The sequence below is a fragment of the Streptomyces sp. NPDC026301 genome (assembly GCF_055567935.1).
Genome location: NZ_JBVHPN010000020.1, coordinates 56,160 through 113,830, shown reverse-complemented (window position 1 = coordinate 113,830; position 57,671 = coordinate 56,160). Strand labels below are relative to the sequence as shown.

Genomic DNA, 57,671 nt, shown 5'->3' with positions numbered 1-57,671 from the left:
CAACCACGGCGTGGGGGCGGTCCTTCTCAAGGCCAAGGCCCCGTGGCAGCACGCCCGGCAGATGGGCATGGTCGTGCTCACTGGCTGGCCGTCCGAGCGCAGTGTGCCGCTCGACCGGCGGCAGACTTCCGGCGGGCAGACTTCCGGCCCTCGACCGATCTGCGGGAAGCGCGATGCGCTCAAAGACGCAAGCGGTGAAAGTCTGTCCACCCGACCGAGGTGTCCATGAGGATCTTGTGTGAGGCCCTCTTACGCCACTGAGGGATCCAACGAGCCTTAAACCCATGAGAACGAGGAACGCATTGACCAGGTGGTCCGCCGCGCTGCCCCAGGCCGGCATCAACGAGCCCTCCCTCCGGCGGGATTACGGCGCCCAGCGCCAACTGGTGCAGAAGTTCAAGCCCGACCAGTTCCTGGCCGTTCGGCTGCTGCTGCCCGCACACCTTCAGCCCGCCGTGGTCGCCGCTGTGGCGTTCATGCACGAGACCGACAAACGTATCGACGCGGGTGAGCTGAGCATCCGCCGTGAGGCGCTCCGGACCTGGGACCAGCAGACCCGGGAGGCCGTGGAGCACGGCACATCCGACCAGCCCCTCCTCAGAGCTGTGGCCGACACCGCCAAGCGTCACCCGCAGCTGAGGACGCACATCACGGCCTTCCTCGACGGCGCCCCCACCGAAGCCGGCTGGACCGGTTTCGCAACCGACAGCGACTTTCAGCAGTACGTGGACGCCTACTCACTGCCGGCCCTCATGCTCACCGCATCACTGATCGCACCCCCACCGGGGGCAAACCAAGAGGAAGCCTTCCTGCGCGGCTGCCGGACCCTGATCGAAGCCATGCAACGCACCGACTTCCTGGCGGACCTGTCCGAGGACGCCAGGCAGGGCCGGATCGGCATTCCCCACGCAGAACTGGCGCGCTACGGGCTGGAAGTCGAGGAGGTACTGCGCCGAGCGCCGCGGTGCGTACCCGCGCTGGGGCAGCTCGTCGCGGATCAGGCGAGTGCCGCCGGCGCCGGCCTGAGGGCCTGTCGAGAGCTGCCGGACCTGGTGGCAACGGAGACCCAACCGTTCCTGCGCGCCTGCGTACGCGTGGCGGAACTCGAACTGGAGGCTGTGCAGCGCAAGGGCGGCAAGCTCCTGCACGAGGAGGCAGGAGCATCGAAGACGGCCGCCCTGAAAGTGCTGTTCCAGCAATGGCGCGCCACCCGCAAGCAGCAACGCCGACGCCCTTAGATCCGCCACCCGGCGCCTGGGACCGGCGCAGCCGTTGGAGGTCGGCGCGAGGGACCGTGCAGGCCTGCCGGCGCACATCAACCCGGCTCGCCGTCCGGCTTCGCCCGCCCCGGGCGTTGCGGACGATGTCGAGAACGCTGCTTCAGCGACTGCCCGGCAGCAAGTTCATGACGTCCGGGGCTTGGCCGATTTCTTGATCTGCTCGCTGCGACGGCTGCCGTGGATCGCTGCCCGCAGTGCCTCCCGGAAGCCCGTCCACCAGCTCATCGTCGCCCGCGGTCGGGCGGCCCCGCAGCGCGAGATGCTCAAGGCGTGGTCCTGGAGGCAGCGGGCAAGCAGCTGTGAGGAGTGTCTGTGGCCCTCCGGCAGTGCGTCTCACCTCCGTTGGGTTTGGAGGCAGGTTTCCGGGACAGGGCAGGGGCGTCACCGGTCACGGCAGGAGCGCGGGAGAGAGGGCCCGGGTGCGTACACCGTCTGAGGGCTGACCCGCAAATGATCTCCGAGACGATGTGAACACGGTTGGTCTCGCTCCTCGCCGCCCCTGCGACTGCCACCGGACCCGCGACGCCGAGGCCTCCGTCCCGGAACTCACCACGCCCGCTCCTGCGCGTCGCCCTCGTTAATCCTTGGGGTCGTCAGAAGGCTTCAGGCAGGGGAGGCAGGTGGCATTGCGCCGTACGTGGGTCGCAAGTTTCTGGGGCTGTTGAGGCATGTTGATATGTGCGCCACGTTTTGCCGCGTGGAGATCCCTACCGGCCACGGCGGCGGGCGTCGCGCTCATCTCCGAGCTGTACGAGCTGTACGAGCCGTACGCGGAGGGGTGAGCCGCTGCAAAGATGGGCAGCGCGCCCGATCGCCGTGACGGTCATGACAGCCCGTCAGGTGCGGCTCGGTGCCGACTTCGGCTCGGGGAGAGGCGCTGCCGCGCGGCGAGGGAGCAGGAGCGGGGTCGCCAGCAGGAGCACGCCGGCCAGGCCGATGGCTGTACGGGGGCCGAGCAGACTGCCCAGCACGCCCCAGACGGCCGTCAGGACCGCGGTCGAGGCCTTGGTCGTCACCGCCCAGGCGGTCAGCGTGCGGGTGACCCGGTCGGTCGCGGTGCGCTCGATGCGGTAGGTGGCGTAGACGGGGTTGAAGACTCCGCAGCAGAAGATGAGCCCGAGTTCGACGCCCATCACCAGCAGCAGCCCACCGGTGCCCGGCCCCAGGAAGGCCAGGCCGACGGGCCAGAGCGCGCGCAGCGCCCCGACCACGACCAGGACCTGGTGCTGCCCGAACCGGGTGACGAGCGGTCGGGCCAGTCGGGAGCCGAGCAGCCCGCCGATCGAGGGCGCGGCGAAGGCGAGGCCGTACTGCCACGGTGTGAACCCGAGCGGGCCGAGCATCAGGACGGCCAGCAGCGGCTGGGCGGCCATCACCAGGCCGTTGAACAAGGCGGTATTGAAGAACAGCGGACGCAGCGTCGCGTCGGCGAAGATGTACCGCCAGCCGTCGAGCAGGTCCCCGGCCCTCATGCGCGCGGCCTCACGGCGCTCGGGCCGCGGCTCGTGCCTGCCCGTCGCGCGGATGCCCAGGGCCGAGAGCAGGTAGCTGACCGCGTCGGCCACCACCGTCGCCACCGGGCCGAGGAGCCCGATCGCCGCGCCGCCCAGCGGTGGTCCGATGATGGTGGTCGTCCAGGCCGTGGACTCGAAGCGGGCGTTGGCGATGAGCAGGTCCTCGGCCGGCAGCAGCGTCTTCAGGTACGCGCCGGAGGCGCCGCGGAAGGTGATGTCGGCCGCCGCGACGACGACCGAGACCAGTAGGAGCTGAAGGAAGGTGAGCACGCCGAGCGCGAACGCGGCGGGGATCGTCAGCAGCGCCGCGCATCGCACCAGGTCCGTCGCGATCAGCACCGGCCGCTTGCGGCGGTACTCCACCCACGGGCCGAGCGGCACCGCCACGGCCGCGCCCACCGCAGTCCCCACGGAGGAGAGCGCGGCGACCTCGGCCGGTCCGGCGTGCAGCACCCGGATGGCGATCAGCGGGAACGCGCCGAAGGCCAGCCACGTGCCGAGCGCGCTGGTCCCGTACGCTCCCCACAGCCACCCGAACCGCCGCCCCAGCCGGTGCCCGCCCCGCCGCCCCAGCCGATGTCTGAGCAGATGTCCGCGCAGATTTCTCAGCCGGTGCCCGCTCCGCATGCCCGACGCCCCTCTCCACTCACCAGCACAACCGATCCGCGATCGGAAGCATCAAAGCGATGGCCGCACTCAGGGATCAAACAACCGCCGGGCCGCTCTGCCACAACCAATGGTTGTACCCATAGGCTGTCGGCATGGACCTCGACGCCGTCCGGACCTTCGTCGCTGCCGCCGAGGCGGGGCAGTTCCAGGAGGCCGCCGCCGAGCTGGCGGTCACCCAGCAGGCCGTCTCCAAGCGCATCGCCGCGCTGGAGCGCAACCTCGGCGTGCGGCTGTTCACCCGCACCCCGCGCGGCGCCGAGCTCACCATCGACGGGCAGGCGTTCCTGCCCCACGCGCGCGAGCTGCTGCGCGTCGCCGAGCGCGCGGTCGCGTCCGTTCGCACCGGCCGCCGTCCGCTGCGCGTCGACGTGATCGCCTCACGTGTCGCGCCGTCGGGCCTGATGCGCGGCTTTCACCGCGCACACCCCGAGATCGAACTCGACGTGGTGATGCTGTTCGACATCGAGGCGGCCGTAGCCGCCATCCGATCCGGTGCGATCGACGCATCCTTCCGCGCCGTCGCCGCGCCCGGGCGGCCCCTTCCCGAGGACATCGAGTCCGTACGAGTGCTCGACGAGCCGCTCCAGCTCCTCACCGGCCCCGCCCACGCGCTGGCGGGCGCCCGGTCGGTACCCCTCGCTCAGCTCGCCGGGCACCGGATCTGGATGCCCGGCATCGTCCCCGGTACCGAGTGGGCCGCCTACTACGACGACCTCGTCGCCGAGTTCGGCCTCACCATCGAGGCGACTGGCCCCAACTTCGGCTCCGACGCGCTCCTCGACACCATCGCCGACACCCCGGCCCTGGCCACCTTCATGGGCGAGCACACACGCCTCGTCTGGCCCGCCGGCCACGGCCTGCGCCGCATCCCGGTGACCGACCCAATGCCCGTCTACCCGCACTCGCTCCTGTGGCACCGCGACAACCCCCACCCAGCGCTGGCCACCCTCCGCGCCCACCTCGCCACCACTGCGGCCACAGCGGCCACAGCGGCCAACCACGAGACCGCCGGGACCTGGGCGCCGGGCTGGGTGATTCCGCGCTGAACCCCGCCACGTCTTCGATCACCGTGGCCGGATCGGCGGAGGGTGACTCGGGACAGCCGTGGCCAGGGACAGGCGCGGCAATCGGCACACCCGGGCTCTCCTCCTCCGTATGCCGCAGACGAAGGTGCCGTCGCGCCCATGGCCATCACACCGTCGGTGCAGTCGAGAAGAAGAATCCTTGATGAGCTGACCCGCGGGCCTGCTCGTTCGATGTGAGGGACGGGCTGGGATCCAACTTCCAGAGCGTGTTCCAGCGGGTCGGTGAGGCGCCTGCCGTGCTGGTCGCTTTCGAGGCCGGTGCGGGCGGCACGCAACCCACCACCGGCTTGATCGCCGCTTGCGTTGAACAGGTTGCGCTGGGCGGCGGCGTGCCCGTTATCCGCGTCGTCGCGGCGGCGCCCGTAGGGCCTAGGCGCCAGGTGTGGCGTTATCGCTGGTGCGAGTGGTCCGTATCTGCCTCGGCGATGGTGGGGGTGGGGGTGGGTTGGGTGTTTTCGGTGGCGGCCCAGGTGGCGAGGAGTTGGAGGGCGTCGTGGTCGGGGGTGCCGGGGGCGGTGCTGTAGGCAGTAAGCGTGAGGCCGGGCTGGGCGGGCAGTTCCATGGCGTCGAAGTCGAAAGTGAGGGTGCCGACAGCGGGGTGGTGGAAGGACTTGCGGCCGGTGTGGTGCAGGCGGACGTTGTGTTTGGCCCAGGCAGTGCGGAACTCCTCGCTGCGGGTGACGAGCTCACCGATGAGTCCGGTCAGATCGCTGTCGTGAGGAGCGCGCCCGGCCTCTGTACGCAGCAGGGAGACGGTGGTGTTCAACGCCTCCTCCCAGTCAGGGAAGAAGTCGCGGCCGCGTGGGTCGAGGAACTGGAAGCGGGCGATGTTGACCGTCTCGGTGGTGGGGTCGGGGAACAGCGGGGCATAGAGGGCGCGGCCGAGGGGATTGGTGGCAAGGATGTCCAGGCGGCCGTTGCGGATGAAGGCCGGGGAGTCGGTCATCGAGCGAAGCACGCGCAGGACGCTGTCCGGCAGCGGCCCGCGGGCGCGCTTGCCGCGGCGGGCGGGGCGTTTGGCGGCGGCGCGGGCCAGGTCGTAGAGGTGGGCGCGTTCGGCATCGTCCAGCTGGAGGGCGTTCGCGACGGCATCGAGGACTTCTTCAGAGGCGCCGGCGAGGTGGCCGCGCTCCAGGCGGACGTAGTAATCGATGCTGACGCCGGCGAGCAGGGCGACTTCTTCGCGGCGCAGACCGGGCACACGCCGGTGTCCACCGTAGGCGGGCAACCCGGCCTGCTGCGGGGTGATCTTGGCGCGGCGGGACACCAGAAAGTCGCGGATGTCGCTCTCGGTACTCACACGTTCCAGGCTAGGCCGAACGGTGCGTATGTGGGGGGTCCTGTTAGTACCTGTAACGGTAGGCCCTTCCCCGCTCCCTTGAACTGCGGTTTTCTCGATGTTGGCGGCGGTTGAAGCCCCCGGGACCGACTGGGGTACGGGCTCTGGCGGCTGCCTGAAGGCCGCCGCCGACGCACAGTGGTCTTGGCCGGTCCAGAGCCGACTGACCAGGGGCCCGTACGCACTGGGCTCCGGCCTCGCCCGCACCGACGCCGCCCGGCCGCCCGATCGCCCCCGACAGACTCCACCACCAGCATTTGGGAGAGAGACCATGGAATTTGTTACACAGCAGGCCACCACGAAGGCTCCTGCGGACTGGTTCACCGGCGACGTGTGGTTCGACGTGATCTACGCGGGCAAGGAGCCGTCCCGCATGCGCGCCAATATGGTCCGCTTCTCCCCCGGTGCCCGCACTCACTGGCACTCCCACGTGCTGGGTCAGACCCTGCACGTCGTCTCCGGAATCGCCCTGATCGGTACCCGTGACGGCACCGTCTTCGAAGCCCCCCCGGCCAGACCGTCACGTGCCCCCCCCCGAATGAGGAGCACTGGCACGGTGCCACCCCCGACCGCTTCATGGAGCACATCGCCATGTGGGAGGGCAAGGGCGACGGCAGCGAGGAGACCACTTGGAACGAGCCGGTCACCGACGAGCAGTACAACCGCCCTCGCAGCCGGTGAGCAGGCACGACAGCCGGTGACGTGGGCACCACCCGCCGGAGCCGGTGCTGAGCGGAGCAGAACTGAGCAGAGCTGAGCAGGGCAGTCGGACAACCGATCTGGCAGTCGGGGCGACGCCCGCACCACTGATGAGGAATACACCGGTCCGCGCATGAACGCGAGCTACCTGGGCCTGCGCGACTCGCGGACCAGCGAAAGGACATGCATTGACCGACCAACACAAGCAGATCGGTGGCGGGCGCCGCACGATCGGCGATTTCGCTCCGAAGCTCGCCGAGCTCACCGACGACGTCCTGTTCGAGGACGTGTGGAATCGCACCGAGCTGGCCGCCCGCGACCGCAGCCTGGTCACCGTGGCCGTGCTCGTCGAGGCGATCACCCACCTCGCCTTCTACGCCGGCTGGCCCAAGGCCATGACGGCGATCACGACCGCGAAGCAGGTCTTCTCCGGCTGAGCACCGAGGAGGAGCCGTCGGGGCTCCTCCCTTCCGGCCGGTCCGCACAGCGGTGTCGGACCAGACGGATTTCCGCAGCCTCGAGATGGATTTCCTCGGCTTCGGTCGGAAACCCCGAAGCCTGGCCAAGGCTTGGTGGGCGACCGCAAACGGAAGGAGACACCCCATGCAGGGAGCAATCATGCAGGAGAGCGGCGATGTCCGGGGCGGCGAGCAGGACAATTCGACCGTCCGTGCGCCCCTCGTCGAGGGGGCGGTGTCGTAGTGAGTCGGATCCTGGTGACCGGTTCCGCGGACGGCCTCGGGCGTGCCGCGGCGGACTCGCTGTTGGCCGCGGGGCATGACGTGGTGGTGCACGCGCGGAACCGGGAGCGTGCGACGGGTCTCGACCCGCTGGTCGAGCGCGGGGCACAGCTTGTGGTGGGCGATTTCATGGCGCGTGACGCCGTGCGGCGCATCGCCGCGGAGCTGAATGACGCCGAGCCCCTCGACGCGGTCATTCACAACGCCGGCGTGTGGAGCGGACCGGCGGTCATGCCGGTCAACATCATCGCCCCGTACCTGCTCACGGCCCTGCTGCGCGGGCCGCGCCGGCTGGTGTACCTGAGCAGCGGCTCGCATTTCGGTGGGCGCCCCTCGCTCGACGGGGTCGACTGGCGGGGTGAGAGCCCAGGCTCGTACGCCGACAGCAAGCTGTTCGTCACAACGCTCGCGGCCGCGGTGGCCCGCCTGCGCCCGGGGGTGCTGAGCAACGCCGTGGATCCGGGCTGGGTGCCGACGAAGATGGGTGGTCCGGGCGCACCGGACGATCTTGAGCTCGGCCATCGGACGCAGGAGTGGCTCGCGTCGAGCGACGAGCCCCAGGCCCTGACCACCGGCGGGTACTGGTACCACCACGAGCGGTTGCAGCCGCACCGCGCGGTCCACGACGAGGCGTTCCAGGACCGCCTCCTGCAGGCGCTGGCCGAGGAGACGGGCACCGCGCTCTGAGCGGCGAGCGCAGTGGATCGACAAGTGCAGTGAATCGACGAGCGCAGTGAATCGGCGAGCGCAGTGGATCGACGAGCGCAGTGGATCAATAAGCGCAGTGGATCGGCGATCCCGGGCTCGACGTGACCGTTCGTCCCCTTCCGAGTCAGGTTCGCGTCTCCCTGTCACCAGTAGGTCCCGCTTTCCGGAATCCGGGCGCTGCCCAGCTGGCGAGGAGTTTGAGCCGGTCCTCGTCGGTGGTGCCGGGTTCGGCGGTGTAGATGGTCAGGGAGTGGGCTTCCTGGGCGGACATGGGCAGGTCCAGCGGCTGGTAGGTGAGCGTCAGGGGGCCGGCGTCGGGGTGGTGGAAGCGTTTGATGCCGCCGTGGTGGATGCGCACGTTGTGGGCGGCCCACCGGGTACGGAACCCGGCGCTGACCGTGGACAGCTCGCCGACGAGCTCGCGCAGCGCCTTGTCGCTGGGGTATCGGCCGGCTTCGGCGCGCAGCAGCGCGGCGGTGGTGTCGGCGGCGCTGTCCCAGTCGTCGGCGAAGTCCTGCGAGGTGGGGTCGAGGAAGTAGTACCGGGCGAAGTTGGGGCGGCCGCGGTCATCCGTGGTGGCACTGACGAACATCGGCGCGAACAGGGCGCGGGCGAGTGCGTTGGTGGCCACGATGTCCAGGCGTCCGTTGCTGACGAACGCCGCGGACAGGGTCATGGAGTCCAGCAGCCACTGGACGCGGGGCGGGACCTCGACGGCCTTGCGGCGGCGCCGTGGCGCGGGGCTGGGCTGGGCGGCTTTGGCCAGGTCGAACAGGTAGGTGCGTTCGTCCTCGCTCAGCTGCAGGGTGCGGGCCACCGCGTCGAGGACGTCCTCGGACACGCCGCTGATGTGGCCTTTCTCCAGCCGCGTGTACCACTCGGTGCTCACGCCCGCGAGGACCGCGACCTCCTCGCGGCGCAACCCGGGCACCCGGCGGCGGCCGCTGGTGGGCAGCCCGACCTGCTCCGGGGTGAGCTGGGCGCGGCGGCGGGCGAGGAAGTCACGGATGTCGGCGCGGTTGTCGGAGCGGCTTTCCATGCTCTCCACGCTAGGGCCCGAACCCGGCGGGAGGGGGGTTGAGCTGGTACCCCCATAAACGCAGCCTCCCGCGCACGCGACAGGGGCGGTTTCCTGGGATGCGCACCCCGTTCTCGAACCTTTGCGGAGACCACGCATGACTACGCGAGGAGGAACCCTCCACGCCCCCGCCGACCTGCGGGTCGGTGACCGCGAGCGGCCGCACACCCGGCTTCCGCTCGTCGTGTACGTGCTCGCCCTGGGCACCTTTTTGATGGGCACGACCGAGTTCGTGGTGGCGGGCCTGCTGCCGGAGATCGCCGACGACGTGCAGATCAGTGTGGCCCGGGCCGGGCTGCTGATCACCGTCTTCGCAGTCGGCATGATCGTCGGCGCGCCGCTGATGGCGATGCTGACGCTGCGGCTGCTCAGGCGGCTGACGCTGATCCTCGCGCTGGGCATCTTCGCGGCCGGACATGTCATCGTCGCGGTGGGCTCCGGTTTCGCGCTGCTGCTGGCGGCGCGGTTCTTGACGGCCCTGGCGACCGGGGCGTTCTGGGCGGTGGCCAACGTGGTGGCCGCACGCGCCGCCGGTCCCGCCGCGAGCTCCCGCGCCCTGGGCGTCGTGGGCGCCGGTGCGATGCTCGCCAACGTCGTCGGTGTGCCGCTCGGCGCCTTCGCCGGGCAGCTCATGGGCTGGCGGGGCCCCTTCTGGGCACTCGCCGTCCTGGGCGCGGCGGCCATGGTGCTCATCGCCCGCCATGTTCCGCGCGACACCGCCGGCCACCAGGCGTTGTCGATCCGGTCCGAGCTGTCCGCTCTGCGCTCGGGTCGGCTGTGGCTGGCGCTGGCGGCCTGTGCGACCACGACCGGCGGTGTGATGTCGACGTACTCGTACATCTCGCCGCTGCTGACCGGCCGGGCACAGCTGGCCGCCGGCCTTGTGCCGCTGGTCCTGGTCGGTTTCGGCGTCGGCGCCCTGGCGGGCTTCCTCGTGGGAGGCCGTCTCGGCGACAGGCGTCCGCACGCGACGACGGTCCTGGCCCCTGCGGCGACCACGGTCCTGCTGCTGGCGATCTGCCTGCTGGCCGGCTACAGCGTGCCGACGATCGTGCTGGTCGCCCTGCTGGGGCTGTTCGGGCTCGGCGCCAATCCGGTACTGATCTCCCTGGGCGTCCGGTTCGCAGGCCAGGCTCCCACCCTGGGGTCCGCACTGACCGTTTCGGCGTTCAACCTCGGCACCGCCATCGGCTCCTGGATCGCCGGCCTCGCACTCGATTCCTCCCTGGGGGCTACGGGCCCCGCCGCCGTGGGCACCGGCATCGCCGCGCTCACGCTGATCCCCACACTCGCCCTCGCCGTCATCCAACGACGTCGGTCCGCGATCCCCAGGGACGCAGCCGTGCGCCGGTCAGCCGGAACGTAAGACGTGTCCCCGCCGCCTGCGTGGTCGGCGGGGAGAGAGGACCTGTCCGGAGCGGACGCACGGACACTCGGACGCACTGACGGACGGACGCACGAGCGCACGGGCGCACGGACGCACTGACGGTCGGACGCTCGGACGCTCGGGCGCGCGGGTGATGGAGAGGCCGACACCCCCGCGCCGCACAGCGCCCACCGGTCCGAGCCCTTCCCCTTGCAAAGAACCATCCCGTTGCAAAGAACCAGCCCGTGGCAAAGCACATCCCGGCCGCCTCGGCGGCCGACCCACAACCAGTAGGAGTAACACTCATGCGCGCTGCTGTACTGCACGCTCCCGGTGACGTCCGCGTGGAGGAGGTCGCCGACCCGAAGATCACCGCCCCGACGGATGCCGTCATCCGGCTGTCGGCGACCTGCGTCTGCGGCTCGGACCTGTGGCCCTACCGCGGCATCGAGTCGGTCGAGGAGCCCATGCCGATGGGGCACGAGTACGTCGGCATCGTCGAGAAGGTGGGCAGCGAGGTCAAGAACGTCAAGCCCGGCCAGTGGGTGGTCGGCTCGTTCGTCGCCTCCTGCGGCACCTGCGAGCTCTGCCGCTCCGGCTACCCCTCCTCCTGCGTCCACCGCGTGTTCATGGCCCAGGTCGGCACCCAGTCCGAGCGTGCCCTGATCCCCCACGCCGACGGCACCCTCGTACCCCTGCCGGGTACGCCCGACGCCGATCTGATCCCCGACCTGCTCGCCGCCTCCGACGTGCTGGGCACCGGCTGGTTCGGTGCGGTCGCCGCGGAGGCCGGTCCCGGCAAGACCGTCGCGGTCGTCGGCGACGGCGCGGTCGGCCTGCTCGCCGTACTGGCCGCCAAGCAGCTCGGCGCGGAGCGGATCATCGCGATGAGCCGCCATGAGCCGCGCCAGAAGCTCGCCCGCGAGTTCGGCGCCACCGACGTCGTCACCGAACGCAGCGACGCCGGCGTAGCGAAGATCAAGGAGCTGACCGGCGGCCTGGGCGCCCACTCCGTCGTCGAAGCGGTCGGCACCCAGGAGTCCATGAACCAGGCCATCCGCTCCTCCCGCCCCGGCGGGCACGTCGGCTTCGTGGGCGTCAACCACGACGTCGCCCTGAGCGGCGAGGAACTCTTCTTCTCCCAGGTCCACCTGCTCGGCGGCCCCGCCCCGGTACGCCAGTACCTGCCCGAGCTGATCGACCTGATCTGGCAGCGGAAGATCAACCCCGGCAAGGTCTTCGACCTCACCGTGCCCCTGGACCAGGCCGCCGAGGCGTACAAGGCCATGGACGAGCGTCGCGCCGTCAAGGCCATGCTCACCGTCTGACCGGGCCTTCTTTCCGGGCGGTCCGGCCCTGCCCCTGCCGGGCCGGGCCGCCCGGCCTCCCGGCCTCCCCTCTTCGCTACTCCGCAACTCCGCTACTCCGCTACTCTCTGGAGCTGATCATGACCACGTTCGCCCTCGTCGGCGCCGGCCCCGGGCTGGGCCTGGCAGCTACCCGCCGCTTCGGCGCCGCCGGCCACAGCGTCGCCTTGATCTCCCGCAGCAGCGCGCACCTGGACCAGCTGTGCGCCGAGCTGGCGCGAGACGGCATCACCGCGCGCGGTTTCGCAGCCGACGTCCTCGACGCCGGCTCCCTCACGGCGGCGCTCGACGCCGCAGCCGGGTCCTTGGGGCACGTGGAGATTCTGCAGTACAGCCCCGTACCGCGCGCGGACTTCATGAAGCCCGTCCTCGACACCGGCGCCACCGACCTGGACGACCCGCTGGCCTTCTCCCTCAAGGGGCCGCTCACCAGCGTGAACGCCGTGCTGCCCGGGATGCGGAAGCTGGGCCGCGGCACCCTGTTGTTCGTCAATGGCGGCAGCGCCGTGCGCCCTCACCCCGACCGGGCGGGCACGTCCATCGCCTTCGCCGCCGAGAGCGCTTACGCGGCCATGCTCCACCAGGCACTGGCACCGGAGAACATCTACGCCGCCCAGTTGATCGTCCCCGGCGCCATCCATCCCGATGCCGGCAACAGCAGCCCCGACGCGCTCGCGACGCGTCTGTTCTCCCTGCACCAAGAACGCGAGGGCTTCCGCCACTACGCCGAACCCATGCCCGGCTGACCCCGTCCGGCCGTGCCCGCGCGTACGACTGATTCGTCAACGATGCGAAGGCGTACACATGTCATCTGAACCTGCGGTCCCATCTCCCTCCTCCTCCCGCGTCTCCGACTCCTCCCCCGCCTCCGACTCTTCCCTCACGTCCACGTCCACGTCCACGGCGCCGAGCAGGCGCGCCTTCGTGGCCACCACCGCAGTCGGCGGAGCCGCCGTCGCCGGCAGTGTGGTCGGAGGAACATTCCTCGCCGGCCCCAAGGAGGCGGCTGCCGTTGAGGCGCCGCCCGCCGGCCGGGTGTCCCTGACGGTCAACGGCACCCGGCGGACCGTGACGGTCGACAACCGCACCTCGCTGCTCGATCTGCTGCGCGAGCACTTCCGACTCACCGGTTCCAAGAAGGGCTGCAACGCCGGAGCGTGCGGCGCGTGCACCGTCCTGGTCGACGGGCAACGGGTGAACTCCTGCCTGACGCTCGCAGTACGCCTGGAGGGTGCCGAGGTCACCACCATCGAGGGCCTGGCCGACGGCGGCCAACTCCACCCACTCCAGCAGGCGTTCATCGACCGGGACGCCTTCCAGTGCGGCTACTGCACGCCCGGCCAGATCATGTCCGGCGTCGGCTGCATTCAGGAGGGCCACACCGGCTCGCCGGAGCAGATCCGGGAGTGGATGAGCGGCAACATCTGCCGCTGCGGTTGTTACGTGAAGATCGTCGAAGCGGTCGAGCAGGCCGCAGGGCGGAAGTGAGGGCCTTTCATGTACCCCTTTGCCTTCACCAAGGCGTCCGACACCCGTGAGGCCCTCGACCGGGGCCGCCGCGGCGGTCGTTACATCGCCGGCGGCACCACTCTGGTCGACCTGATGCGCGAGACCGTCGAACGTCCCGAGACCTTGGTCGACATCACCGGCCTGCCGTTGCGCGAGGTCACCGTCACCGAGCGCGGCGGGCTGCGCCTCGGGGCGCTGGTGCGCATGGCGGAAGCCGCCGCCCATCCCACGGTGCGCGCGCTGTACCCGGTCGTCTGCGAGGCGCTGGAGCTGAGCGCCTCGGCCCAGCTGCGGAACATGGCCACCCTCGGCGGCAACATCATGCAGCGCACCCGCTGCACGTACTTCCGCGACGTGACCGCCGACTGCAACAAGCGCGCCCCCGGCTCCGGCTGCGCCGCGCTGAAGGGATACAACCGCACGCACGCGATCCTGGGCACCTCGGACTCGTGCGTGGCCACCCACCCCTCCGACGTGGCCGTGGCGTTCGCCGCACTGGAGGCGACCGTGCACCTGCTGGGGCCGGACGGAGAACGCCGGGTGCCGTTCGCCGATTTCCTGCTGCGGCCCGGCAGCACCCCTGACCGTGAACAGGCCGTCCGCAAGGGCGAGTTGATCGCAGCGGTGGAGATCCCCGCCCATCCGCGTCCGCTGAAGTCCGGCTACCTGAAGGTGCGCGACCGGCAGTCGTACGAGTTCGCCCTGACCTCGGCAGCGGTCGCGGTGCATGTCCGGGGCGGGGTCATCCGGGAGGCAAGGGTCGCCGCCGGCGGGGTGGGCACCGTGCCGTGGAAGCTGCCCGCAGTCGAGCGGCGCCTCCTCGGCGAGCGCCCCTCCGAGGCGCTGTGGGCAGCCGCTGCCGAGGGAGCGGCGGACGGCGCCCGGCCGCTGGAACACAACCGTTTCAAGGTCGAGTTGCTGAAGCGGACCGTCGAACGTCAGCTGCGCATCGTAGGAGGTACGAAGTGAGCCCCCAGCCGCAGGCAGCCGTGGGTGCGCCGCTGTCCCGGGTGGACGGGCGGCTGAAGGTCACGGGCCAGGCGCTGTACGCCGCCGAACACAACGTCGACGGGGCCGTGCACGCCGTCATCGTCGACAGCAGCATCGGCCGCGGCCGCATCACGTCCCTCGACACCCGTGCTGCCCTGGCCCACCCGGGCGTACTGCGTGTGATCAGTCACCGCAACGCCCCGAAACTGCCCTACCGTGACAACTCCGGGTCGAACAATCCGCCCGGCCGGCGGCTGCGCGTCTTCCAGGACGACCACGTGCTCTTCCACGGCCAGCCGGTCGCCGTCGTCCTCGGCACCACCCTCGATGCTGCACAGCACGGCGCCGGCCTGGTGAAGGTCCGCTACGAGACCGAGCAGCCCTCGACCGACCTGCGCGAGGCCGAGCGGAACGACCGGGACGACCGGGACGACCGGGACGACCAGGAGGACCAGGAGGACCAGGACGAGGGTGCCGAGGAGGCCGAGCCGACGACGTACGCGCGCGGCGACGCCGAAGCCGGGCTGCGCAACGCGGCCGTACGGCTGGACCTGACCTACCGCACGGCCCGCAACCACCACAATCCGATGGAGCCGCACGCCACCATCGCCCGCTGGGACGGCGACCGGCTCACCGTGTGGGACAAGACCCAGTGGATTCTCGGCACCCAGACCGAGCTGGCCGCCGTGTTCGACCTGCCGCTGGACTCCGTGCGCGTCATCTCGCCGTTCATCGGAGGGGCCTTCGGCAGCGGGCTGCGCTGCTGGCCCCACACCGTCGTCGCCGCGCTGGCCGCCCGCGTGACCGGCCGTGCGGTCAAACTGGTGTTGAGCCGCAAGCAGCAGTACTTCGGCACCGGCTTCCGGCCCTCCTACGACTACCGGCTGCGGCTGGGCAGCGACCGGCGCGGCCGCCTGAAGGCCATGGACCACGAGATGGACGCCGAGACGTCCTCGTACGAGACGTTCACCGAGTCGGTCCTGCCGCCCGGGCAGATGCTCTACAGCACGCCCCACATTCGCCAGACGTACCGGACGGTGCCGCTGGATGTGAACACCCCGGTGTGGATGCGCGGCCCCGGCTTCGCCACGGCCTCGTTCGTCATCGAATCGGCCATGGACGAACTCGCGGACAAGCTCGGCATCGACCCGATCGAGCTGCGCCAACGCAACGAACCGGCGCAGGACGAGTCGTCCGGTCTGCCGTTCTCCACCCGCCGCCTGCGCGAGTGCTACACCGTCGGCGCCCGCGAGTTCGGCTGGCAGCGCCGCTCTTCCGAGCCGCGCTCGCGGCGTGAGGGCGACTGGCTGATCGGGCTGGGCATGGCAGCCGGCGTCTACGACACCGCCCGCAACACCGCCCGGGCCCGCGTCCGCCTGGATGCCGACGGCACCGCCGTGGTCGAGGCCGCCACCAGCGACATGGGGCCGGGCACCTACACCTCCCAGACCCAGGTCGCCGCCGACGCCCTCGGCCTGACCATGCGCACCGTCACCTTCAGACTCGGTGACTCCCGCTACCCGGCGACCCCGCCGCACGGCGGCTCGATGACCATGGCCAGCGTCGGTTCCGCCGTACTCGACGGCTGCAACCGGGTCCGGCAGCAAGCGGTCCAACTCGCCGTGACCGACCGCCGATCCCCGCTGTACGGCGTGGACCCCGACGACATCGTCGTACGCGCCGGCCGGCTGCACGTGAAGAACAACTCGGCCCGTGGCGAGACCTACCGCAGCCTGCTCGCCCGCCACCACCGCTCCCACCTCGAAGCCCTCGGCTCCTTCACCGGGCCCACAGGTGCGGAGCGGCACTCCTTCTACGCCTACAACGCCACCTTCGCCGAGGTCGCCGTGGATGCGACACTCGGGCTGGTACGGGTGCGGCGCATGCTCGGTGTGTACGACGCGGGCCGCATCATCAGCCCCAAGCTCGCCGAGAGCCAGGCCATCGGTGGCATCGTCGGCGGCATCGGCACGGCCCTGCTGGAGCATACGGTCACCGACCACCGCGACGGCCGGATCGTCAACGCGAGCCTGGCCGACTACCTCGTCCCGGTCAACGCCGACGTCCCGGACGTCCAAGCGATCTACCTGGACGGCGAGGACCGCGAGGCCGACCCCCTCGGCGTCAAGGGGCTCGGCGAGGTCGTCCATGTCGGCGTGGCACCGGCGATCGCCAACGCGGTCTTCAACGCCACCGGCCGTCGTATCCGTCAACTGCCCATCACTACCGAGGCGTTGACCTGATCCCTGGAGGTGCTGACGCAGATCAGGTCACGAGGCGGGGGCGGCGCCTGCGGTAGCCAGCAGGGCGTGGATCCGGGGGCCGGCTTGGTCGATGTCGGTCACGGGCGCCTTGAACGGCAGACGGACATCGCGGTGGGTGTGCGGGTATTCCAGGCGCAGGGTCACGCCGTAGCGGTCCATCGCCACCGGCAGTGCGCGCGTCATTCCCTTGCGAGGGAGCGGACGGACAAGACGCAGCAGAAGGGGGAGGAGTTCGGAGTGCTCGTCCATGAGATGGGTGAGCATGTCCGCCTCGCGTGTCGCGAGCGGGTCCAGTTCCGTGGCCGCCAACGTGTGGAGGGGGATGAAGGCCCGGTGACCAGCGTCTTCGAGGACCGCCTGACCGAACTCCATGCAGGTGCTTTTCTCGGACGTCGCGTCGTACGGGGTGAGCAGCAGGCCGGTTACGGTGACGCGGGCCCGCAGCCGGTCGCGTACGGGCGTGGGGGCGATGTCGGTGAACTCCAGCCGCACCGGCACCCGCATCGCGTCGCCGTGGGTGCCGGTGCCGGTGCCGGCGTCTTCGGCCGGCGCGTGCAGATGGATGTGCCCCATCGCTCCCGCACCGTCGAGGCGACGCACTTCAGTGGCAAGCCCGTCGCTCACCACCGTCATGGAATGTGCGGCACTCATGATCGACAGGACGCGTTCTGCGGCAGTCGGCATGGTCGCGCGGGCCCTGAAGGGACGCATCCAGGTACTCCAAACCGTCCGGGAGTAGAAACTTAGGTAAGCCTAAGCTAACTCGCTGGCGAGATCCAGGCAGCCCTCGGGGGGGGAAGGCAGTCGGGGCCAGGGGCGGGACCCGAGGCGCGGCGTGGCGCTGCCGGTGCAAGCCGCTGTGCGGGAACCCTGTACGTGATTGATACGTACGCAATTGCTGCGTACCGCAAGAGCCATTGAGGAGGAGTCCTGTGCCATTGACACCTGAAGAACGTGAGCGGTTTTTGGCGGAGCCGCACGTCGGCGCGCTCGCCGTAGCGGCCGGGGAAGGGCGGGCACCGCTCTCCGTCCCGATCTGGTACCACTACGAGCCGGGCGGTGAGTTGTGGATCCTGACGGGTCGGGACTCGCGCAAAGCTCGGCTGATCGACGCTGCCGGCCGCTTCACGATGATGGTGGACCGCGTGGAACCCACCGTCCGGTACGTCTCCGTCGAGGGCCCGGTCACGGCGGTGGAACCGGGCACCCGGGAGGACCACCTGAGGCTGGCCGCCCGGTATCTGCCCAGGGAAAAGGCCGAGGCGTTCGTCGACTACGCGGAGCAAGAGCTGGAGCCGCACGTGATCATCCGGATGCGTCCGCAGCGCTGGGTCAGCTCCGACCTGGGCCAGGCATGAGACCACCAGCCAGGAATGAGACCGCCGCCCTGGCATGAGAAGGCCGCTCTGGCATGAGAAGGCCCGGGGTCAGTGGGAGTCCGCCCGGCCGGGCCGTCGCGGGCATCGACACGCTGCCCGCCCTCCTGGCCGCCACCGCGCTGTACGACCGCCGCGCCGACGGTCTCGCCCTCGGCATGCTGCTCATGTACGGACTGTCGGCGGCCTTCGCCGCGGCGACCTCGGAGCCCCGGCTGCTGCTCCTGCGCGATCCGCTGGTGAGCACCCTCGCCGGGCTGGTGTTCGTCGGGAGCCGGCTGAGGGGCACCCCGGCCACCGCCTACCTGGCGCGCAAGCTGCACGGCCACCCGCTCAGCGCCCCCCGCCTCCACCGCGCGCACCGGACGCAGACCCTGGTACTGGGCACCGGGCTCCTCGCCGAAGGGCTCACGCGCGTCCTGCTCGTGTGCGCGCTGCCGATACCGACGGCCGCCGCGATCACGCCTCCGCTGGAATTCGCGGTGCTCACGCCGCTCGTCCTATGGACGATCCTGCAGCGCCGAAAGATCCTGGCCCGCCCTGCCCAGCGCGCGCCGGCCGCCCTCGCCAATGCCGTCGCGGACACCGGCGACATGCGCGCCCCATAGTTGGCCAGTTAGTTGGCCACTAACGCGGAATATCACTCCCCGAGCGCGCCGACCTCGCGGAGCAGCTTGAGGTTGTCCCAGTTCCACCAGCCTTCCTGGATCTTCCCGTCCTTGGTGAACCGGAAGATGGTGACGCCGGACATCGCGACCTTATTGCCGCTGGCGGGCAGGGTCCGGAAATCGCCTCGGTGGGTGCCGCGCCAGCTCCACCTGGTCGTCACCTTGTCACCCTCGGCGATCTGGTCGTCGACGGTGAAAGCGAAGTCGGGGAACGCCTGTCGATAGCCCGAGACCTCCTGCCGGATACCGTCGGCTCCCCTGGTGTCCTGCTCATTGGCGATGTCGTGGTCGTGATAGTCGGCCGTGAACATCTCGGTGAATCCCGCGGCGTCGCCCGAGGTGCTGACTTCCTCGAAGAAGCGGCGCGCGGTCGCCTTGTTGAGCTGGTCTTCGCGCACCACGTCGAGATCGGTGAACGTCGGCGTCTCCTGGCAGAGCGCCACCATCTCCTGGAAAATACGGTCCGTCTCCGGAAGCTGCGAGTTGCGCACCGCATCCTCGTACGACGGAAACTCGATCATTTCGATGAAGTGATCGGCGTCGGACCGGTCCCTGCCGACGGTCGCGTGTGTGGCCGTCCTCTTCCCCTTCGTCTGCTCGACCCAGGTGTCCATGAGCCGATTCATGGTGTCGAATTGGTCGGTCTTGCAGTCGATGATCTGAACGAAAGTCATGATCTCTCCCACGGGCGAAATTCTGAATGGAATATCCCTTATGTTCAGGTTAGTTCTTATGGGGCTCCGGGGCGCAGTGCAGGCAAGCAATCGAGCAAGCAAGCTTGATGGTCGGCGGGGGCGCGCCCGCCGACCCCTGCGTGACCGGCCTGCCACCAGCGCGTTACCAGGGTTTTCGGGTGATTGATGGCGGCGTTCTTGAACAGGCGGGGGCCGGGCCGCGGCCGTAAAATCCAGGTATGGCTGAGCGGTCGGATTCTCCTACCGCGCCTGAGCTCGTCGTCGAAGCCGGGGGCGGCACCCAGGTGCTGAGTCCGCTCCGGACATATCACGTGGGGCGCGACCCCGCGGGCGAGGTGGTGCTGGACGACATCCGGGTCTCCTGGCATCACGCGGTGCTGCGGACCACGGCCGGCCACTGGGTGGTGGAGGACGAGGAGAGCACCAACGGTACGTACACCGAGGGGCGGCGGGTGCGACAGTCGGGCGTGGGGCCGGGGAGCGTGATCAGGTTCGGCAATCCGGCCGATGGCCCGTGCGCGGTGCTCACCGGCGTACCGCGACCGGCGGAGCCCGCCGACCGGCCGTCCGCCGTCACCTCCGTCCCGCACCCCGCCGCCACCCGCACCTTCCGGGAGCCGAGCGCCGTGCGCCCGCTGCCCTCGGCGCGGGTCACCCGCATCGGCCGGGCGCCCGACAGCGACCTGGTCGTCGAGGACCTCATCGTCTCGCGTCGGCACGCGGAGCTGCGGGCGGGTCCGGAGGGGTACGAGATCGTCGACCTCGGCAGCCACAACGGTACGTATCTCAACGGCCGCCCGGTGACTCGCGCTCCGGTCGTCCCCGGCGACATCGTCGGCGTCGGTCACTCCGCGTTCGTGCTGGTGGGCGAGGAGCTGCAGGAGTTCATCGACACCGGTGAGGTGTCGCTGGACGTGCAGGATCTGGCGGTACGGGTCGACAAGGGGCGCCGGACGCTGCTGGGTCAGGTTTCCTTCCCCGTCGGCGAGAAGTCGCTGCTGGCCGTGGTCGGGCCGAGCGGTGCGGGCAAGTCGACGCTGCTCAACGCGCTGACGGGGCTGCGGCCCGCCGACGAGGGCACGGTGCTGTACGACGGCCGTGACCTGTACCGGGACTACGCCGAGCTGCGGCAGCGCATCGGGCTCGTACCGCAGGACGACATCCTGCACTCCCAGCTGACCGTGCGCCGCGCCCTCGGTTACGCCGCGCGGCTGCGCTTCCCCGAGGACACCGCGAAGGCCGAGCGGCAGGCACGGGTGGACGAGGTCATCCACGAACTGGGGCTGGACCAGCGGGTGAACCAGCCGATCCACTCGCTCTCGGGCGGCCAGCGCAAGCGGGTCAGCGTGGCCCTGGAGCTGCTGACGAAGCCGTCGCTGCTCTTCCTCGACGAGCCGACCTCCGGCCTCGACCCGGGCATGGACCGCTCGGTCATGCACATGCTGCGCGGGCTGGCGGACGACGGCCGTACGGTCATCGTCGTCACCCACAGCGTGCTCAGCCTGGACGTCTGCGACCGGCTGCTCGTCCTCGCACCGGGCGGGACGATCGCGTACTACGGGCCGCCGGACGAAGCGCTGCGGTACTTCGGATTCGACCAGTGGCCGGAGGCGTTCGAGACCTTCGAGAACGACAAGGACCGGGACTGGGCGGGGGCGTTCCGCGCCTCGCCGCAGCACCGTCGCTATGTCGCGGCGGAGTCCCGGCAGCCCCGGCGCGCCCCCGAGTCCCCGCGGAGCCCGGTGGCCGCGCCCAAGGCGCAGAGCTGGGGTGCGCAGCTGCGTACGCTCGTACGGCGTTACACGGCGGCGCTGACCGCCGACCGTACGTTCCTGGTCATCATGGTCGCGCTGCCGTTCGTGATGGGCGCGATGGCGCACGCCCTGGCCGGCAGCCGGCTCACCCGCGACTCGGCGCTCAACGCGCTGCTGATCCTGTGTGTCGGCGCGGTGCTGACGGGCGCCGCCAACGCCGTACGCGAACTGGTCAAGGAACGCACGATCTACCAGCGGGAGAGAGCCGTCGGCCTGTCCAGATCGGCGTATCTGATGTCCAAGGTGCTGGTGCTGGGGACGATCACGGTCGTCCAGGCGGTGGTACTGACCATGGTGGCGCTGTTCGGCGTCAAGCTGAACGCGCCGGACGGAAAAGGGGTGTTGCTGCCGCCGCTCGTCGAAATCACCCTTGCCGTCGCCCTGTTGGCCTTCACCGCGATGATGCTCGGCCTGTTCGTGTCGGCGCTGGTGCGGAAGGAGGAGGTCACCATGCCGCTGCTGGTCCTCCTCGCGATCGTGCAGGTCGTGTTCTGCGGCGCGCTGCTCAAGCTGCAGGGCGTGCCGGGGCTGGAGCAGCTGGCGTGGCTGGTGCCGTCGCGGTGGGCGCTGGGCGCCATGGCGGGCACGATCCATCTGCACCGGATCGTGCCGCAGGGCATCACCGCCGATCCGCTGTTCCGGCACGAGGCGGGGATCTGGCTGCTCGACATGGGCATGTTGATCGTGCTCTCGCTCGTCCTCGGATTCCTGGTCGCCAAGCTGCTGCGGCGGCGCGAGCCCGAGATCATGCGCAAGTAGCCCCGTCCTGCACGAAGCTGCCGATTCCCTCCCGTACGGAGCTGCTGACCCCGTCCCGTGCGGAGCGCCGAGGAGCCGCCTGTGACCGCCCCCGACTTCGTCCCCAGCCATGTCGTCCCGCCGGAGGGCCTGACGACCTGGTCGGCGCCGGACGCCGAGTGGCCGATGGTGCCGCTCGACCCACTGCTGCCCGTCCAGGTCGTCGAGCGCCGGGGCGACTGGGCGCTGGCGCTGTGCTCCAACGGCTGGTCGGCGTGGGTGGACGGGCGGCTGCTGCTGCCGGTTCCGCACGGCCCGCCGGCCGCCGGGCAGCCCGCCGCCAGGACCGCGGACCCCCGGCCGTTGCTGGGCGCGGTCGAGGAGGAGCTGAGCCGGTACCGACGGCTGATCGAGGAGCTGTCCACGGGGCGGCTGGACGCCGCGTCCTTCGCGGAGCGGACCCGGGGCACCCGGGTGGGGGTGGTCGTGGACGGCGAGGCGGTCTGGCTGTACGACGCGCCGCATGAGCGGTGGTGTTACTGCGACGGGGTGTCGCTGGAGACGTTCGCGGTGGCGCGGGGGCCCGCGGAGGGCGAGCGGTGAACGCCGGGGAAGCCCAGTGGCGCGACCGGACGCCCGGCCGCGTGCCGGAGCGCGCGACCGCCCCCGACGCTTCCGGGCTGCGCGGGCGCCGCATCGCCGGATATCTGCTGGAGGACGAGATCGGCCGCGGCGGCATGGCGGTCGTGTACCGGGCGCAGGACCTGCGGCTCGGCCGTACGGTCGCGGTGAAGCTGCTGGCGCCCGAGCTGGCGCGCAACGACACCTTCCGGCAGCGCTTCGCGCACGAATCACGCGTGGCGGCGTCGATCGACCACCCGCACATCGTGCCGGTCTTCGAGGCAGGCGAGACCGACGGCGTGCTGTACATCGCCATGCGGTACGTCGAGGGGCGGGACCTGCGCGCGCTGCTCGACCGCGACGGCCGGCTGCCACTGGAGACCGCCTGCCGTGTCGCCCTGCAGGTGGCCTCCGCGCTGGACGCCGCCCATGCGCATGATCTGGTGCACCGGGACGTCAAGCCGGGCAACGTCCTGGTGGCCGACGGCACCGACAGCGACCACCCGGAGCATGTGTATCTGACCGACTTCGGGCTGACGAAGAAGTCGCTGTCGCTCACGGGCTTCACCCGTGTCGGGCAGTTCGTGGGGACCCTGGACTATGTGGCGCCCGAGCAGATCTCGGGGCGCCCGGTGGACGGCCGCTGCGATGTGTACAGCCTGGCCTGCGTCGTCTTCGAGATGCTGACCGGGGCACCGCCGTTCCGGCGCGATGACGACATGGCGCTGCTCTGGGCGCACCAGTACGATCCCGCGCCGCCGCTGACGAGCCTGCGGCCCGACCTGCCGCCGGCCGTCGACGCGGTACTGGCCAACGCCCTGGCCAAGGCGCCCGGTGACCGCTACGGCACCTGCCGCGGGTTTGTGACGGCGCTGCGTACGGCCGGGCGGACCGCGGCGCCCGTCGCACCGCCGAGCACCCCTCAGGAGCACGCTCCGACGCGGGTGGACGCCCAGCTGGAGGCGTACGGCAACCTGCCGCGCTACACGGCTCCGCCGGCGCCGCCTGACTGGGCCGCGCCGGTGTTTCCGGGGCGAACGGGCTGAGCTTCACGGCTGTCCGAGCCTCGCGTCCCGTACCTCCCCCGGATGCCGTACGCGCCGCGCCAGGAGGCTGCCGAGGAACCCGGTGACCAGCCCCCACCCGGCGCCCGCCGCCACCAGGCGCGGGAGCTCCGGCTGCAGGGAGACCTCGCCGCCCAGTCCGCCGCCGAGGTCCCCGATGCCGATGAGGGAGAGCCCGTAGTGCGCGGAGATCCGGGTGAGCAGTCCGACGACGAGCAGGGTGAGCGCCAGTGCCGCGGCCATCTCCAGTGCATGCCGCCAGGCGGGCAGCAGGGCCGGGGACCGTACCGCCGCGGTGAAGGCGGCGGCGAGCAGCACAATGGCCGCCACCGCCACGAGGAGCCAGGCGCGCCCGTCGTACTCCGCGATCGTGCCCAGGTCCAGGGTCCGTTCGCCGCCACGGGTGCGCAGCACCTCGTCGAGTACGTGCGGCATCGGCAGCCCCATCGCTTTGTCGACATGTCCGGCCCAGGCGCCGCCGGTGCCGATCCCCAGCGCCATCCAGACCAGGTTCGGCAGGCCGAGAAACAGTACGGCGAAGGTCTCGGCAGGGTGCCCGCGGGTGAAGAGCACGATCACGCCGACGACCAGCCCGATTGCGACGTAACCGACCAGCACCAGCAGCATCGCGAAGGCGGGCGGCCGTACGGAACGCTGGAAGTGCAGCAGCCGGGAGGAGAGCGGGGCCTTGCGCGACACGATGAACGTGAGGGCGAGGACGGCCAGCACCCAGAGCAGTCCGAAGCCGAGTGTCGCGGGGACATCGGCCCGGAATCCCACGGTGGGGCTCGCGCCGAGCTCCGCTCCGATGTCCTCGGCGATGTCGTTGCCGGTCGAGATCCGGAAGCTGTGGCGCGCGAAAAGGGCGAGTACCAGCAGGAACAGCAGCCAGCATGCGGCCGTACGGGCGATGCGGTCCAGCAGTTCGCCGGTGGCGGCCACCGCCCGGTGGCGCAGCGGAAGCAGGAAGACGGCGGCCGTCACCAGGGCGCCGGCCAGCGTCACCGAGAGCGGTACGGCATCGACGGCGGCGTCCGCCCGCGCGATGACGCCGGTGTCGCCGGAGAGGTCGACCGAGCCGCCGGCCGCGATGACGACAACGGCCGCGACCACGTGGGGGTACGCCCCGCCGGGCAGGTGCGCCGCGCCCGCCGCCCACAGTCCCAGCGCGGCGACCACGAGCATGGCGACGATGCCCGCGCCCGCCGCGGCGAGCGCTTCTCGCGTCCGGCTCACGTGTCTCCTCACTTCTCACCCCCTTGTCCCTCACCCTCGGCTACCGCGTTCACCACCGTAAGTACGGGCACGCCGCCCCGCTTGCGGACGGCGCCGGTACTGAGCACACAATGGCGTAAAGGGGGAATAAACGGGTGAAATTCGGGTCCCGCCGGATGGTCCACGCGGCGACGCCCGACACGCGTGGGAAGAAGGACCGACCCGTGACATCTCAACCACCGCCCGACAGCCGGCCGACCGGCCCACCATCGGGTCCGCCGTCCGGCCCGCTCTCCGGGCCGTCGTCAGAGCCGCAGTCAGGGTCGCAGTCGGGCCCCTCCCCGGGCCCGTCGTCAGGGCCGTCCTCGGGCGCGCCTTCCGGGTCCGATCACGAGCCGACTCAGGTGGGCTCCAGTTCCGGCTCCGGCTCGGGCTCCGGGGACTGGCCGGGCGGGGCCGGTGGGTCCGGTGGATCCGGTGGATCGGGCGGACCCGGTGGCGGCAAGCCCTGGTGGCGGTCCTCGTCACGCGTCGCGCTCATCACCGCCGTCCTCGTCGCGGCCGTGGCCCTGACCGTCTTCCTCACCCGTCCGGACAGCGGTACCGGCTCGGGCGAGGTCTTCCTCCAACCGGCTGCCGCGCAGGGCAAGGACCCCTTCACCAAATCGACGGCCAAGGACTCCACCGCGCCCGCTTCGCCGACCGCGACGCCGACGGCGCCGTCCGGTGACACGGGCGGCGCGACCGGCGTCGCGGGCTCGGCGCCCGGCCTGTACGGCGGCAGCCGCTCCGCGCCGAGCTGTGATGTCGAGAAGCAGATCGCCTTCCTGCGGGGAGCGCCGGCCAAAGCCAAGGCGTTCGCCGACACCGAGGGCATCGCCCGGACCGAAGTGCCCTCCTACCTCCGGTCGTTGACCCCCGTACAGCTGCGCAAGGACACCCGGGTCACCAACCACGGCTTCAAGGACGGCAAGGCCACCGGCTACCAGTCGGTCCTGCAGGCCGGCACGGCCGTACTGGTCGACTCGCGCGGAGTGCCGCGCGTGCGCTGCGCCTGCGGAAACCCGCTGCTGCCGCCGGTGGCCGTCAAGGCGACACCGAAGCCGGTCGGCAAGCCGTGGCCGGGGTACCAGCACTCGGACGTGGTGGTCGTGCAGCAATCGACCACCGTGGTCAATGTCTTCGTCCTCGTCGACCTGGACACGGGAGCCTGGTTCAAGCGCGCCGCGGGCGATGAAACGGGCAGGACGGACGCCCCGACCACTCCGCCGCCCTCCGAAACCGCCTCCCACTCCCCGTCATCGACCTGCCCGCCCTCCGCGTCCCCGTCGTCGACGTGCCCGTCCTCCGAATCGACATCCCCCTCCCCGACCTCCGAGACCCCCTCCTCCCCCGCCACAGAACCCGCGACTCCCTCCGCACCGTCGGACACCCCGACGCCCGCCTCCCCCAGCCCGCCCCAGGAAGAGCCCGGCACGACCCCGGAGGTCCCACCGCCCGGCACGTAAGGCCGGGCGGGTAACGCCGCAGCGGCTGTACGGGAGTCCCGAGTACCGCCTCGGACGTCAACACGCTTTCGCTACCCGGATGTAGCCGCCGCCGAGTCGGGGCGGCTCTCCGCCGCGCTCATCGAAAACCCGGTCGGAACCCGGTCGGAACCTACTCGGAACCCACTCGGACGATGCCTTGTCCGGCCATAATTTCTCCGCGGGAAGAACCACTCATCTCTTGCGGGATTACTCCGTCCGAGTGTGTTCGGAGCCCTGCTGGAAGTGGTACCTGCCTGCTGTTCGGCAGGTACGAGCGGCAACCGCGGTTGGGCGACCCTATGGGTATTGACGAGGTGTTTTTGGGGTGCGGCAAGGGCGGCGGGGGCTTCGCCGGGGACGGATGGCATCATGAGCCGCAGGCCGTTTGCGGCCGGGGCGTGGTGGGCTGTCACGAACTCGAGCGCGGCTACCGGCAATTTCGGAGCATCGGTATGCGGTTCGCAACGGTCGTGCTCAGGGCGAGCAGGACCTTATACTCAACGACTTCGACAACATGGTGAAAACGTCGTCGCCGCAGCCCTGCTTCCGGCGAAGCTCTGACGGGCATTGCCGTGGAGGGCCGGCGAGCAATGCCCGGGCCGGGAACGCGCATCGGCAGCTGTGGCGCCGGTAAGGGATACCGGCAGTACCGCGGCAGTGGTCAAGGCCGCCGCCGCTCCCCGCTCCGCACCGCCACAGACCCGCACAAGTACATCCAGCGCCCGCCAGAACAAACTGGCTCTGGGCCGACCGAAGAAGAAAGGCACCACATGACCGCTACCGTCAACACACCGGGCAGCATCACCGCCACAACGGACCTGCTGCAGGCAGAACTTCCCCGACTGGAGGCACACCAGCAGACGCTGGAAAAGGAACTGGCCGCCGTCACCACCCGGCTGGATTCCGTGCGCACCGCCCTCAACGCACTGCAGGCGCTGGCCACCACCCAGTCCGTGCCGCAGCCCGCTGAGAATGCCGCCCCCGAGCCGGACACTGCTTCCGCATCGGCCCCCGCATCGGCGGCCTCCGACAGCACGACCGCATCCGAGCCCACCGCCGCGGCCGTCGCGCCGGCGAGCGAGGCAACTACCGAAACCGCCCAGGCGTCCAAGGCGGACGCCGCCCCGGCTCCGGCTGTGCCCAAGCCCCGCAAGGCGCCCGCCGGCGCTGGTCGCAAGAGCACAGCGAAGGCGCCCGCCGCATCGGAGCGCAAGAGCCGCCCCGCCGCCAAGTCCGCCTCGCCCAAGAACGCCTCGTCCAAGAACGCCAAGACGAAGACGGCGAAGACCACGGCAGCGAAGGCCACTGCGGCCAAGGAGACGGCCAAGGAGGCCGCCCCCATCGCACCGGCCAAGGACGGCAACGGACTCACCGAACAGGTCCTGAAGGCACTGACGCAGATCGGCAGCAGCCCTGTCCGGGCGCGGGATGTCGCCGAAGCCGTGGGACGCGCCCAGGACACGGCCGGTATCAACACCGTACGCAGCACCCTGGACCGCCTGGTCGCCTCCTCCAGGGCCCAGCGGGCCGGCCGCGGCCTGTACCAGGCTGTCACCGCCTGATCGGCCGTGCGGGCCGGCGAGCAGCGCGTGGAGCGGGGCGGCGCCCTCGGCTCCGACTTGCTCCAGCGCCGCCGGCCTCCCGTTGTCGAGGAGACATGATGGCGGCGTACGGCTATCGGACGCCGATGACGTCACGATCTGGGTGAGTCACTCCAGTCCCGTGATCTGCGTCCGTGACGTGAGGCCGAGTTTGTTCAGGATGTGTTCCACGTGGGCGTCGGCTGTGCGTTTGGAGACGACGAGGCGTTCCGCGATCTGGCGGTTGGTCAGTCCCTCCGCGACCAGGGCGGCCACCTGGCGTTCGCGGTGGGTGAGGCCGGGCGGTCGGGTGGTGGTGCGATGCGGTGCCGAGGGAATCGCGGTGTCCGGTGCGGTCTGTGGCGTGGGGGTGGCCGCCATGGTGCCGGTCGGCGCTGCCTTGGTGTTGTCGGTCGCGGGGGCGGGGAGTGTGTTGGTGTCCTGTACCGCGTACGTCACCGACTCTGTGAGGTCCAGGGCCGCGCCGCGGGCGTGATGGTCGGCGTATACGGAATCGCCCAGTGCCGTGCGCGCCGTGGTGACGGCCGTGTCCCGTTCCGCGTTCAGGGTCGGTACGTTGAACAGTCGCACGCCGCCGATCCTGGTCCAGAACGCCTCGGCGGCGCCCAGCAGCCAGGCGGCCCGTTCGAAGCGCTCCGACCGGGCGGCGGACCAGGCCAGCAGTTCCATGGCGATCGCCGCGCCGAGGCGGTCGTTCACTGCCAGCTTGAGGACCAGCGCCTCGCGGCCGAGCCGGTCGCGTTCCTCGGCCCGGGAGTCCTCGTGCGCCATCCACAGCGCCAGCTGCCGGTACAGCAGGCAGTAGCTGCGGGTCCAGCACTCGCCGGGGGCCGACTCCAGCGCCCGCAGGCCCTCCCCGGACACCTCCCAGGCGCGCTCGACGTCGCCGACGAGTGCCGCGCCGAAGGTCTGGATGAAGCAGGTGATGCCCAGCCCGTCGTGGTCGCGCAGCGTGCGGAAGGCGCGGCGGGCCTCGTCGAGGTCGCGGTGCGCCTCCGGCAGCTGCGAGCGGAACAACGCCAGACAGCCGCGGAACTCGATCGCGTACGCCGCGCCGCGCCGGTCGCCGATCCGTTCGGCCATGGCCAGCGATTCCAGGAGGTGTGGTTCGGACGCGTCGCTCTGTCCCAGGACCATCAGGATCCAGGCGAGGCGGTGCAGTGCCTCGACGCGCTCGGTGCAGTCGTGCTTCACCTTGGCCAGGCCGTGCTCGAGCCAGCGGGCGCCCTCCTGCATCCGGCCCGTCATGATCCAGTGCGTCCACAGCCGGGCGGCCAGGTCCAGGCCGCGCAGCGCCAGTTCGGGGTCGTCGGTGCCGGTGCCGTACTCCAGGGCGATGCGGAAGTTCTGCAGCCAGCGCGCGAGGGCCCGTAGGTGCTCCGCCTGCCGGTCGCTGTGGAAGGGCTGGTCGGCGCGCTCGGCGAACGCCGCGAAGTAGTCGAAGTGCGCCCGGCGGTACTCTTCCTCCTCGCCGCTCTGGGTCAGCCGCTCGGCACCGTACTCGCGCAGGGTGTCCAGCAGTCGGTAGCGCGCCTGCTCCGCTTCGATACGCAGTACCACCGACTTGTCGACCAGCCCGATGAGCTGCTCCAGCACGTCCTCGGCAGGCAGCTCACCGCCTCCGCACACGGCCTCGGCGGCTTCGGCGTCGAATTCCCCGGCGAACACGGACAGCCGCCGCCACAGCAGCTGTTCCTGCGGGGTGCACAGGTCGTGGCTCCAGTCGATGGCGTCCTGCAGGGTACGGTGCCGGGGCACCGCACCACGGCGGCCGCCTGTCAGCGCCTGGAACCGGTGCTCCAGCCGGGCGGCCAGATCGCTGAGTGACAGCACCCGCAGCCGTACCACGGCCAGTTCGATCGCCAGCGGCATCCCGTCCAGCCGACGGCAGATGGAGGTGACGTCCTTGCGGTTGCCGTTGGTGACGGCGAAGCCCGGTACGACGGCGGCGGCCCGCTCGGCGAACAGCTGTACCGCCTCGCGGTCGGTGGGCAGCGGCGTGATCGGGTAGACGAACTCGCCCGGGACGTCCAGGGGTTGGCGGCTGGTGGCCAGTACTGTGACACCGGGCGCCATGCGCAGCATCAGATCGGCGAGCATCGCACAGGCGTCCAGCAGGTGCTCGCAGGTGTCCAGGACGAGCAGCAGCCGCTTGGCGGCGAGGTAGGAGACGAGGAGGCCCACCGGGTCGCGGTCCCCCTGCTCGGACAGGCCGAGCGCCGCCGCCACGGTGTGCGGCAGCAGTACCGGGTCGTGCAGGGACGACAGCTCGACGAAGCAGGCGCGGTCGGGGAAGTACGGCAGCGCGGTACGGGCGGCCCGCAGCGCGAGCCTCGTCTTGCCGACTCCGCCGGGCCCGATGAGCGACACCAGCCGGGCCTTGTCGAAGAGCGCGCCGACCTCCCGCAGTTCCTGTTCCCGCCCGACGAAACCCGTGACTTCCACGGGCAGTCCGCCGGCCTGCTCCCTGACATATCCCAAGGCCATGTGGTGCTCGCCCTCCGCCTGCCGTGCGCCCCAGTGGGAGTTCCTACGCTACGCGGAGCAGCACGGCCTTCGATGCGGTTCCGAGCAGTCTCTCCGGCCGGACCATGCCGGGCAGTGCATCGATGGCGTACGCGTCCCGGTCGGGGTGGCGGGCCGACCGGGGAGGCGGGCCGGCCGGGCGAGGTCCGCCGGCGTGGACGCCAGGTCTCGTGCGGGGGCGGGCTGATCGTTATGCTGCCGTCAAAACGCTCAAACGAACGCAGGGGGGCGCAGCGACATGCGGGAACCGGTCGATCTGAGGCGGCAGCGGATCTTGGGCGTGGTGCGGTCGCGCGGGGCGGTCCGCGTCGGCGATCTCGCGGCCGAGCTGGACGTTTCGGTGGTCACCGTGCGCCGGGACGTCGAGGAGCTGGCCCGCGCGGGGCAGCTGCGGCGCGGGCACGGAGTGGTGCGTTCGATCGTGCCGGTCGAGGAGGCGGTGGGCTCGGTGGGCGCTGCGGCGGGAGTGCCGGGGGCGCGGCCGGGCGAGGACGGTGCCGCGATAGGGCTGGTGGTGCCCGAGCGGCACTCATACCTCTTCGAGATCCTGCACGGTGCGCGCACCGTGCTGGAGGAGGCCGGCATACGGATCGCGCTGCACATCGCGCCCGCCGTCTCCGGTGGCGAACGCCCCATGGTGGAGCAGGCGTTGGCCAGCGGCGTGCAGGGCCTGCTGATCGCGCCGCGCTGGCGCGGGCTGGGTGCCGAGGAGGCCGACTACGGCTGGCTCGGGTCGCTGGACGTACCGGCCGTACTCATGGAGCGCCGCCCGCGGCCCGGCAGCGCGCTGCACGCGCTGGACTCGGTCTGCTCCGACCATTGGTACGGGGTCCATCTCGCCGTCGAGCACCTGATCTCGCTGGGGCACCGGCGGATCGTCCTGGGCGCCCGGGACGACAGCCCTACGGCCCGGGCGGTGCGTGCGGCGTTCGCGGCGATCGCGGCGGAGCGGGCGGAGGTCGAGGACTGGGCCGTGACGCTGAGTTCGCCGACCGCCGTGCCGGAGCCGGCGGAACGGCTGGGCGTGGCGGAGGAGCTCCCCCCGGCCCCCCAGCCCGACGTCCTCGACCTCCTGCGCGCCCGTGGCGCCACCGCCGCCCTGCTGCACGGTGACGTGGACGCGCTGATGCTGGTCCAGCGGTTCCAGGAGGCCGGGATACGGGTGCCGGAGGACTTTTCGGTGGTGGCGTACGACGATGTCGTCGCGGCGCTGGGCAGTACTCCGCTGACCGCGGTGGCGCCGCCCAAGACGGAGGTGGGGCGGGCGGCGGCCGAGCTGCTGCTGCACCGGCTGCGGCGGCCCGCCGGGGAGCGCCCCGCACCCGTACGGCGCATCGAGCTGCTGCCGGATCTGCAGGTGCGCGGTTCGACCGGACCGGCGAAGTCTGCTGGTGAGTGACCGTCAGGAGAGGACTCGCCCGCACCCCATGAGCGTTCGATCGTTTCATTTTCTTCTGATCGGTCTATTGACCGGGTTGTGTTGTACCGATCACTATTCCCGTGTCCCGAACGAGCCGCGGGAGGCTTGCATGCCCGGTCGACACAGCCGTCGCTCCGTGCTCGCTGCGCTCGCCGCCCTGTCCCTGCCCGGTGTGAGCGCCTGCACCGGCAGCAGTGACAGCAGTGGCGGCAGACAGCCGCACCACACCGGCAAGAACGCCGGTAAGAACACCGGCAAGCGCACCACACGCATCACCTTCTGGTCCGCCCTGCGCGGCAGCCAGGAAGTGGTGGCGGAGTTCAACCGCACGCACGACCACATCCAGGTAGACTTCCAGCAGGTCCCGTCCGGCGCGCTGGGCGGCTACGCCAAGCTGAGCAACGCCGCCCGCGCCGGTAACGCGCCGGATGTCGCCACCATCGAGTACCCCCAGGTCCCCGGCTTCGCGATCGACGGCGTCGCCCGTGACATCACCGACCTCGTCGACGACGGCCTGCGCGACAAGCTGCTGCCGCAGGCCCTGGAACTGACCACCTTCGACCGCCGGGTCTTCAGCGTCCCGCTGGACATCGAGCCGATGGTGCTGCATTACCGTGCGGATCTCTTCCGCAAGTACGACATCGATGTCCCCGGCACCTGGGACGAGTTCGAGGAGGCCGCGCGCCTGGTGCGGAAGCGCGCGCCGGACCGCCGGCTGACGCTGTTCCCGACCGATGGCATGACGCAGTTCGCCGCGTTCTCCTGGCAGGCGGGCGCCCGCTGGTTCGACACCTCCAAGGGCGCCTGGAACGTCTCCATGGCCGATGCCCCCACCCGGCGGGTGGCGCGCTACTGGCAGCGGCTGGCGGACCAGGACCTGGTCGCCAGGTTCGCCACCGACGGCAATCGCTACCCGGCCGAGATCGGGCAGGGCCGGATCCTCAGCCGGGTCCACGGCGCCTGGGACGCTGGCGCGCAGATGAACGCCCATCCGGGGCAGGCGGGCAAGTGGGCCATCGCGCCGTTCCCCCAGTGGGACACGCGACGGCCGGTGAACGCCACCCACGGCGGGTCCACGTTCGCCATCACCAAGGACTGCCGCCGGCCGGAAGCCGCGATGGAATTCATCAGCTGGCAGGTCACGCACCCCGACGCGCTGCGCGCCCGCCTCTCCAGCGGCACCAGCAGCCAGTTCCCCGCGGCCCCCGGCCTGATCGAGGTGGGCCGCAAGGCCTTCGACCGCCGCTACTACTCCGGGCAGGACATCTACGCGCTCTTCCGCGAGCAGGCCGAGCTCATAGACGACCGGTGGACGTGGGGGCCGCGCATGACGGCCACACAGAAGGTCATGCAGGACGGGTTCGCCCGTGCCGCCGGCGGCCAGGGCACGATCATCGACGCCGTACGCGAGGCACAGCGCGGCACCCTGCCGGACCTCAAGGCCCTCGGCCTGTCCACCACCGAACGCAGCAGCTGACCGACCGTCAGAGAGGTAGGTGACACCATGACCACGACCACAACCAGTACGGACGCCGTCGCGCTCGCGCCCCGGACCGCTCCCCTGTCGTCCGCCGCCCAGCGGCGCGACGCCCGCAGGCGGAAGCTCGGCGCGTGCGGTGTGCTGATGACCCCGTTCTTCGTCCTGCTCGTGACGGTCTTCCTCATCCCCGTCGGCACCGCCGTGTGGCTGAGCTTCTTCGGCGCCGACCAGCCGGGACTCGGGTTCGGCCCGGAGCGGACCGTCTTCGTCGGACTGCGCAGTTACGCGGCGGTCCTCACCGACCCGACCTTCCTCGGCGGCCTCGGCACGGTCGCCGCGTACTGCCTGGTCTACATCCCGCTGATGGTGGTGTGCGCACTGGCGCTCGCCCTGCTGCTGGACTCGGGCGTGGTACGGCTGCGGGCCTGGGCGCAGTTGGCGCTGTTCCTGCCGCACGCCGTGCCCGGCATCATCGCCGCGATCATCTGGCTGTACCTCTACACGCCCGGCATCAGCCCCGTGATCGGCCTGCTGGCCCAGGCGGACATCACCATCGACTTCCTGGGCGTCCACACGGTGCTGCCCTCGATCGTCAACATCGCGGTGTGGAGCAACCTCGGCTACAACACCATCATCTTCTACGCCGCGCTGCAGGCCGTCCCGCGCGAGGTGATCGAGGCCTCGGTGGTCGACGGCGCGGGGCCGGTGCGCAGCGCCCTGCAGGTCAAGGCGCCGCTGGTGCGCTCCTCGATCGTGATGGTCGCGATGTTCACACTGATCTGGGGGCTGCAGCTGTTCACCGAGCCGATGCTGCTCGGCCAGCAGACCCCGATGATCAACTCGCGCTTCACCCCGAGCATGTACATCTACGACGCCGCCTTCAACCGCAACAACTACAGCCTGGCGGCGGCCGCCTCGGTGATCCTGCTCCTCTTCACCATCGCCCTGTCCTACGGCGTGACCCGCTGGACCAACCGGTCCGCCGAGAAGCAGGAGGCCGCCCGATGACCACCACCTCCGCAGCGCTGCGCCCCCGGCTGCTCGGCCGGACCGCCGTGAACGCCGTCGTCGGCGTGTGCGTGCTGTACACCCTGCTGCCCGTCCTGTGGCTGGTGCTGGCCGCCACCAAGAACCGCGACGCGCTCTTCAGCAGCGACCTGCTGTCCCTCGGCGACTTCTCGTTCTTCGCCAATCTGGGCGAGCTGTTCTCCATGGACGGCGGGCTGTTCAGCCGCTGGTACGGCAACAGCCTGCTGTACGCGGTGCTGGGTGCGGCGCTCGGCGCGCTGATCAGCATGGCCTGCGGTTACGCCTTCGACAAGTACGCCTTCCGGCACAAGGAGAAGCTGTTCGGCGTGGTGCTGGCCGCGGTGATGGTGCCGCAGACCGTGCTCGCGCTGCCCCTGTACCTGATGGCGTCCGGCGTCGGGCTGGTCAACACCTTCTGGGCCGTCTTCATCCCCGTCCTCTTCAACCCCTTCGGCGTCTACCTCGGCCGGATCTTCAGCCAGGGTTATGTGCCCGACGAGGTACTGGAGGCGGCCCGCATCGACGGCGCCGGCGAACTGGCCACGTACTTCAGGGTCGCCCTGCGGATGCTCGGCCCCGGTCTGGTGACGGTCTTCCTCTTCCAGCTCACCGCCACCTGGAACAACTTCTTCCTGCCGATGGTGATGCTCTCCGACCAGGACCTGTATCCGGTGAGCCTGGGGCTGTACACGTGGAACAGCTCGGCGACCGTCTCGCCCGAGTACTACCCCGTCGTCGTCATGGGCTCGCTGCTCGCGGTGGCGCCCCTGATCCTCGCCTTCATGCTGCTGCAGCGCTTCTGGCGCTCGGGGCTGACGGCGGGAGCGGTGAAGTAAGCAGGCGTACGACAAGTCGAAGGAGATTCATGCCCGACGTCCCTCGCCGGCCGCGTGCCGCGCTCGCCATGAGCCAGGACGCCGCCACGGCCGTCTTCGGTCCGGACGAAACGGCGGCCCTCGCCGCCGTGTGCGAGCCGGCGCCCTTGCCCGTACTGGACGACCTGACGACCGAACGGGCCCGTGCGGTCCTCGCCACGACGGAAGTGCTGGTCACCGGCTGGGGGTGCCCGCCCGTCGATGCCGCGGTGCTGGCCGCGGCGCCCCGACTGCGGGCCATCGCACACTCGGCGGGCAGCGTCCGCCACCACCTCACCGACGCCTGTTGGGACCGCGGCATCGAGGTGTCCTCGGCGGCCGCCGCCAATGCCCTGCCGGTGGCCGAGTACACCGTCGCGATGACCCTGCTGGCGAACAAGCGCGTCCTGGAGCGCGCCCGCGACTACCGCGCCACCCGCAGCCGCGACGCCTGGCTGCGCACCGACCGCTCGGTGGGCAACTACCGCAACACCGTGGGCATTTGCTCAGCGTCGCTGATCGGTCGGCGGGTGATCGAGCTGCTGCGCCCGTACGACCTCCAGGTGCTGCTCTACGACCCGTACGTGTCCGAGGCCGAGGCCGCGGCGTTGGGAGTGACGGGCGTCGGTCTTGAGCAGCTGTTCGCCGCGAGTGATGTCGTCAGCGTGCACACGCCGCTGCTGCCCGAAACCCGTGGCCTGGTCAGCCGGGAGCTGATCGGCCGGCTGCGCCCGGGCGCCACGCTGATCAACACCTCCCGGGGCGCCGTCGTCGACCAGGACGCGCTCACCGACGCGGTGACCTCCGGCCGCCTGCACGCGGTCCTGGACGTCACCGAACCGGAGCTGCTGCCGCACGGCCATCCGCTGTGGGACTGCGACAACGCCCTGCTGACCCCGCATCTGGCGGGCTCGCAGGGCAACGAATGGCGCCGCCTCGCCGATCTGACGGTGAGTGAGGTGGCCCGGTGGGCCGCCGGTGACGGCTTCGCCCATCCCGTACACCGCGAAAGGCTGGCGTTCCTGGCATGAACGACGTCATCATCGGCACGAACGCATCCGAAGGCACGCACGCATCCGAAGGTACGAGCCGTTTTCTCCAACTGCCGCCCGATGATTATGAGTTGAGCCCGTACACCGGCTACACCCGGGCCCACTGGGAGGCCGCCGCCGACGGCCTGGTCCGCGCGGCCTTGCGCTGGGCCACGCCCGGCGGGGCGCTGCTGGACCTGCCCGGGCGGCCCTCCCGGTCCGGCGTGCGCTCCGACGGCCTGGAGGGGTACGCGCGGACGTTCCTCGCCGCGGCGTTCCGCATCGCGGGCGCGGGCGGCGCCGACCCGCACGGCTTCCTGCCCCGGTACGCCGACGGGCTCGCCGCCGGCACCCGCACACCGGGCCGCGAGGACGCCGAGTCCTGGCCGCTGATCCTCGACCACGACGTCCAGGGCCAGCCGATGGTGGAGTCCGCCTCCGTCGCGCTCGGCCTGCGGCTGACCCGCCCGTGGCTGTGGGACCGCCTCGACGCCGACGTACAGGACCGCGCCGAGGAATGGCTGCGCGGCGCCCTGCGGCACACTCCCGCACCGAACAACTGGTACCTCTTCGCCGTCACCGTCGCCGGCTTCCTGGAGTCGGTCGGCCGCGGCGATGCGGAGACCCGGCGCGCCATCGACCGGGGCCTGCACCTGCTGGAGACCTGGTACCGCGGCGACGGCTGGTACGCCGACGGCGACGGCCGCGCCTTCGACCACTACAACGGCTGGGCCCTGCACCTCTACCCGGTGCTGCACGCCCAACTGGCGGGCGACAAGGGCCTGCTGGACCTGTACGGGCCCCGGCTGAGCGAGCACCTGGAGGGTTACTCGCTCCTCTTCGGCGGCGACGGCGCCCCCATCCACTTCGGCCGCTCGCTGACCTACCGCTTCGCCGCCACGGCGGCGGTCGGCCTCGGCGCGCTGACCGGCCACACCCCCCTCGCACCGGGCGTCTCCCGCCGGCTGCTCAGCGGCGCCCTGCGCCACTTCCTGACCCGCGGCGGGGTGGGCGCCGAGGACGGACTGCTCGGCCTGGGCTGGTACGGGCCGCACGAGCCCACCTGCCAGACGTACTCCGGGCCCGGCTCCCCGTACTGGGCCTCCAAGGCGTTCGTCGCGCTCCTCACCCCCGCCGACGACCCGCTGTGGACGGCCACCGAGGAGGCGGCCCCCGCCGAGGCCGCGGACCGGGTACGGGCGCTGCCCGCCCCCGGCCTGCTCGTCCAGACCACCGCGGCCGACGGCATCGCCCGGCTGCACAACCACGGCAGCGACCACGTCCGCCCGCACGAGGGCGACAACGCCGCCGCGCACGACGTCCTCTACGGGCGCTTCGCGTACTCGACCAGTACAGGACCGACCTCCGCCGACAACGCCCCCGACAACCACCTCGCCGTCGAGGTCGCCGGGCGGTCCTCGGTGCGCTGCCGGATCCATCCGCTGGGCGCCGGCGACGGCGACGGCTGGGGCTGGGCGGCCTCCTGGCACCGCCCGGTGTTCGCCGCGGGCCCGCCGATGGTGCCGGGCCTGGAGGTACGGAGCGTGACGGTGGCCCGCGGCCGGTACGAACTGAGAGTGCATCAGGTCGCGGGCGTCCCGCACGGCGCCCGCATACACCTGACGGGCTGGGCAACGCCCCCGGCCGGGCCACTGTTCTCGCAGCTCCACGGCCTGCACGGCTGGCCGGACCACGACGAGGTACGCGCCCCGCAAGGCACAGCCTTCACCCCCTGGGCGGTACTCCCCCGCCTCAGCACGCGGCCCGTCGAGGACGCCGACGCAACGGTGCTCGTGGCGGCCCTCGCTTCCCTGACGGGTGCGGCGGAGGCAGCGCCCCTGACCGATGTCGCCACCGTGGTGTCGGCGAACGCCGAGGAGATCCGCGTCCGGTGGGCCGACGACGGATCGGTCACCCGGATCGCCTTCACCGTTGGGACGCGACACGTCACGGTGGTGGCACGGGAGTGAGGCGTGGTACGGCGTCTCGCAGGGTGCGGGTGGCCTTCAGCAGCTTCCGGGCGCGCCACGATGTCCAGTGGCGCCGCGCGGGACAGCTCGAAGCGGACCTGCCGGGTCCCGACCGGGGTGATCTTCTTCACCGGATCCCACACGTAGGAGGCGCCGGCCCTCAGCTTCATGGTGCGCTCGATCGACGCCTTGACCGCCTCGGCGGTCAGCGGGTGCCCGGAGTGGAACCGTACGTTGTCCCGCAGAGTGAACGTCCAGGTCCGGCGGTCCCCGGACCGCGGGAATCCTCGTCGGCAGATCTGAGTTGTCTGCTGTGACAACGACTGCCACGAGGTGGACCGCGGTCCACTGCAAGGAGGAGACGGGAGCCGATGAGCCTTCGTCAGTTCGAGTACGCCCTGGCCATTGCCGAGGAGGGCTCGGTGACGGCGGCGGCAGAGCTGCTGCGCGTCGCTCAACCGTCGGTGTCCCAGCAGATCCGCGGTCTGGAGCGGGATCTCGGCGTGGAATTGTTCGCTCGCACGCCGACCGGACTGGTGCCCACCGTGGTCGGCCGCGCGTTCCTGCGGGAGGCGGAGGTCGCGGTGAGCGCGGCGCGGCGGGCGCGGACGACGGCGCGGGCCGGTGCCGATGACATCGTGGGCGAGCTGGTGGTCGCGGTGCAGATGGGCTTCGGCACGCGGCAACTGCCGAACGCCCTGGGCGCGCTGCGTCGCCGCTTCCCGCGGCTGGAGGTCACCGTCTTCGAGGAGCCGAGCTCCGCCGAGCTGGAGCGGCTGTGCCGCCGGGGCGTGCTGGACCTCGCCCTGATGGCGGCGTGCGAGCGGAGCCCCGCCAACGCCCACCACCTCGGCGACGAGGAGCTCGTCGTGGTGCTGGGCGCCGGGCACCGGCTGCTCACCGCGGACCGGGTCGAACTGCGCGAACTGGAGGGGGAGCCGTGGGTGAGGTTCGACCGCGACAGCGCGCTCGACGGCGTACTCCTTGCCGTGCTGCGGGACAACGAGCTGGCCCCGACCACGGCCGCCCGCGTGTCCCAGACGGCGACGGCCGTGCGCTGGGCCGCCCAGGGGCTGGGGGTGACGCTCGTCCCGGCCTCCGCGGTGCCCGACGGTCACGAGCACCTCGTGCGCCCGGTGTCCCCGGCCGTGTCCCAGCCCGTCATCGCCGTAATCCGGCAGGGCCCGGGCCCCGCGGAAACGGCATTGCTGGAACTCCTGCGGCAGGAGGCCTGGGACATATTCGCGCGAGGGACTGTCAGCCCTCTCTAGCAATTCCTCGCAATTCGGTGTCAGCCCCTGGGGAATTCACCGCCGTCCACGAAGAGATTACTTCCGGTCAGCCAGCCCGCCCGGTCGGACGCGAGGAAAAGCACTGCGTCGGCGATGTCGTCGGGCCGCCCGTCGCGCCCCAGCGGCGTCGTGTCGTCGGCGTTGACCTGGGCCGGTGCCGCGCTCAGGCGCGCCCACTCCTCCCGGGTCGCTTCGCCGCCGGGGGTGGTGACCCGGCCGGGGCTCACGGTGTTGACCCGGATTCCGGCCGGGGCCAGTTCGGTGGCCAGTCCCCGGCTGTAGTTCTCCAGCGCCGCCTTCGCCGCCGTGTAGTGCAGGAACTGCCCCAGCGGGGTGCGGACGGCGGCCGAGGAGACGTGCACGATCACCCCCGACCGCTGTTCCCGCATCCCCGGCGCCAGCAGTGCGTCGAGGCGTACCGACGCCAGGAAGTTCAGGTCAAGGGCCTCCTGCCACTCCTCGTCGGAGATGGCCGAGGCGGCCGCGTGAGGTGTGGCTCCGCCCGCGTTGTGGACCACGATGTCCACCCCGCCGAGCGTCTCCTGCACGGCCGCGGCGAGCGCCTCCGCGCCGGCCCGCGTCCGCACGTCGGCCGCCACGAACGCGGCCCCCTCCGGCACCGTGCTCGTCGCCGACCTGGCGGTCGTGAGCACCTCGGCGCCCGCGCCCAGGAGCTGCCGCACGACGGCCGCTCCGATTCCGCGAGTACCACCCGTGACCAGTGCCCGCTTTCCCGCGAGTTCCCGCGTTCCCGATGAATTCTCGATCGTGGCCATGCCACCGGTCCTCTCCATAGCGTAATTATCCGCTCGACGGAATTCAGTCGCGATGCGCGCCTCATCGAGCTGTTTCACAGTAGGACCGGAAAAGAATGAGAGACAAAGACGAAAAGTCAGCAGAGGCTATAGGGGACTCCTATGGCAGCGACTGGTGACTGTACCTACTAGTATGTACGCTCCTGCTCTCCTCTCGGAAAGGGACCTCTGACATGCCATTTGTGCGCATTGACGCGCTCGGGACCGACAGCACGCGGCTCGACGCGCTCGGCCGTGCCGTGCACGACGCCCTCGTCGAGACGATCGGCTTTCCGCCCGACGACCTGTTCCAGGTCCTGACCGGTCATGACGGCGTCAACAGCACGCTGCGCTACGGCAATTACCTCGGCATTCGGCGCGACGACGGGATCGTGTACGTCGCGATCACGATGCGTTCCGGGCGCACCCCCGAGCGGAAGCGGGCGTTGTACCGGCGGATCGCCGAGCTCGCGCACGAGTACGCGGGGACCGAGCCGCGGAACGTCTTCATCACCCTGACCGAGAACGAGTCGGTCGACTGGTCCTTCGGGCACGGGGTGGCGCAGTACGAGCCAGGGGGCGCTGACAGACTGTGAGGCCGAGCGACAGCAGCGGCGACAGGAAGCGGAGCACGTGACCACGGCGATCACCGAAATCGAGACCTACGGCGTCGAGCGCATACCGGACGAGGACCGTTCCGCGCGTCCGATCGACCTCTTCCGGCTGGCCTTCGGTGGCGCGAATACCTTCGCGACCTGTGTGCTCGGGGCCTTTCCCGTGCTCTTCGGGCTGTCCTTCCTGCAAGGGCTCGCGGCGACCGTCCTCGGGCTGGTCGCCGGGGCGCTGCTGCTCGCCCCGATGGCGTTGTTCGGCCCGGCCAACGGCACGAACAACGCCGTCTCCTCGTCCGCGCACCTGGGCGTGCACGGGCGGATCGTCGGGTCGTTCCTCTCGCTCCTCACCGCCGTGGCGTTCTTCTCGATTTCGGTGTGGTCGTCCGGGGACGCGCTCGTCGGCGGCGCCCACCGGCTCGTCGGGGTCCCCGAGTCGGGGCCCGCGTACGGCCTCGCGTACGCGCTCTTCGGCGGGCTCGTCCTCGTGGTCTGCCTCTACGGCTTCCGGTTCATGCTGCTGGTCAACAAGGTGGCCGTGGTGGCGGCGTCGGCGATGTTCGTCCTCGGCGCCTTCGCCTTCGCGGGCGACTTCGACCCGGGGTACGCGGGTGCCTTCGCCTCGACCGACGACCCGCTGTTCTGGCCCTCGTTCGTCGGTGCCGCGCTGATCGTGCTCTCCAACCCGGTCTCCTTCGGCGCGTTCCTCGGCGACTGGTCCCGCTACATCCCCGCCGCGACCTCGCGCCGCCGGGTGATGGGCGCCGCGTTCCTCGCCCAGCTGGCCACGCTGCTGCCCTTCGTCTTCGGCCTGGCCACCGCGTCGGTCATCGCGGAGAAGGCCGCGCGGTACGTCGACCCGGCGGCGCCCAACTACGTCGGCGGCCTCCTCGCCGTCTCGCCCGGCTGGTACTTCCTGCCGCTCTGCCTGATCGCCCTGATCGGCGGCCTGTCCACCGGCACCACCGCGCTCTACGGCACGGGCCTGGACTTCTCCAGCGTCTTCCCGCGCTTCAGCCGGGTGCAGGCCACGCTGTTCATCGGGGTGCTGTCGATCGCGTTCATCTTCGCCGGCCGCTTCGCGCTGAACCTGACCCAGTCCATCTCCACGTTCGCCACGCTGATCATCACCTGCACCGCGCCCTGGATGGTCGTCATGATCCTCGGCTATGTCACCCGCCGCGGCTGGTACGACGCGGACGCCATCCAGGTCTTCAACCGGCGTCAGCGCGGCGGCCGTTACTGGTTCACGCACGGCTGGAACTGGCGCGCCATGGCCGCCTGGCTGCTCTCCGCCGCGCTGGGGCTGCTGTTCACCAATCTGCCCGGCCAGTTCGTCGGCCCGCTCGGCGGCCTCGCCGGCGGCGCGGACATCTCACTGCCCGTCGGCCTCGCGCTCGCCGCGGTGAGCTACCTCCTCCTGCTGGCCGTCTTCCCCGAACCGCGTGCGGTGTACGGGCCGGACGGGCCCCGGTTCGTCCGGGCGTCCGCGGCCGAGGTACCGCCGATCGTCGACGACCGTACGACCTACACTCTGCGGTCATGATCACCACCACGACCGCCTCCTCCGCCCGTCAACCCCCGCTCTTCGACACCATGTCGACCATGCGGGCCATGCGCCGCCTGAAGCCCGACCCCGTGCCGGACGAGCTGCTGGAGCGGCTCGTACAGGCCGCCGTCTGGGGACCCAGCGGGGGCAACATGCAGCGGTACGAGTACGTCGTCGTGACCGACCCCGAGGTCATGGCACGGCTGGCGCCGCTGTGGCAGCGGTGTGTGGACGCCTACCTGGCCACCACCGGTAAGCATGCGCCTGAGGGGATGGACGAGGCCGCGTACGGCCGCATGGTCGCGGCCATCGAGTACCAGCGCGACCACTTCGCCGAGACCCCTGCTCTGATCATCCCCTGTTACCGGATGCCCGAGCAGCAGCCGGACGAAGCGGGGCTGCGGGCTTCGGCGCAGGCGCTGGGCACGGACGCGGTACAGGAGCTGGCACGGACCCAGTCGCGCTTCACGGCGCTCGCGGAAGGCTCGTGCGTCTATCCGGGCGTGCAGAACCTGCTGCTCGCCGCCCGCGCGCTCGGCCTGGCCGCCAACATCACCATCTGGCACCTGATGCTGGAGCGGGAGTGGAAGCAGGCGCTCGGCATCCCCGAGGACATGCGCACCTTCGCGGCGATCCCCGTGGGGTGGCCGGCCGGCAACTTCGGTCCGGTGCGGCGGCGCCCCGTCTCCGAGGTCATCCACCGCAACGCCTGGTGACGTTCTGATGAGGGACCGAGGGACCGACTGCGCCCCGGCGGCGGGAGTGGGCTGATTCACTCCCCGTCGGGGCGCGGTCACTCGCCCCGCACGGACCGTTAGGTGTAACATACATATATATGAGTGAGGTCAAGGCATGGTGCTCCGCCATCCAGCACAGCTTCCGGGCGGGGCTGAAGATGGAACGCGTACTTTCGGATCCCTGGGCGATCGGCCGGGCCGTGCTCGCCGTCGTCGCCGCATCCGTCGTGGGATGGCTGCTCGACGACCCACTGGCCTGGGCCATGATGACGGTCGGGGCCTTCATCTGCGGCATCGGCACGCTCCTGGCGCCGGTCCGGCACCGGGCGGTGAACGCGCTCGCCCTCGGGGTCGGGTTCTCCCTCGCCACACTGGTCGGCGTGTACCTCCACCCGATGGGCTGGTGGTTCCTGCTCGTGCTCGCCGTGGCGTCCTACGTCGCCGGGCTGTGGCGCGCCCTGGGCGTGGCCCCCGGCATCCGGGCCTGCCTGGTCACGATCGGCCTCATGATCACCGCGGACCTCTCCCCCGGCACATCGGCCGGGCTGACCATGGTCCAGTGGATCGCGGTCGGTTCCGCCATGGTCTTCGTCGCCCAGCTGCTGCCCCCGTACGGCCGTCGCCACCCCGCGCAGCGCAAGGCGGTGGCCGCGCTGTACCGGAGCCTGGCGAGCACCGCGCGGGCCGCCGAGCCCGCCGAGTACCTCTCGTCCGCCCCCTTCACCGCGGCCCGCTCGGCCCTTGATCTGCTGCCGTCGTTCGCCCGCCCCGCCGCGGCCCCGCTCTACGGGCTGCTCGCGGAGGCCGAGGGCATCCGGCGGGCCCTGCACTTCCTGCCCCGGACGGCGCGCGTGCCGCGTACCGCGATCGCCGAGGCGCTCGACGCCGTCGCCGGTACGGTGCTGACCGCCCGGCGCCAGGACGCCGACGCCGAGGCCCTGCGTCTGCTCGACACCTGGCGCGGGCCCGAGGCCGACGCGCTGCTGCCCCGCCTCCGGGAGGCCGCGCGGCTGGCCGACCACTGGCTCCAGGCCCGCGGCCCCGAGGGCCTTGACCAGGTACTGGACGCCTTCCCCGCCGAGAACGCGCTGCGTTCCGGATGGCGCCGGCTGATGGCCGAGATGCGCCCGGGCGCTCCCCTTTTCCGGCACGCCATCCGCATCGCGGTCGGCACCGCGGCCGGTGAGGCGGCGGGCCGCGCGTTCGGCGACTTCTGGGGCCACGCCCTGCCCGACCACGGCTTCTGGGCCGCGCTCACCACGATGCTGGTGCTGTTCCCCGACTACGGGCACACCTTCGCCCGCGGCTGGAGCCGGCCGATCGGCTCGATCCTCGGCGGGATCGTGGCGTGGGTGGTGCTGCTGCCCGGCGGGTGGAGCGCCGACGGGCTGGTGATCGGCGCGGCGGTCCTCGCGGCCTGCGTCTTCCTCACGCTCCGCGTCGGCCAGCTCGTACTGAACTTCTTCATCACCGCCTGGATCGTCTTCCTCATCAGCCGGCTCGGCTCGGCGCCCGACCTGATCGAGTGGGGCCGCCCCGCCGACACCCTCGTGGGCGCGCTGCTCGGCCTGGTCGTCTTCGTGGTGATCCCGACGTACCACCACCACCGCACGCACGAGCTGCTGGCCGACTGGCTGCGGGTGCAGCGGCGGCTGCTGCCGATGCTGGTCACCGGGTACGCCGAGGCGGGCGCGGTGGATCCGGCCGGGATCGACGTGCTGCGCCGGCAGTCCCGGCAGGCCAGGGAGCGGCTGGACGGCGCGATCGGCAGCCTCGGCCACGAGCCCCGCAGCCACCGCGCCCGGTGGACCGCCGAGGAGCTGACCGGCATCCAGCGGTCGGTGTACGAGATCACCCAGTGCGCCGCGCTGCTCTACGACGGGCAGCCGGGCCGGCCGGCGGACGCCGTGCCGGAGACCGCCGAGTTCGCCGCGGTCCTCGATCACCACCTGGCGGAGCTGGCCGCCGTCGTCGCCGCGAAGGGCCGGCCGCACCCCGGCGTCCTGCGCGCCGCCTTCGACGCGACGGCCGCCCGCAGCGGGCTCGCCGACCTGGTCGACCGCACCGCGCCCGACGGCGTCGCGCACGCCCGTGGCCGGGCCCTCACGCTGTGCCTGCACACCGTGACGGCCGTCGAAGAGCTGGTCGCCCGCCTGGCCTCCGGCGCGGCGGCCGGTCCGGTGGCCGGTGAACGGGGGTCGGGAGCGGGCCAGTTGGGCTCCGTACGCAACCATCGCACTCAGATGTCGTATGCAACCACCGAATAACCACGTCGTACGCAACCACCGAACACAGCACAGGGAGCTGACCGACCGATGACCACGAACACCGAGCACGCCCAGCGGCTCACCCAGCGCATCGAGGCAGCCGTCGCCGCCCCGGCCACCGACGACGCCTTCGACGTCGAGGCCGCCTTCGCCGAGGTGCTGGCAGGCATCGGCATGAGCCCGGAGGACACCGGGGGCAAGGTCACCTTCCTCGGCGCCGACCCGGTCGTACCGAGCACCCTGCGGCTGGGCGGGGCCGCCGCCATCGCGCTCGCGGCCAAGTCCGCTGCGGTCGCCAAGCTGTGGCGGCTGCGCGGCGGCGACGGGCAGGACATCACCGTGGACCTGCGGAGCGCGCCGCACCGGCTGTGCCCGTTCTACGACCGCCGCTGGGAGCTGCTGAACGGCTACCCGCCGGCCTCCTCCACCAACGTCAACCAGGCGCTCGGCTTCTCCTTCTACCCGACCGCCGACGGCCGCTGGGTGATGCCGCTCAATCCCTACCCCGGCATCAAGAACGCCGCCATGAAGCTGCTCGGGACGCCGGACGACCCCGCCGCCGTGGCCGCGGCGATCGCCGGCTGGAACGCCGATGACCTGGAGAAGGCCGCTGTCGAGGCCGGCGTCGTGCTGCCCGTGCTGCGCTCCCCGCTGGAGATGCTGGACGAGCCCCAGTACCGCGACCACCTCGCGCACATGCCGCTGGTCCAGATCGAGAAGATCGGCGACAGCCCGGCCGAACCCCTGCCCACCGAGGGCGACCAGCCCCTCTCGGGCATCCGGGCCCTGGGCATGGGCCATGTGATCGCCGGCGCGGGAGCGGGCCGGTCGCTGGCCCTGCACGGCGCCGACGTACTGAACATCTGGCGCCCCAACGAGCACGAGCACGACACCACCTACACCACGGCCAACATCGGCGTCCGCTCCACCACCCTCGATCCGCGCTCCGCCGAGGGCGCGGCCCGCATTCGCGCACTGCTGACCGGCACCGATGTCTTCTACGCCAACCGCCGCCCCGGCTACCTCGACAGCATCGGGCTGAGCCCGGAGCAGGCCGCCGAGGCGCGCCCCGGCATCATCCACGCGACGGCCACCCTCAACGGCCCCACCGGGCCGTGGGCCGACCGGGTCGGCTTCGACCAGACCGCCGGCAGCCTGGTCGGCATGATGAACCTCGAAGGCGACGGCGAGCGGCCCGGCCTGCCGCCGATCCTCGTGGTCAACGACTACATCGTCTCCTGGCTGATGGCAGCCGGCGTCAGCGAGGCGCTGGCCCGCCGGGCGCGCGAGGGCGGCAGCTACCGCGTGCACGTCTCACTGACCCGTGCCGCGCTGTGGATCCTCAGCCTCGGCGTCTTCGACAAGGCGTACGCGGCCGGGATCGCCGGTACCGGCGTGGAGCACGCCTACCTCGACCCCGAGACCTTCACGGACGAGACCCCGCTCGGTACGTACCAGGGCGTCACCGACCAGGTACGGATGTCCGGCACCCCCGGCCGCTACCCGTTCACCCTCGTCCCCCGCGGCTCTTCGCGGCCGGAGTGGCTGGGGGCCTGAGCTACGGCCGGGGTTGAGGGTCGCTGCCGGCGCCGTACGGGGCACCGGGTGGGCAACGTCCTTGGCAAGAACCGGCCCCAGCCGGAACGCACCGTGCTTCGCTCGCCTCCTCAACGATGAGCGGGACCGGGCCGCCCGCCGAGCTGACGGGCGGCCCGCCCCGGACGTTGCGAGGTGTGGGGTGGAGTGATGGGCGCATGGATCTGACCAGCGGCTCGCTCGAATACACGGTGGTGGTGGCCGCCGTGCTCTGTGTGGTGCTCACGGTGTGGGGCTGGCCCCGGCTGGCCGGGCGCGGGCTGCTGCCCGTGCTGGGCCGGCTCGCGTCCATCGCCGTCACCCAGCTCGCGCTCGTCTGCGCGCTGGCCCTGGCCGTCAACTCGGCCTTCGAGTTCTACGGTTCGTGGAACGAACTGCTCGGACGCAACGAGCAGGCACCGGTGTCCGTCACCCACCAGACCGGCCCGGACGGCAACCGGGAGACGGTCGCCGGGGCGCGGCGCGGGCTGGTGCAGGCGGCCGGGCCCCAGGGGCTGGACCGGGTGGACGGACTGCCCGCGGGCCCGCCGGACAAGGCCGGCAAGGTGGAATCCGTACGGATCATGGGGCGCCGTACCAGGGTGGTGAATCCGGCCTTCGTCTATCTGCCGCCGCAGTACTTCCAGCGCCAGTTCCGCCGCCAGCGCTTCCCCGTGATCGTCGCGATCAGCGGCTATCCGGGCGGCATCACCAACCTCGCGCGGTACCTCCGCGTGCCGCAGACCGCCGGGCGGCTGATCGCCCGGCACGCGATGCAGCCGACCGTCGTGGTGATGATCCGGCCGACCATCGCACCGCCGCGGGACACCGAGTGCGTGGACGTGCCCGGCGGGCCGCAGGCCGAGACGTTCTTCACCAAGGACCTGCCGGACGCACTGAAGTCGGTCTACCGCGTCGGCCACGACCCCAGCGCCTGGGGAGCACTCGGGTACTCCTCCGGCGGCACCTGTGCCCTCCAACTCGCCCTGCGCAATCCCGGTGTCTACACCTCGGCCGTCGCGATGTCCGCCGACTACCGGGTCACGGACGACCTGACCACCGGCAGCCTCTTCGGCTCCGGGCCGCGGGCCGCACAGCGCCGGCGCGAGCACGACCTGCTCTGGCGGCTGAAGCATCTCCCGACGCCGCGGGTCTCCGTGCTGGTGGCCAGCAGCCGGCAGGGCGAGCCGGATTACGCCGACACGATGCGCTTCGTGCGCGCGGCGAGGCCGCCGATGACCGTCGACTCGATCATCCTGCCCCGGGGCAGCCACCACTTCACGACCTGGCGACGGGAGATCACGCCCGCGATGGAGTGGATGGGCTCCATGCTGACCTTCCCGCAGGACGTGGCGCCCCGGCCGCGGCGGAGCGCGCGGACCTCGCCGTGACCCCTTGACAACAGCATTGGTCTGAACCATTTTTAGCGCAGACACGGTGGCCGCCGTCTCGTACGTGCCCTTGGGTTCCCCTCTTCCGCACCGGAGACAGCCATGCCCCGTACCGCAGATGTCAGACCCGGCCGGCACAGACGCCGGCTCACGGCCCTCCTCGCCACCGCCGCGGCCTTCGTGTGCGCGGCGAGCGGCGCCCCGTCGGTCGCCGCCCCGCAGGCCGACGTCAACGTCGCCAAGAACCCCGGCTACGAGTCCGGCCTGTCCAACTGGACCTGCGCGAACGGCAGTGGCACGACCGTCACGAGCCCCGTGCACAGCGGTACGGGCGCTCTGAAGGCCACCCCGGCCGGCTCCGACCACGCCCAGTGCTCGCAGACCGTCGCGGTCAAGCCCGGCTCGACGTACCGACTCAGCGCGTACGTCCAGGGCTCGTACGTGTACCTCGGCGCGTCCGGCACCGGGACCACCGACGTCTCCACCTGGACCCCCGGCGGCTCGGGCTGGCAGCAGCTCAGCACCAGTTTCACCACCGGGCCCGCCACCACCTCCGTGACCGTCTACACGCACGGCTGGTACGGGCAGCCCGCCTACTTCGCCGACGACCTCAGCGTGTTCGGGCCCGACGGCGGAGGCGGCACCGATCCCATACCGGGCGTGCCGGCGGCCCCGACCGGTCTCGCCGTCGGCTCCGTGACGCCGTCCTCCGTCGCCCTCTCCTGGAACGCGGCCAAGGACGCCACCGGATACACCGTCTACCGCGACGGCGCCAAGGCGCAGTCCGTCAGCGGTACTTCCGCGACCGTGACCGGCCTGAGCCCGTCCACCGCCTACCGCTTCCAGGTCGCGGCGACCAACGCGGCCGGCGAGTCCGCCAGGTCGGCCGAGGTCACCGGCACCACGGCCGCCGACGGCGGGCCCGGCGGCAATCCGGCGGTGCCCAAGCACGCGGTCACGGGCTACTGGCAGAACTTCAACAACGGCGCGACCGTCCAGAAGATCAGCGACGTGCCGGGCCAGTACGACATCATCGCGGTCTCCTTCGCCGACGCCACGAGCACGCCCGGCGCGGTCGCCTTCCACCTCGACACCGCGGGCCTGAACGGCTACACCGTCGACCAGTTCAAGGCCGACATCAAGGCCAAGCAGGCGGCCGGCAAGTCGGTGGTCATCTCGATAGGCGGCGAGAAGGGCACGATCTCCGTCAGGGACGCGGCCGCGGCGGCGAACTTCGCCAACAGCGTGTACGCGCTGATGCAGGAGTACGGCTTCAACGGCGTCGACATCGACCTGGAGAACGGCCTCGACCCCACCTACATGACGCAGGCGCTGCGCTCGCTGTCGCAGAAGGCGGGCGGCAAGCTGGTCCTCACGATGGCCCCGCAGACCATCGACATGCAGTCGACGTCGGGCGGGTATTTCAAGACGGCGCTGAACGTCAAGGACATCCTGACCGTCGTCAACATGCAGTACTACAACAGCGGTTCGATGCTCGGCTGCGACGGCAAGGTCTACTCCCAGGGGACGGTGGACTTCCTGACCGCGCTGGCCTGCATCCAGCTCGAAGGCGGTCTCGACCCCTCCCAGGTCGGGATCGGCGTGCCCGCCTCCACACGCGGCGCGGGCAGCGGGTATGTCGCACCGAGCGTGGTCAACGCCGCCCTGGACTGCCTCACAAAGGGCACCGGCTGCGGCACCTTCAAGCCCGCGAAGACCTACCCCGGGCTGCGCGGCGCGATGACCTGGTCGACGAACTGGGACGCCACCGCGGGCAACGCCTGGTCCAACGCAGTCGGCCCGCACGTCCACGCGCTGCCGTAGCGACGGCCCGCACGGCGGTGTTCACCTGGCCGTGATCCAGAGATCACCTGCTGTTCGCCCGGGCGACACGCACCTCGTACGAAAGATCGGCGAGCATTCATGTCCAGTTCGTTGTGTCGAGGTGAGTGTGGCGCCGTGTGGGTGCCGTGCGGGTGCCGTGAGGGGAACAAGAGTGCAAAGCCAACGTCGGGTCCGTATGAGGCGTACGAGCCGATGGAGCACTCTGCTCACCGCGACCTGCGCGGGCGCCGCGCTGCTCGCCGGGTGCGGGGCGCAGGCCACCGGCCCGGCGGACGGCAGCCGCCGGTCCGCGGAGCCGGTGCCCGCCGGGATCGACTGTGCCGGTCAGGGCAGGGCGCGCGGCTCCGGCTCGACGGCGCAGCAGAGCGCCATGGAGCACTGGATCGACGCGTACCAACGGGCCTGCCCGGGCGCGCGGATCGCCTACAACCCACTGGGGTCGGGCGCCGGTGTCGCGCAGTTCCAGCGGGGGGCGACCGCGTTCGGCGCCACCGACGGGGTGCTGAGCAAGCAGGAGATCGAGTGGTCGCGAGAGGTCTGCCGGGGCGGCCGGGCCATCCATCTGCCGATGGCCGGCGGCCCCGTCGCCATCGGTTTCCAGCTGCCGGGCGTGGACCATCTGGTACTGGACGCGCCGACCCTGGCGAAGATCTTCGACTCCCGCATCACCACCTGGGACGCACCGGCCATCCGGAAGCTGAACCCCGGCACGAAGCTGCCGTCCCTGCCCATCCGGCCGATGCACCGCTCGGACGACTCGGGCACGACCCAGAACTTCCAGGAGTACCTGGCCGGTGCCGCGCCCGAGGACTGGCCGCACTCGGCCGGGAAGGCGTGGCAGGGCAAGGGCGGCGGCGCCGCCACCGGGTCCTCCCGCGTCGCGGCGGAGGTGGCCTCCTCGCCCGGGACCATCGGCTACTTCGAGCTGTCCTTCGCCGTCTCCCACAAGATCACTACGGTCAGCATCGACACCGGTGCCGGCGAGCCGGTGGCGCCCACGACGGAGACCGCCTCGGCCGGCATCGGCGCCGCCGAGATCGTGGGTGAGGGCAAGGACAAGACGCTCGCGTTCGACTACGCCGCGCCGAAGCCCGGTGCGTACCCGATCGTCCTGATGACGTACGAGCTCGTCTGCGACAAGGGAAATCAGGCCGCTTCCCTGCCGGTCCTCAAGTCGTTCCTGACCTACACCGCGGGCCCCGAGGGTCAGAAGCGGCTCCCGGCACTGCACTACGCACCGCTCCCCGACCCCGTCGCGACGGAGGTCCGCCGGGCGGTCCGCTCGCTGAACTGACCAGGGGCGGCCCCGGCGGGACCGCCCCTGGCAGTACGGGCAATGGATCAGAAGCCGCAGTACACGCTGGAGCCGTAGTCGCTCAGCAGGTCGTCGCGGACCCAGCCGTAGGTGCCCGTGCTGTCGTTTCTGAGGTACGTCCAGGTGTAGTCGCCGGCCACCGTGTAGCAGTGGTAGTCGAGCCGGTGGCCGGAGTAGGCGATGCCGTTGCTCGCACAGCCGGTGCTGGAGCCGCTGCGCTCGTTGGCACCGCTCGCCGTGGCGTTCCAGGCGCCTCCGTCCTTGTCGGCGGCGGTCTTGCCGCAGGACGCTGCGGCCACCGCCGGAGTGGAGAGGGTGAACGGGAGGCACACGGCCACCGCCGCGATGGCGGGCAGAACGGCTGCGAGTCGACGCTTCATAAGATCCCCCACATGCGATTTTTTGTTGGCACCGCCCCTGCTTGCCGAGTGGCTTGAGGCAAGAGCAGTGACCACTGCATCGCCTGGGATGCACGTGGCGTTAGTACGATCCTGTTCTGAACATGGCGAAGAAAGCATTCCGCCCCGGAGTGACCGATTTCGGGTGCCCGAGAGGCCGAAAAGGCGCTACGGGCGCACAAATTGGCACATGACGTGAGGAGAGGCGCGTTGAGCGCTCGCATACTGGTCGCCGAGGACGACGTGAAACAGGCCCGCCTGATCCGGCTCTACCTGGAGCGGGAGGGGAACGAGGTCCAGGTCGTCGGCGACGGCCGCTCGGCCGTGGACCGGGCACGGTCCGCCCGGCCCGACCTCATCGTGCTCGACGTGATGATGCCGAACGTCGACGGACTCGATGTGTGCCGCATCCTGCGCGCCGAGTCCCAGGTGCCGATCCTGCTGCTCACCGCGCGCACCACGGAGGAGGACATGCTCCTGGGGCTGGACCTCGGGGCCGACGACTACCTGACCAAGCCGTACAGCCCGCGGGAACTGACCGCCCGGGTCCGGGCGTTGTTACGGCGGGCGAAGGCGGCGGGGCGTACGGAGCCCACCGTCCTCACGGTCGGGGACCTGGAGATCGACACCGCGCGCTTCGAGGTGCGGGTGGCCGGCGAGCCGGTGGTGCTGACCGGCAAGGAGTTCGCCATTCTGACCGTCCTCGCGGGCGAGCCCGGCCGGGCGTTCACGCGGGCCCAGATCATCGACCGGGTCTTCGGATTCGATCAGAACGTCCTGGAGCGCACGGTCGACGCGCATGTGATGAACCTGCGACGGAAGCTGGAGAAGGCGGGCGGCCCCGACGGCCCGCGGTATGTGGAGACGGTGTACGGACGGGGTTACCGGCTGGCCGCGGGTCAGGGTGAGGAGCGGTGAGCTTCCGGGTGCGGGCGCTCGCCCTGCTGATGCTCGTCGCGATGGCCGCCACGGCGGCGACCGCCTGGCTGACGTGGCGTCAGGCGACGCGGCAGGCCGCCGATTCCGTCACCGCCGGGCGGCAGGTGGTGTCCCGCATCACCGGCGAGCTGTACGCCTACGGTTTCGCGCACGGCACCTGGGAAGGCATCTCGCCCACGGTGAGCCGGCTGGCGAAGGACACCGGCCAGCGCGTCTGGGTCGCCACGGAGGCCGACGAGCTGCTCGCCGACTCCGACGCCCTCACCGGCCGCGAGCCGCGCGCGGTGAGCCGGCAGCCCCCGGTCCTGGTCGACCCGCGCCCCACGCTGCGGCTGCCGACGGACCAGGTACCGCTGGCCTCGGTCAAGCGCACGGTCACGGCGATCGGCGAATACCGGGCGGCCGCGGCGTATGCGGCGTGCCTGACCCGGGCCGGGGCCACGGTCACGGCCCGGCCGAACAGCATCGGCGTGCCCCGCGTGAGTACGAACGGCAGGGCGCCCGCGCAGTGCGAGGAGCCGGCGGCGGCGTCCGACCCGAAGGCGGCCCAGGACCACGCGGCGGTCCAGAAGTGCGAGGGCGAGCGGCGGTTCGCCACCTGCCTGCAGCGCGCCTTCGACGAGCGGATCGGTACGGCCGCGCCGCCTCGGCTGCAGGTCCGCATCGGGGTGCGCGACGAATCCCCGCCCACCCTGGCCGCCGCGCCGACCGTGGCCGTCGCCGTCGGGGTCGCCCTCGCGGCCATCCTCGGCGCGCTGCTGCTGAGCCGGGCCGTACTGCGCCCGATCCGCGCCCTGACCGTGGCCGCCCGGGGTCTGGGGGACGGCGAGCTGGGCCGGCGGGTGCCGGTCTCCGGGCGGGACGAGATCGCCGAACTGGGCCGTGCCTTCAACCGGATGGCCGATTCCCTCCAGGCCGGCGAGGAACGCCAGCGCCGCCTCACCGGTGACATCGCGCACGAACTGCGCACTCCCCTGGCCAACTTGCGCGGCTACCTCGAAGCATTGCAGGACGGGGTCGTGGAGCCCACGCCCGAACTCCTCGCGTCCCTCCACGAAGAGGCGATGCTGCAACAGCGGATCGTGGACGACCTGCAGGTCCTGGCGCTGGCCGAGGCCGGGGCGCTCACCTACCACCGCGCCGACGTCGACCTGCGCGACCTGCTGGAGACCTGCCGCACCGCCCACCGGGCCCAGGCCGAGAGCGCGGGTGTCGCGCTGGAACTGGCGGCGCCGCAGCGGGCGTACGCGGTCGCCGACGCCGACCGGCTGCGCCAGGTCATCGGCAATCTGATCGGCAACGCGATACGGGCGACGCCGCCCGGCGGCACGGTCACGCTGGCGCTGGCCTCCCGCGCCGACCACGCGGTCCTCCAGGTCCGCGACACCGGCACGGGCATACCGGCCGAGGACCTGCCGCACCTCTTCGACCGCTTCTGGCGCGCGGACGCGGCCCGGGGCCGCGCCACCGGCGGCAGCGGCCTGGGCCTGTCCATCGCCCGGCAGATCGTGAGCGATCACCAGGGGACGATCGGGGTGGAGAGCACGGTGGCGGTGGGGACGGTGTTCACGGTGGCGCTGCCCGCGGGGCCGGGTCCCACCGGGTGACGCCTCAGCCGGCGAGCGCCTCGGTCGGGGAGAGCCGTCCGGCCCGTACCGCCGGGTAGAGGCCCGCTGTCGCGCCGATCAGCAGCGTGACGGCGATGCCGGCGCCGGCGGCCCACACCGGTACCTCGGTCGGCCAGTCCCGCACGTATGCGTACGCGGCAGTGATCGCCGTACCGAGTATTGTCCCGCCGAGGCCGCCCAGTGCGGACAGCAGCAGCGACTCGGCGACGAACTGGCCCCGGATCTGGCCGCTGGTGGCGCCCAGCGCGCGGCGCAGGCCGATTTCCGGGCGGCGTTCGAGCACCGAGATGACCATGGTGTTGCCCACCCCGACGCCGCCCACCAGCAGCGCGACCCCGCCGAGGCCGAGCAGCAGCCCGGTCAGCGCGGACTCGGTGGCCTCCCGGGCGGCCAGCGCGTCCGAGGGCCGGGAGACCAGCACCTCGTTCGGCTTCGCCGGGTTGGCGGTGGCCGCGAGCACGTCCCGTACCGCCGTCACCCGCTCGTTCCGGGCGCGTACGTAAATGGTCGACGGGTGGCCGTCGAAGCGCAGATACGTCCGCGCCGCCTGCCGGCCGACCAGCGCCGAACTGTCGATCTCCGGGGCGAGCGGCGCCGGTTCCAACACGCCGACCAGCGAGAACCACTTGCCGCCCAGCCACAGGCGCATGCCCGGGGTGTACGCGTCCAGCCGCCGGGCCGCCTCCGCGCCGAGTACCACCGCCGGGTACTCCTCGGTCGCCGAAGCGAGCCACCGGCCGGTACGGATCTTGCCGCCGATCGCCGGCAGCAGCCGCGGCTCGGCCGCCGCCACCTGGACGCTGCTGGTCCGCCCCACGGGTATGTGCGCGTTGCGGTAGACCGCGGCGCCGTCGATCACACCGACCGACGCCACCTGCTGCACCGGACCGATCCGCCGGATCATGGGCACCGCCTCCTCGGGAAGGCGGGTCTTCCGGCCGTCGGGGGTCTGACCGGGGGCGACGCGCAGCATGTTGGTACCCAACGCGTCGAGCCTGCGGTCGACCTCGGCCCGGCTGGAGCTGGAGATGCCGACGACGGCGACCATCGCGGCGACCCCGATCGCGATCCCCAGCGCGGACAGGAACACCCGCAGCGGGCGGGTGCGCAGCCCGGTCCCGCCGAGCCGGACGATGTCGGCGGGGCTCAGCCGGGCGGGACGCAGCGAGGTGGTGCGCTCGCGGCTTCGTTGGGGCTTCCGGTGGCTCAACGCTCCTCCCCGGAGCCGGAGTTGGTACGGCCGGGGGCGGCGGGGCCGTACCCGGTTCCGCCGCTGTCGGCGACGATCCGGCCGTCGCGCATCTCCACCCTCCGGTCGAAGACCGTGGCCATTTCGCGGTCGTGGGTGATGACCACCACCGTGGTGCCGGCCGTGTGCAGATCGCGCAGCAGCTCCAGTACCGCGGCGCCGGAGGCCGAGTCGAGGTTGCCGGTGGGCTCGTCGGCGAGCAGCAGGGCCGGCTCGCCGATGACGGCACGGGCGACCGCTGCCCGCTGCCGCTCGCCGCCGGATAGCTGGTGCGGCAGGTGGTCGATCCGGTGGTCGAGGCCCACCCGGGTCAGCGCGACCGCCGCCCTGCGCCGGCGTTCCCGCAGCGGCACGCCCGCGTACAGCAGCCCGTCGGCGACGGTGTCCAGTACCGGTACCCCCACGGCCAGGTGGAACTGCTGGAAGACGAAGCCGATGCGCTGCGCGCGCAGTGCGGAGACCTCGCGGTCGGACAGCTCGGCGATCGGGTGGCCGTCGACGGCGACCCGGCCGCTGGACGGGCGGTCCAGGGTGCCCATCAGGTGGAGCAGGGTCGACTTCCCGGACCCGGAGTGGCCGACGACGCAGACCAGTTCGCCGTACGCGATGGCCAGGTCGACCCGGTCGACCGCGGTGACGTGGCCGGGGTAGGTCTTCGTCACGCCATCGAACTCGACGACGTGTGCGCCCGGCGTGGACTCCGATGGCGGGTGGGCATGCTGGGTGTCGGTCGCTGAGGTCACTTCGGGATTCTCACTTTCATGCCCTCGTGGACCTGGGGCCCGCTCACCTCGACCCGGCCGTTGGCGAACAGCCCGGTCTTTACCGGTACGAACCGGTCGGCCCCGCCACCGCCACTCCCTTCGGCCAACTCCACACCGTGGCCGCCCTCGGCCAGGGCGACGAGGGCGGCGACCGGAACGGTCAGCACGCCCTTGCGCTGCTCGACCACATAACGAACGGTGACCGGGCCGCTCTCCATCCTGCCCAGCGCGTCCTGGTCGTCGAAGGTGATCACCACGGACACCGTGGCCGCCTTCGACCCCGCGTCGCCACCGCCGTCCTCGCCGCCCCCGCCGTCGGCGCCCCCCTCACCCCCGGCGCCGGAGGCGGACGCGTCCTTGCCCACGCTCGCGACCTTGCCCTGCACGGAACGCCCGTCCGGGAGCTCCACGGTGACCTCGCTGCCCCGTCGCGCCCAGTCCGTGTCGGCGGCGGGCGCGGCCACGGTGACCATACGGGAGGTACGGGTGTAGCTCACCGGGCTGCCGGCGGCCTCGGCCCCGACGCGCACGCTGGTGCCCGCGATCCGTACCGGCCCTGACGCGTAGACGATGTCACCGGCGCCGACCTTGCCGGTCTGCGGCAGGCCGAGGTCTTTCTGCCAGCGCTTGACCGCGTCGGCGGTCAGTGTGGTGTACGTGTCGTCCACGGTGAAGCCCGAGTAGCCGAGGGCCTGGAGGTTGGTCTCGAACTGCTTGACGTCCATGCCGCGCAGGGGCGTCGGCTGAGCGGACGGGGCGGGCTGCTGACTCGGCGGGGTGCCCCCGTCGATGTCATCGGCTCCGTCGGTGCCCTTGATCCCACCGATGCCCTTGGTCCCACCGATCCCCTTGGCTTCATCGGTGTCCTCGCTCCCCGCACCGCTCCCTGCGGTACCCGCTTCCGGCGGCTCCACCATGCCCAGATCGCGGTACATGGGCAGGCTGCCGTACAGCAGCACCACCGGACGGTCGTCGACGCGCAGCACGGTCCCGCCGCGCCGGATCGTCCGGTCCGTCTCGGGCAGCCAGGTCACCGTCCCCTTCGCCTTGACCGGGAACGGGACCTCGGGTCCGTGGC

The 57,671-nt window shown here is 71.3% G+C and carries 46 protein-coding genes and 2 pseudogenes (1 of these 48 only partly in view); 35 read left to right on the top strand and 13 right to left on the bottom strand.

Going from position 1 to position 57,671, the window contains the following annotated elements:
• Positions 1–302 precede the first annotated feature (302 nt).
• Positions 303–1,238 carry a squalene/phytoene synthase family protein gene (locus ACZ4MH_RS29175; protein ID WP_351587342.1) on the top strand — a complete coding sequence of 312 codons (936 nt, stop codon included), beginning with the start codon at positions 303–305 and terminating at the stop codon, positions 1,236–1,238.
• An 878-nt stretch (positions 1,239–2,116) separates the two neighbouring features.
• On the opposite strand, the gene ACZ4MH_RS29170 is transcribed toward ACZ4MH_RS29175, so the two are convergent.
• Positions 2,117–3,421 carry an MFS transporter gene (locus ACZ4MH_RS29170; RefSeq protein WP_351587344.1) on the bottom strand — a complete coding sequence of 435 codons (1,305 nt, stop codon included), beginning with the start codon at positions 3,419–3,421 and terminating at the stop codon, positions 2,117–2,119.
• 134 nt (positions 3,422–3,555) lie between these two features.
• On the opposite strand from ACZ4MH_RS29170, the gene ACZ4MH_RS29165 reads away from it, so the two are divergent.
• Positions 3,556–4,509 (top strand): LysR family transcriptional regulator, encoded by a 954-nt coding sequence (locus ACZ4MH_RS29165; protein WP_351587346.1) that lies wholly within the window; start codon positions 3,556–3,558, stop codon positions 4,507–4,509.
• Positions 4,510–4,936: 427 nt separating this feature from the next.
• On the opposite strand, the gene ACZ4MH_RS29160 is transcribed toward ACZ4MH_RS29165, so the two are convergent.
• Complete coding sequence (locus ACZ4MH_RS29160) at positions 4,937–5,857, bottom strand: helix-turn-helix transcriptional regulator (protein WP_467754762.1); 921 nt, start codon at positions 5,855–5,857, stop codon at positions 4,937–4,939.
• 301 nt (positions 5,858–6,158) lie between these two features.
• Here ACZ4MH_RS29160 and ACZ4MH_RS29155 point away from each other — a divergent pair.
• From ACZ4MH_RS29155 to ACZ4MH_RS29145, 3 genes and pseudogenes are all read left to right on the top strand, one after another.
• Positions 6,159–6,568 (top strand): annotated as a pseudogene (locus tag ACZ4MH_RS29155) ((R)-mandelonitrile lyase).
• Between the two features lie 206 nt (positions 6,569–6,774).
• Positions 6,775–7,023 (top strand): carboxymuconolactone decarboxylase family protein, encoded by a 249-nt coding sequence (locus ACZ4MH_RS29150; protein ID WP_351587350.1) that lies wholly within the window; start codon positions 6,775–6,777, stop codon positions 7,021–7,023.
• A gap of 264 nt (positions 7,024–7,287) precedes the next feature.
• Positions 7,288–8,013 carry an SDR family NAD(P)-dependent oxidoreductase gene (locus tag ACZ4MH_RS29145; protein WP_351587352.1) on the top strand — a complete coding sequence of 242 codons (726 nt, stop codon included), beginning with the start codon at positions 7,288–7,290 and terminating at the stop codon, positions 8,011–8,013.
• A 145-nt stretch (positions 8,014–8,158) separates the two neighbouring features.
• Here the strand turns inward: ACZ4MH_RS29145 and ACZ4MH_RS29140 are convergent, their stop codons facing one another.
• On the bottom strand, positions 8,159–9,073 hold the full coding sequence (locus tag ACZ4MH_RS29140) for a helix-turn-helix transcriptional regulator (RefSeq protein ID WP_351587354.1): 915 nt from the start codon (positions 9,071–9,073) through the stop codon (positions 8,159–8,161).
• A gap of 136 nt (positions 9,074–9,209) precedes the next feature.
• On the opposite strand from ACZ4MH_RS29140, the gene ACZ4MH_RS29135 reads away from it, so the two are divergent.
• The 6 genes from ACZ4MH_RS29135 to ACZ4MH_RS29110 all read left to right on the top strand — a co-directional run bounded on the left by ACZ4MH_RS29135 (position 9,210) and on the right by ACZ4MH_RS29110 (position 16,587).
• Positions 9,210–10,478 (top strand): MFS transporter, encoded by a 1,269-nt coding sequence (locus tag ACZ4MH_RS29135; protein WP_351587356.1) that lies wholly within the window; start codon positions 9,210–9,212, stop codon positions 10,476–10,478.
• A gap of 305 nt (positions 10,479–10,783) precedes the next feature.
• Positions 10,784–11,806, top strand: a complete 1,023-nt coding sequence (locus ACZ4MH_RS29130) for a zinc-dependent alcohol dehydrogenase family protein (protein ID WP_351587358.1) — start codon at positions 10,784–10,786, stop codon at positions 11,804–11,806.
• A 119-nt stretch (positions 11,807–11,925) separates the two neighbouring features.
• The gene (locus ACZ4MH_RS29125; protein WP_351587360.1) at positions 11,926–12,591 is read left to right on the top strand and encodes an SDR family NAD(P)-dependent oxidoreductase; all 666 of its coding nucleotides are present in this window, start codon (positions 11,926–11,928) and stop codon (positions 12,589–12,591) included.
• Positions 12,592–12,769: 178 nt separating this feature from the next.
• Entirely contained in the window at positions 12,770–13,333 is a 564-nt protein-coding gene (locus ACZ4MH_RS29120) for a (2Fe-2S)-binding protein (RefSeq protein ID WP_467754761.1), read from the top strand.
• 9 nt (positions 13,334–13,342) lie between these two features.
• On the top strand, positions 13,343–14,323 hold the full coding sequence (locus ACZ4MH_RS29115) for an FAD binding domain-containing protein (RefSeq protein WP_351587364.1): 981 nt from the start codon (positions 13,343–13,345) through the stop codon (positions 14,321–14,323).
• Positions 14,320–16,587, top strand: a complete 2,268-nt coding sequence (locus ACZ4MH_RS29110; protein WP_351587366.1) for a xanthine dehydrogenase family protein molybdopterin-binding subunit — start codon at positions 14,320–14,322, stop codon at positions 16,585–16,587. The genes ACZ4MH_RS29115 and ACZ4MH_RS29110 overlap by 4 nt, the downstream gene beginning before the upstream one ends.
• Positions 16,588–16,614: 27 nt before the next feature.
• Here the strand turns inward: ACZ4MH_RS29110 and ACZ4MH_RS29105 are convergent, their stop codons facing one another.
• Positions 16,615–17,319 (bottom strand): DUF2470 domain-containing protein, encoded by a 705-nt coding sequence (locus ACZ4MH_RS29105; protein ID WP_351587368.1) that lies wholly within the window; start codon positions 17,317–17,319, stop codon positions 16,615–16,617.
• A gap of 221 nt (positions 17,320–17,540) precedes the next feature.
• Between ACZ4MH_RS29105 and ACZ4MH_RS29100 the strand changes: the two genes are divergently transcribed.
• Positions 17,541–17,966, top strand: coding sequence for a pyridoxamine 5'-phosphate oxidase family protein (locus tag ACZ4MH_RS29100; RefSeq protein ID WP_351587370.1), 426 nt, complete (start codon positions 17,541–17,543; stop codon positions 17,964–17,966).
• 53 nt (positions 17,967–18,019) lie between these two features.
• Positions 18,020–18,592 carry a VC0807 family protein gene (locus ACZ4MH_RS29095; protein WP_351587372.1) on the top strand — a complete coding sequence of 191 codons (573 nt, stop codon included), beginning with the start codon at positions 18,020–18,022 and terminating at the stop codon, positions 18,590–18,592.
• Positions 18,593–18,624: 32 nt separating this feature from the next.
• On the opposite strand, the gene ACZ4MH_RS29090 is transcribed toward ACZ4MH_RS29095, so the two are convergent.
• A complete protein-coding gene (locus ACZ4MH_RS29090) occupies positions 18,625–19,326 on the bottom strand; it encodes an ester cyclase (RefSeq protein ID WP_351587486.1) in 702 nt (233 codons plus the stop codon).
• 239 nt (positions 19,327–19,565) lie between these two features.
• On the opposite strand from ACZ4MH_RS29090, the gene ACZ4MH_RS29085 reads away from it, so the two are divergent.
• From ACZ4MH_RS29085 to ACZ4MH_RS29075, 3 genes are all read left to right on the top strand, one after another.
• The gene (locus ACZ4MH_RS29085) at positions 19,566–21,920 is read left to right on the top strand and encodes an ABC transporter ATP-binding protein/permease (RefSeq protein WP_351587374.1); all 2,355 of its coding nucleotides are present in this window, start codon (positions 19,566–19,568) and stop codon (positions 21,918–21,920) included.
• Between the two features lie 81 nt (positions 21,921–22,001).
• A complete protein-coding gene (locus ACZ4MH_RS29080) occupies positions 22,002–22,502 on the top strand; it encodes a hypothetical protein (protein ID WP_351587376.1) in 501 nt (166 codons plus the stop codon).
• A 41-nt stretch (positions 22,503–22,543) separates the two neighbouring features.
• The gene (locus ACZ4MH_RS29075) at positions 22,544–23,566 is read left to right on the top strand and encodes a serine/threonine-protein kinase (protein WP_351587489.1); all 1,023 of its coding nucleotides are present in this window, start codon (positions 22,544–22,546) and stop codon (positions 23,564–23,566) included.
• Positions 23,567–23,569: 3 nt separating this feature from the next.
• Here the strand turns inward: ACZ4MH_RS29075 and ACZ4MH_RS29070 are convergent, their stop codons facing one another.
• The gene (locus tag ACZ4MH_RS29070; RefSeq protein WP_351587378.1) at positions 23,570–24,820 is read right to left on the bottom strand and encodes a streptophobe family protein; all 1,251 of its coding nucleotides are present in this window, start codon (positions 24,818–24,820) and stop codon (positions 23,570–23,572) included.
• Positions 24,821–25,203: 383 nt separating this feature from the next.
• Here ACZ4MH_RS29070 and ACZ4MH_RS29065 point away from each other — a divergent pair, with 383 nt between their 5' ends.
• Both ACZ4MH_RS29065 and ACZ4MH_RS29060 read left to right on the top strand, forming a co-directional pair.
• Entirely contained in the window at positions 25,204–26,307 is a 1,104-nt protein-coding gene (locus ACZ4MH_RS29065; protein ID WP_351587380.1) for a DUF6777 domain-containing protein, read from the top strand.
• Between the two features lie 791 nt (positions 26,308–27,098).
• On the top strand, positions 27,099–27,890 hold the full coding sequence (locus ACZ4MH_RS29060; RefSeq protein ID WP_351587382.1) for a hypothetical protein: 792 nt from the start codon (positions 27,099–27,101) through the stop codon (positions 27,888–27,890).
• 147 nt (positions 27,891–28,037) lie between these two features.
• Here ACZ4MH_RS29060 and ACZ4MH_RS29055 read toward each other — a convergent pair whose 3' ends face one another.
• Entirely contained in the window at positions 28,038–30,416 is a 2,379-nt protein-coding gene (locus ACZ4MH_RS29055) for an ATP-binding protein (RefSeq protein ID WP_351587384.1), read from the bottom strand.
• Positions 30,417–30,693: 277 nt separating this feature from the next.
• On the opposite strand from ACZ4MH_RS29055, the gene ACZ4MH_RS29050 reads away from it, so the two are divergent.
• The 6 genes from ACZ4MH_RS29050 to ACZ4MH_RS29025 all read left to right on the top strand — a co-directional run bounded on the left by ACZ4MH_RS29050 (position 30,694) and on the right by ACZ4MH_RS29025 (position 38,239).
• Positions 30,694–31,854, top strand: a complete 1,161-nt coding sequence (locus ACZ4MH_RS29050; protein WP_351587386.1) for a substrate-binding domain-containing protein — start codon at positions 30,694–30,696, stop codon at positions 31,852–31,854.
• A 130-nt stretch (positions 31,855–31,984) separates the two neighbouring features.
• Entirely contained in the window at positions 31,985–33,352 is a 1,368-nt protein-coding gene (locus ACZ4MH_RS29045; protein WP_351587388.1) for an ABC transporter substrate-binding protein, read from the top strand.
• Between the two features lie 27 nt (positions 33,353–33,379).
• On the top strand, positions 33,380–34,363 hold the full coding sequence (locus tag ACZ4MH_RS29040) for a carbohydrate ABC transporter permease (RefSeq protein ID WP_351587390.1): 984 nt from the start codon (positions 33,380–33,382) through the stop codon (positions 34,361–34,363).
• Positions 34,360–35,220 carry a carbohydrate ABC transporter permease gene (locus ACZ4MH_RS29035; RefSeq protein WP_351587392.1) on the top strand — a complete coding sequence of 287 codons (861 nt, stop codon included), beginning with the start codon at positions 34,360–34,362 and terminating at the stop codon, positions 35,218–35,220. The genes ACZ4MH_RS29040 and ACZ4MH_RS29035 overlap by 4 nt, the downstream gene beginning before the upstream one ends.
• 29 nt (positions 35,221–35,249) lie before the next feature.
• On the top strand, positions 35,250–36,269 hold the full coding sequence (locus ACZ4MH_RS29030) for a hydroxyacid dehydrogenase (protein ID WP_351587394.1): 1,020 nt from the start codon (positions 35,250–35,252) through the stop codon (positions 36,267–36,269).
• Between the two features lie 92 nt (positions 36,270–36,361).
• Positions 36,362–38,239 carry a DUF2264 domain-containing protein gene (locus ACZ4MH_RS29025; protein WP_351587396.1) on the top strand — a complete coding sequence of 626 codons (1,878 nt, stop codon included), beginning with the start codon at positions 36,362–36,364 and terminating at the stop codon, positions 38,237–38,239.
• Positions 38,240–38,295: 56 nt separating this feature from the next.
• Here the strand turns inward: ACZ4MH_RS29025 and ACZ4MH_RS29020 are convergent.
• Positions 38,296–38,559: pseudogene (locus tag ACZ4MH_RS29020) on the bottom strand (ABC transporter substrate-binding protein); the annotation flags it as partial.
• A 51-nt stretch (positions 38,560–38,610) separates the two neighbouring features.
• Here ACZ4MH_RS29020 and ACZ4MH_RS29015 point away from each other — a divergent pair.
• Entirely contained in the window at positions 38,611–39,510 is a 900-nt protein-coding gene (locus ACZ4MH_RS29015) for a LysR family transcriptional regulator (RefSeq protein WP_351587398.1), read from the top strand.
• A 20-nt stretch (positions 39,511–39,530) separates the two neighbouring features.
• Here the strand turns inward: ACZ4MH_RS29015 and ACZ4MH_RS29010 are convergent, their stop codons facing one another.
• Positions 39,531–40,307 (bottom strand): SDR family oxidoreductase, encoded by a 777-nt coding sequence (locus ACZ4MH_RS29010; protein ID WP_351587492.1) that lies wholly within the window; start codon positions 40,305–40,307, stop codon positions 39,531–39,533.
• A 212-nt stretch (positions 40,308–40,519) separates the two neighbouring features.
• On the opposite strand from ACZ4MH_RS29010, the gene ACZ4MH_RS29005 reads away from it, so the two are divergent.
• From ACZ4MH_RS29005 to pstS, 8 genes are all read left to right on the top strand, one after another.
• The gene (locus ACZ4MH_RS29005; RefSeq protein ID WP_351587400.1) at positions 40,520–40,921 is read left to right on the top strand and encodes a tautomerase family protein; all 402 of its coding nucleotides are present in this window, start codon (positions 40,520–40,522) and stop codon (positions 40,919–40,921) included.
• Positions 40,922–40,958: 37 nt separating this feature from the next.
• Positions 40,959–42,482, top strand: coding sequence for a purine-cytosine permease family protein (locus ACZ4MH_RS29000; RefSeq protein WP_351587402.1), 1,524 nt, complete (start codon positions 40,959–40,961; stop codon positions 42,480–42,482).
• Entirely contained in the window at positions 42,479–43,201 is a 723-nt protein-coding gene (locus ACZ4MH_RS28995; RefSeq protein WP_351587404.1) for a nitroreductase family protein, read from the top strand. Before ACZ4MH_RS29000 ends, ACZ4MH_RS28995 begins: the two co-directional genes overlap by 4 nt.
• Before the next feature lie 119 nt (positions 43,202–43,320).
• Positions 43,321–45,489 carry an FUSC family protein gene (locus ACZ4MH_RS28990; RefSeq protein ID WP_351587406.1) on the top strand — a complete coding sequence of 723 codons (2,169 nt, stop codon included), beginning with the start codon at positions 43,321–43,323 and terminating at the stop codon, positions 45,487–45,489.
• Between the two features lie 48 nt (positions 45,490–45,537).
• Complete coding sequence (locus ACZ4MH_RS28985) at positions 45,538–47,046, top strand: CoA transferase (RefSeq protein ID WP_351587408.1); 1,509 nt, start codon at positions 45,538–45,540, stop codon at positions 47,044–47,046.
• 197 nt (positions 47,047–47,243) lie between these two features.
• Positions 47,244–48,455 (top strand): alpha/beta hydrolase, encoded by a 1,212-nt coding sequence (locus tag ACZ4MH_RS28980; RefSeq protein WP_351587410.1) that lies wholly within the window; start codon positions 47,244–47,246, stop codon positions 48,453–48,455.
• Positions 48,456–48,557: 102 nt separating this feature from the next.
• Complete coding sequence (locus ACZ4MH_RS28975; RefSeq protein WP_351587412.1) at positions 48,558–50,279, top strand: chitinase; 1,722 nt, start codon at positions 48,558–48,560, stop codon at positions 50,277–50,279.
• A gap of 196 nt (positions 50,280–50,475) precedes the next feature.
• Positions 50,476–51,594: a phosphate ABC transporter substrate-binding protein PstS gene (gene pstS / locus ACZ4MH_RS28970; RefSeq protein WP_351587414.1), complete on the top strand. Its 1,119-nt coding sequence runs from the start codon at positions 50,476–50,478 to the stop codon at positions 51,592–51,594.
• Positions 51,595–51,641: 47 nt separating this feature from the next.
• Here the strand turns inward: pstS and ACZ4MH_RS28965 are convergent, their stop codons facing one another.
• Complete coding sequence (locus tag ACZ4MH_RS28965) at positions 51,642–51,995, bottom strand: SH3 domain-containing protein (RefSeq protein ID WP_351587416.1); 354 nt, start codon at positions 51,993–51,995, stop codon at positions 51,642–51,644.
• Positions 51,996–52,223: 228 nt separating this feature from the next.
• On the opposite strand from ACZ4MH_RS28965, the gene ACZ4MH_RS28960 reads away from it, so the two are divergent.
• On the top strand, positions 52,224–52,931 hold the full coding sequence (locus ACZ4MH_RS28960) for a response regulator transcription factor (RefSeq protein ID WP_351587418.1): 708 nt from the start codon (positions 52,224–52,226) through the stop codon (positions 52,929–52,931).
• Positions 52,928–54,559, top strand: coding sequence for a sensor histidine kinase (locus ACZ4MH_RS28955; RefSeq protein ID WP_351587420.1), 1,632 nt, complete (start codon positions 52,928–52,930; stop codon positions 54,557–54,559). The genes ACZ4MH_RS28960 and ACZ4MH_RS28955 overlap by 4 nt, the downstream gene beginning before the upstream one ends.
• A gap of 4 nt (positions 54,560–54,563) precedes the next feature.
• Here the strand turns inward: ACZ4MH_RS28955 and ACZ4MH_RS28950 are convergent, their stop codons facing one another.
• The 3 genes in view from ACZ4MH_RS28950 to ACZ4MH_RS28940 are tightly spaced (each overlapping or abutting the next) and all read right to left on the bottom strand, a layout consistent with a single transcriptional unit that may run on beyond the window.
• Entirely contained in the window at positions 54,564–55,790 is a 1,227-nt protein-coding gene (locus ACZ4MH_RS28950) for an ABC transporter permease (RefSeq protein ID WP_351587422.1), read from the bottom strand.
• Positions 55,787–56,572 carry an ABC transporter ATP-binding protein gene (locus ACZ4MH_RS28945; protein WP_467754760.1) on the bottom strand — a complete coding sequence of 262 codons (786 nt, stop codon included), beginning with the start codon at positions 56,570–56,572 and terminating at the stop codon, positions 55,787–55,789. Before ACZ4MH_RS28945 ends, ACZ4MH_RS28950 begins: the two co-directional genes overlap by 4 nt.
• Positions 56,569–57,671, bottom strand: the 3' portion of a protein-coding gene (locus ACZ4MH_RS28940; RefSeq protein WP_351587424.1) for a peptidoglycan-binding domain-containing protein. Its footprint extends 241 nt past the window's final position; only the last 1,103 of its 1,344 coding nucleotides appear in the window; the start codon falls outside the window, past its right edge; its stop codon occupies positions 56,569–56,571. The genes ACZ4MH_RS28945 and ACZ4MH_RS28940 overlap by 4 nt, the downstream gene beginning before the upstream one ends.

Excerpts from the sequence above, each read along its gene's own strand:
- ACZ4MH_RS28995 (WP_351587404.1), top strand. The coding sequence starts at position 42,479 with ATGATCACCACCACGACCGCCTCCTCCGCCCGTCAACCCCCGCTCTTC.
- ACZ4MH_RS29115 (WP_351587364.1), top strand. The coding sequence starts at position 13,343 with ATGTACCCCTTTGCCTTCACCAAGGCGTCCGACACCCGTGAGGCCCTC.
- ACZ4MH_RS29135 (WP_351587356.1), top strand. The coding sequence starts at position 9,210 with ATGACTACGCGAGGAGGAACCCTCCACGCCCCCGCCGACCTGCGGGTC.
- ACZ4MH_RS29055 (WP_351587384.1), bottom strand. The coding sequence starts at position 30,416 with ATGGCCTTGGGATATGTCAGGGAGCAGGCCGGCGGACTGCCCGTGGAA.
- ACZ4MH_RS28980 (WP_351587410.1), top strand. The coding sequence starts at position 47,244 with ATGGATCTGACCAGCGGCTCGCTCGAATACACGGTGGTGGTGGCCGCC.
- ACZ4MH_RS29030 (WP_351587394.1), top strand. The coding sequence starts at position 35,250 with ATGCCCGACGTCCCTCGCCGGCCGCGTGCCGCGCTCGCCATGAGCCAG.
- ACZ4MH_RS29125 (WP_351587360.1), top strand. The coding sequence starts at position 11,926 with ATGACCACGTTCGCCCTCGTCGGCGCCGGCCCCGGGCTGGGCCTGGCA.
- ACZ4MH_RS29005 (WP_351587400.1), top strand. The coding sequence starts at position 40,520 with ATGCCATTTGTGCGCATTGACGCGCTCGGGACCGACAGCACGCGGCTC.
- ACZ4MH_RS28990 (WP_351587406.1), top strand. The coding sequence starts at position 43,321 with ATGAGTGAGGTCAAGGCATGGTGCTCCGCCATCCAGCACAGCTTCCGG.
- ACZ4MH_RS29035 (WP_351587392.1), top strand. The coding sequence starts at position 34,360 with ATGACCACCACCTCCGCAGCGCTGCGCCCCCGGCTGCTCGGCCGGACC.
- ACZ4MH_RS29130 (WP_351587358.1), top strand. The coding sequence starts at position 10,784 with ATGCGCGCTGCTGTACTGCACGCTCCCGGTGACGTCCGCGTGGAGGAG.
- ACZ4MH_RS29085 (WP_351587374.1), top strand. The coding sequence starts at position 19,566 with ATGGCTGAGCGGTCGGATTCTCCTACCGCGCCTGAGCTCGTCGTCGAA.
- pstS (WP_351587414.1), top strand. The coding sequence starts at position 50,476 with ATGAGGCGTACGAGCCGATGGAGCACTCTGCTCACCGCGACCTGCGCG.
- ACZ4MH_RS29040 (WP_351587390.1), top strand. The coding sequence starts at position 33,380 with ATGACCACGACCACAACCAGTACGGACGCCGTCGCGCTCGCGCCCCGG.
- ACZ4MH_RS29095 (WP_351587372.1), top strand. The coding sequence starts at position 18,020 with ATGAGAAGGCCCGGGGTCAGTGGGAGTCCGCCCGGCCGGGCCGTCGCG.
- ACZ4MH_RS29060 (WP_351587382.1), top strand. The coding sequence starts at position 27,099 with ATGACCGCTACCGTCAACACACCGGGCAGCATCACCGCCACAACGGAC.
- ACZ4MH_RS29090 (WP_351587486.1), bottom strand. The coding sequence starts at position 19,326 with ATGACTTTCGTTCAGATCATCGACTGCAAGACCGACCAATTCGACACC.
- ACZ4MH_RS29045 (WP_351587388.1), top strand. The coding sequence starts at position 31,985 with ATGCCCGGTCGACACAGCCGTCGCTCCGTGCTCGCTGCGCTCGCCGCC.
- ACZ4MH_RS28985 (WP_351587408.1), top strand. The coding sequence starts at position 45,538 with ATGACCACGAACACCGAGCACGCCCAGCGGCTCACCCAGCGCATCGAG.
- ACZ4MH_RS29170 (WP_351587344.1), bottom strand. The coding sequence starts at position 3,421 with ATGCGGAGCGGGCACCGGCTGAGAAATCTGCGCGGACATCTGCTCAGA.
- ACZ4MH_RS28975 (WP_351587412.1), top strand. The coding sequence starts at position 48,558 with ATGCCCCGTACCGCAGATGTCAGACCCGGCCGGCACAGACGCCGGCTC.
- ACZ4MH_RS29140 (WP_351587354.1), bottom strand. The coding sequence starts at position 9,073 with ATGGAAAGCCGCTCCGACAACCGCGCCGACATCCGTGACTTCCTCGCC.
- ACZ4MH_RS29010 (WP_351587492.1), bottom strand. The coding sequence starts at position 40,307 with ATGGCCACGATCGAGAATTCATCGGGAACGCGGGAACTCGCGGGAAAG.
- ACZ4MH_RS29105 (WP_351587368.1), bottom strand. The coding sequence starts at position 17,319 with ATGCGTCCCTTCAGGGCCCGCGCGACCATGCCGACTGCCGCAGAACGC.
- ACZ4MH_RS29165 (WP_351587346.1), top strand. The coding sequence starts at position 3,556 with ATGGACCTCGACGCCGTCCGGACCTTCGTCGCTGCCGCCGAGGCGGGG.
- ACZ4MH_RS29050 (WP_351587386.1), top strand. The coding sequence starts at position 30,694 with ATGCGGGAACCGGTCGATCTGAGGCGGCAGCGGATCTTGGGCGTGGTG.
- ACZ4MH_RS28965 (WP_351587416.1), bottom strand. The coding sequence starts at position 51,995 with ATGAAGCGTCGACTCGCAGCCGTTCTGCCCGCCATCGCGGCGGTGGCC.
- ACZ4MH_RS29015 (WP_351587398.1), top strand. The coding sequence starts at position 38,611 with ATGAGCCTTCGTCAGTTCGAGTACGCCCTGGCCATTGCCGAGGAGGGC.